Raw genomic sequence first — 47629 nt, forward strand, 5'->3', positions numbered from 1 at the left:
CCGGAACCGTGGGCGGGACGGCCTACGCCAAGTGCGGCAGCGACTGGTGGAGTTACGACACCCCGGCCACCATCGCCACCAAGATGGCGTACAAGAACCGGCAGGGCCTCGGCGGCACCTTCCTCTGGGAGCTGAGCGGCGACACCTCGAAAGGTGAGCTGATCAAGGCCGTCAAATAGCCCCTCACCGGGGGACTTGGGAGCGGAGGACCACGAGCCTCCGCTCCCTTGTGCGTCGGACGACCGCGCGTCGGGAGCCGCCGCGTCAGCCGTCGCGGCGGGCCGGCTGCGGCGCCGGGTAGGACGGGTCCAGTTCCTCGACGGCGCGCAGGACTCCACCCAGCGTCTTCACGAGCAGCAGGCGCATGGTGTCACGGGAGAGCTGGGGGCGGTCGATCCAGTCCAGGGTGGCGCCCTCGACGCTGCACACCCAGGAGAGCAGGGCCATCCGGGCGAGCGGGGCGATGTCGCTGCGGCCGTAGGCCCCGTCGGCGATGGTGGCGATGATCGCCTCGCGCACGCCGTCCCGGATGGCGTGCACCTCGGCGTCGAAGCCGACGCCGCCGCTGACGATGGTGCGGTAGGCGGCCTGATGGTGCTCGGCGTAGCGCAGATAGCCGTCGATCGTGCGGTGGACGCGGTCCACGGCGGGCGTCCCGAGCCCACCGGCGGCGGAGGTGACCAGGTCGGCGACGGAGTCCTGGATGATCGCCAGGTAGTAGCCCCGCTTGGACTGGAAGTAGTAGTAGATCAGCCCCTTGGCGACATGCGCCTGGCGGGCGATGTCGTCCATGGACAGCGCGTCGTAGGACGTGTCGGCGAACAACTTCCGCCCGATGGCGATGAGTTCGGCGCGACGCGCCACCGAGCGCTCGGTACCGCGCGTCCGGGGACGGACGGCGGCGCGCTGATGCGGCATATTCAATTTCGACCCTGTTCCAGGCGGTCGGCGGGACCCGAGCAGTATGTCAGAACATGCCGCACACGTGAGCGGGTCGCGTCAGAGCAGGCCGAGCTGGGTCACGAGCATCGCGACGACCGCCACGAGGACCCAGCCCATGACGTGCTCGAGGATCTTCGGGCCGTCTTCCTGGGGGCCGCCGGTACGGGCGCGGGTGGCGGTGGCCGGGTGTGCGGTCATGCTGTTACTCGCAAGGGTCGGACGTACGGATCGGATGCACTGAAGCGGGCCCCCCACCCATGTGTCCACCTTGCCACCCGCGGCGCCTTTCGCAGCGATGAGCTTGCTCACACGGTCAGCGCACACCCACCGCCGCGAGGGCCTTGCGCTGGCGCGGGCTGGGGTGGGCCGGGAAGTAGAGGTAGCAGACTCCCCCGGTGCCGGAGACGACCTTGCCGGAGGCGTTGTACCGCTTGGTGCGCAGCCAGATGTTCTCGAACTCCCGGCGCTGATAGACCCGGCGTACCGCGTCGTCGCTCGGTGAGGCCGGGTCGTTGGCGATCACGTCGCCCTCGGCCGTGAAGCCGATCACCGTCATCAGATGGCCGGAGGTGCCGTAGCCCGCGCCGGTCAGCTCGGTCTTCAGGAAGGACTGGGACGTTATGGCCGGGATGCCGGCCGCGATCAGTGTCTCCAGGTCGGTGAGCGAGCCGAGCCGCGTGACCACACCCTGCAGCCCCTCGAAGGTGGCCGCGTAGGCGGCGTTGAACGGCCAGTTGCCGCAGCCCTCGTACTGGTAGTCGTAGGTGAAACGGGCGGCGTGGTCCACCTGCGGATCGGCGTAGGAGGGGTCGACCCAGGACAGCTGCTCGGGAGTGAGCCGTCCGCCCCAGTACTCGATGATCATCTGCGAGGAGGTGGGGCTGCACCAGGCCTCGCCGCCGTTGTCGTACTGCGGGTACTGGCCCTTGTGGATCTCCTGCGAGTAGCGCGGGACGGCCAGCTCCTGGGCGAGGCCGGGGGTGGAGGCGGGGACCGTGAAGCGGTCGGGGATGTCCGAGCCCATGGCGCCGAGCCGCCACACGGTGGGGGTCAGGTGCGTGCCGGGCCTGCGGTAGAGGGTGAGCCGCAACCGGTACGACGCCAGACGCAGGCCGGTGCTCGCGTCGTCGATGGCGAAGGTGTCGGTCCAGATCGTGCTCATGCCGTCGCTCTGACCGTCCACCGAGGTCCGCCTGATGTCCTGGTCACCGGCGGCCCAGCGGCCCATCACGTACCACGGGGTGTCGGTGCCGTCCGAGTATGTGCCGCGCAGTTCGACCTGGATCCAGGTGCCCTCGGGAGTGTGGGCGTTCCAGGAGGAGACGACCTCGGTGGCGGGGGCGGTGAGCCTGTGGACCGGGGAGGTCCAGGTGGCGTACTCCCAGGTGGCGGTCGTGCCGGTGTGCGGGTCCGTGTAGTCGGTGCGGCCGGCGGCGGTGCCGATCACGACGCCGGGCCGGGCGCCGGAGACGGCCCGGACGCCCTGGGCGGCGCCGAGACGCCACTCGCGGAACGTGGTCCAGGCGTGGTAGTCGATCGGCCGGGCCTGCGCCCGGCCGGGGGCGTCGGTGGCGGACCGCTGCGCGGCGGCGGCAGCGGGAGCCGTTCCGCCGGCCACCGCCGCGGCGACGGCGGCGGTGAGGACGGTTCTGCGGGACGGCTGTTGGGCTCTGCTCATGGGCGCGATTCCCCCAGGTGTCCGGTTCGGGGCTGATCTGCTGCAGGTTTTGCGCCAACTATGGAGCAGGCGGCATGCCCCTGCCAGCACTTTCGACGTATGCCGCGCCATGAATATTGGTCTTGGCCAGTGGCAGGAGCCTTCGGCAGTTGAGCGGTGCTCGGCGCCCGTGGACGGCCGGGGTCGGGGCCGCTTCCGGCGCCGCCAGGGTGCCGCCGCGGTTCATAGGGGCGCGGGGCACTGCGCGACCAGCACCGAAACACCCGCGGCGCGGCGCGCAACCGCCTTGGCTGCGCGCCGCGCCGGGGCCATGTGGCGCGCGGCGTCAGACGAGATCCATGGCGGCGACCTCGTCGGGGCGTCCGTAGCTGATCGGCCCCTGGAAGCGGCGGCGGGCGGTGGCGAACCACCACACCGTCGCGACCACCAGGACGGCGGCGAGTGCGATCGGCGCGTAGTTGAAGGAGTCGGCAGTGATCGGGGACGCCTGCGGCAGCATGAACAGGACGCTGCTGAGCACGATCCAGACCACCGCCAGCCAGCCGACCGGCCGGCCCCAGCGGCCCAGGTGCCAGGGCCCGGGCTGGAACTCGTCACCGAGGCGCAGCCGAAGGAAGATCGGCACGGCGTAGGCGAGGAAGAGCCCGACCACGTTGACGCTGACGATCGCGGTGAAGGCGGTGTGGGACCACCAGCCCGGCAGTACCAGAGCCAGCGAGCAGGCCACCGCGAGCCACACCGCCTTCACGGGTGTACGGGTGCGCGGTGAGACCGAGTGCCACCAGCGCGAGCCGGGCATGGCGCCGTCGCGGGAGAAGGCGAAGATCTGCCGGGTGTTGCTGGTGAGGTTGGCCAGACCGCAGAAGAGCATCGCGCCGATGACGACGAGGAGCATGACCTTCGCGGTGCCGAGGCCGAGCCCGTCGATGAGAATCTGGACCGGCGGCGCGTCCGAACCGGCCACCTTGGCGTAGTCGCCAATGCTATAGACCAGTGCAAGCATCAGGATCAGCCCGGTGATCGCCGAATAGCCGATGGAGCGCGTGATCCCCCTGGGCGCGTTGATCGTCGCATGGACCGTTTCCTCGGACATGTGGAAGCTGCCGTCGAACCCGGTGAACGTCCAGCTGGTGACCAGCAGGCCGAGCATGCCGCCGTAAAGCCCGCTCGTGAAGCCGGTGTTGTTCTCGAAATGCGTCACGAACGACGCCGGCTGATGGTGATCGGGCATCACTATGAGTGCGCCCACGATCACGACGAGTCCGACCAGCAGCCACCACACGGAAATACGGTTCAGCACGGCGACGAGCTGGACGGTGTAGGTGTTGGCGAGCCCCTGGACCACGATGATCAGGGCCGTGATCAGCACCGTCTGGTGGGCGGTCGGCTGGTAGGAGGGCCACTGGAGGTGCACGAACGCCTGAATGAAGGTGGCGGCCGCATAGCCGGTGGCGGCGGTGCCGCCGATCTGGCCGACGAAGTTCAGCCAGCCCGTGAACCACGACCAGGCGCCCTTGTGCCGCTTTGCAAGTTTACCGGCCGAGAAATACAGGGCACCGCTCGTCGGATAGGCGGAGGCGACTTCCGCCATGGCCGCGCCGATGAGCAGCACCATGATGCAGACACCGATCCAGCCGAACACGAGAATGCGGGGGCCACCCGCGTTCATACCGAACCCGAAGGACGAGAAAATGCCCGACAGGATATTGATGATGGTGAAGGAGATAGCGAAATTGTCGAAAGCCTTGAAGCGTCGCGTGAGTTTCCGCGGATAACCCATCGCGTGCAGGGTCGCGTCGTCGTCGAGCACGACCGGGTCCTCGCCGGCGCGGGCTCTCGCCCGTGGAGTCGACATCCGTTCCGACACAGATCGGCCTTTCTCTCGAGGGGGGAGCAGGGATCTTTCGCTGGGAGCAGGGCCGGACAGGGGCTAGCGAACAGGGTCAGTCCGGCCGTGGGACGGGCAGGCCGCAGGCTCGCCGGGCGCGGGAGAGCTGCTCGGCAGGGTCGCCGAAGGCGCTCCAGGGCATGCGCGAGGCGTACGGACCCATCGCCGTGAACACCGCCCGGGCCTCGAACTCGCGCTGGGCCATGACCAGCGCGTGCGCGAGGTAGGCCAGGTCGAGCACCGGGGTGAAGCGGTACCCGGCCAGCGCGGGCAGCCAGTTGTGGTAGGCCGACAGCGCGGTGGAGCGCCACTGCGGCTGTTCCCAGATGCGGTCGGCGAGCAGCTGGGTGGGGTTGTAGCTCTCCACCAGGGCCACCAGGGGCAGCAGCCGGAGGACGGAGTCGGTGGGCGCCCGCTGGCTCAGGAAGGCGGCCACGTCCCAGGCCGCGTTGACCGAACCGCCGTAGCGCGTGAAGAAGCACGACAGGAAACGGTGGTGGCCCTCGCGGTGCCAGGGGTCCAGCGACAGGATGTGCGAGAACAGCCGCCAGGGACCGGGCGGGGCGGTGAGCAGTCCCCGCGGGGCAGGGTCCCGCAGCCGGTGCAGCCGGGCCATGGCGAGCTTGGCGACCCAGGGCGTGGGGTCGTCGGGGGCCACGGCGGCGGCGCGGTCGCAGGCGGTCAGCGCGATCCGCTCCAGCGCCTCGGCACGCTCGTCGCGCGCGTCGGCGGCCCGCAGCGCGCGCTGCACCGCGACCCGGGCCCACATCAGCGCCGCCTCGGGAGTCGGCTCCTCGGCGAGCCAGCGCTCGACCAGATCGGTGCCGGCCGCCTCGGAGGCCAGGACCAGCGAGCGATGGGCGCGCAGGCCGAAGTCGGAACGCGTCTCGGCGAGGACCTCGTAGGCGTATCGATAACGTCCGGCGCGCACATCGACGCACACGCTCGCCAGGACACGGTCGTCGGCCGCCGGATGCCACACATAGTGCCCTTCGAATAACTCCGCGGCCATGTCTCCCTGCCAGTCCCCGTACGACGCATAGCGGTTGCGCTGGTGGCACCTTACTCAGCGGCGGGCACACCCGGAACGCCGAATTCGACATATCGGTCAGGGGATTCGCGAACGTTTATCCACGCCATTGACTGGCCGCCAGCCGATGGTTCAAATGTCGACCTTTGCGTCCGGCAACCCCGGCGGCCGTCCGCCGCCATGGGCTCCTACTAGACTGTTTCCGGAAAACCGCCCACTCCGACCACCTCCAGGGATCCGTCATTCGCGACCTCGCCGCCCGGCTCCACGGGCTCCCCCCGTCCCTCGGGCCGGTCCGGCTGATCGGGGTCGACGGGCATGCGGGCTCGGGAAAGTCCACCTTCGCCGGACGCTTGGCCGCCGCGCTCGGCGGGGCCCCGGTGCTGCACCTCGACGACATCGCGAGCCACGAGCAGCTCTTCGAGTGGACCGACCGGCTCACGACCCAGGTGATCCGCCCGCTCGGCCGCGGCGAGAGCGCGCTCTACACGCCGTACGACTGGCGCGCCGGCGCCTTCGGCCCGCCACGCCCGCTGCCGGCCGCACCCGTGGTCCTGGTCGAGGGGGTCGGCGCCGGCCGCCGGGCGGTGCGGCCGCATCTGGCCCTGCTCCTGTGGATGGAGCTGCCCCGGGAGGAGTCCTGGACACGGGGCCGACTGCGGGACGGGGCGGAGCAGCGGGACTTCTGGGAGGGTTGGGTCGAGGCGGAGCACGCGCACTTCGCCCGGGACCCCTCGCGCCCCCATGCTGATCTTCTGGTGCGGCAGACACCGGAGGGCTATGAGGTGCTGCCGGGACTGGGGTCAACCTCCGGACCGGACCGATTGGTGACCCGGAGTGACGAACCGTCCGCGTTGTGGTGAAGTGGTGAAGAGCCTTGCCGGGCGAACTTCTCCGAGTGCCTCAACTCTGCTTGACCGGGGGGCCGTACAGGTCTTACGTTCTCAATGTGCGGTCATTCGGGACCGCCCGAAGACGCGAAGCCCCCGGTTGTTCCCCCGTGACCGGGGGCTTCGTTCTGCCCTGGGACGCGTTTCCGGGCGCCGCGCGCACCGATCCGCTCACCCTCGGTCACGAAGTCGTAGGGGCCCCGTCTGCTCCCACCTCGTGGAACGGCCCGTGCGGCACACTTCGGTACGCGGTCGTCGCGCGGGTACGATGCCCTCGGTGCGACCTTCGAGGCAACCTCGCGCACCTGCAACTCCGGTCCGCGGCACAGCGGTTCGACCGCGGCGGCCGTCGGGCGACTGCCCGGTGGTGATCCACGGGGGCACGGTCTGTGGGGGGACGGATGGACTTCGGCACGCAGGGCCCCGAGGCCCCGGCCGACCTGGTCTGGCTGCGGGGGGTGGACGCCTACACGATGGGCGCCTATCCGCAGGCGGAGGAGGAATTCCGCACCGCGGTGCGGATGGACCCGGGGATGGCCGACGGCTGGCTCGGGCTGCACGCACTCCGGGTCGACACGACGACCTCGCTGCTCAGAATGTTCCGGCACCGCGACCGCTTCGGCGAACAGCGCGCGCGGCACCGCCGGACGCTCAACTCCTGGTACTGGCTGGGCTGGTGGGTGCAGCCGGTGCTGGAGAGCCCGCGCGATCTGCTGCTGGCGCACGCCTCGCACTGGCTGGACGGCCGGCATGTGCCCGAGCTGGACCGGGCTCTCGCCGGGCTGCCCCCGGTCGACACCGACCCCCAGGTCCGCTTCCTGCAAGCCTGCCGCGCCTATCTGGTCAAGGACTGGGATCAGCTGGTGCGGCACACCGACCCGCTGCTGGACGATCCGATGCTCGGCATCGAGGCCGGCCTGTTCGGCGGCATGGCCAGAGTCCGGCTGGAGATGTACGGACAGGCCGAGCCGCTGCTCTCCGCGGCGCTGATGCGCTGCCGCAGTGAGCAGCCGCAGCGCAAGGAGCTGCGGTACTGGCTGGCGCGGGCCCACGAGGGCACGGGCCGCTCGGCGGCGGCACTGCCCCTGTACCGGGCCGTGCACCGCGTCGACGCGGCCTTCATGGACACCTCGGCGCGGCTCGCGGCGATCGCCGAGGGCGACGGGTACGACGACACGGCCGACCTGGCCGCGATCACCCTGACCGGCGCGGGGCAGGACAGCGTCGACGGGCCGGACGGCTTCGATCCGCTCTTCGGGACCGAGGGACGCGATCTGCGGCTGCCGGAGCCGGACCTGCCGACCGGGCCCCTGCCGTCGGTGAGCGATCCGGCGGTACGGGTGAGGGGCGGGCTCTCCTCGCCGATCCCGGCCGGGCCGACCGATCCCGCGTTACTCGAGGAGGCGCTCGCCGAACTCGAGCGCATGGTGGGTCTGGAGCCGGTCAAGCGCCAGGTGAAGGCCCTGTCCGCGCAGTTGAACATGGCCCGGCTGCGGGCCGGGCAGGGGCTGCCGGTGCAGCCGCCGAAACGGCACTTCGTCTTCTCCGGGCCGTCGGGCACCGGAAAGACCACGGTGGCCCGGATCCTCGGCCGGGTCTTCTACGCGCTGGGCCTGCTCGGCGGGGACCACCTGGTGGAGGCCCAGCGGGCGGACCTCGTCGGCGAGTACCTCGGCCAGACGGCCGTGAAGGCCAACGAGCTGATCGACTCCGCGATCGGCGGGGTGCTGTTCGTGGACGAGGCGTACTCGCTGTCCAACTCGGGGTACGGCAAGGGGGACGCGTACGGCGACGAGGCCCTGCAGGTGCTGCTGAAGCGGGCCGAGGACAACCGGGACCATCTGGTGGTGATCCTCGCCGGCTACCCCGAGGGCATGGACCGCCTCCTGGCCGCGAACCCCGGGTTGTCCTCCCGTTTCACGACCCGCGTCGACTTCCCCTCCTACCGGCCGCAGGAACTCACCGAGATCGGCAAGGTGCTGGCCGGGGAGAACGGGGACGTCTGGGACGAGGAGGCGCTGGAGGAGCTGCGCTCGATCGCCGGGCACGTGGTCGATCAGGGATGGATCGACGAGCTGGGCAACGGGCGGTTCCTGCGGACGCTGTACGAGAAGAGCTGCGCGTACCGGGATCTTCGGCTGTCGACGTACGCGGGGGCGCTGTCGCGCGAGGACCTGGCGACGCTGCGGCTGCCCGACCTGATGCAGGCGTACGGGGAGGTTCTGTCGGGACGGGGACCTCACGATCCGTCGGCCATGTAGGTGCGGTCGGCCGCGGCCGGGCGGGGGCGCTCGCCGGCGCCGGCCGGGTGCCGCTGCGCGAGCGCGCCCAGGGGCGCGGGGAACCGCGCGACCAGCCGCGACGCGCCGGCGGCCGCACAGCCCCCGCCACCGTCCGAGCTCTCAGGCGAGCGCTCCCTCCGGCTCCCCGCTCCCCCTCGGCTCCGTCAGCCGCACGTCCGGCATCTCCCGGTGCGCCGGATCCCGTACCTCGCCCACCAGCATCTCCAGGACGTCCTCCAGGGCCACCAGGCCCAGCACCTTGCCGGAGGCGTCCGCGACCTGGCCCAGATGCGTGGCCGCCCGGCGCATGACCGTCAGGGCGTCGTCGAGCGGCAGCTCGGCCCGCAGGGTCGTCATCGGGCGCCAGACGTGTTGCGGGACGGCGCGGCCGGAGTTCTCCAGGTCCAGGACGTCCTTGACGTGGACATACCCCATGAAGGGGCCCTTGTCGGACGCGGCGACCGGAAAGCGGGAGTATCCCGTGCGGGCCGTCAGCTCGACGATCTCTCCCGGGGTGACCGCCGGGGTCACCGTGACCAGGGACTCCCGGCACAGCAGGACGTCCGTGACCGGGCGGGAACCCAGTTCCAGGGCGTCCTCCAGGCGCTCCCGCTCCTCGGGGTCGAGGAGGCCCGCCTGGCCGGAGTCCTCCAGCAGGCGGTTGAGCTGCTCGCTGGTGACGACCGCCTCGACCTCGTCCTTGGGCTCGACCCGGAAGAGGCGCAGGATCGCCTGCGCACAGGCGCCGAGGGACACCGTGATCGGCTTGCACAGGCGGGCGAAGTAGACCAGGCCGGGGCTGAGCCACAGCGCCGCCTTCTCGGGGGCCGCCATCGCCAGGTTCTTCGGCACCATCTCGCCGATGACCAGGTGGAAGAAGACCACCGCGGCCAGCGCGATGACATAGCCCAGCGGGTGCACCATGCCGTCCGGGAGGTGCGCCGCCGCGAACACCGGCTCCAGCAGATGCGCCACCGTCGGTTCGGCGACCGCGCCGAGGGTCAGCGAGCACACCGTGATGCCGAACTGGGCCGCGGCCATCATCTGGGGCAGGCGTTCCAGGCCGTAGAGGACCTGGCGCGCCCGTGCCGTGCCCAGCGGTTCGATCTGGCTGCGGCGGACGGAGACGAGCGCGAACTCGGCGCCGACGAAGAAGCCGTTGGCGAGCACGAGCAGCGCGGCGAAGACCAGTTGGAGGACGCTCATCGCACGGCCTCCATGACGTTCGCCGCCGGGGCCGTCCTGACCAGGCGGACCCGTTCGGCGCGGTAGTGGCCGACCTGGCGGACGGAGACCCGCCAGCCGGGCAGTTCGGCCCGGTCGCCGGGGGCCGGGATACGGCCGAGCAGGTCGGCGACCAGTCCGGCGACCGTCTCGTACGGCCCCTCGGGCACGTCGAGGCCTATGCGCTGGAGGATGTCGACACGGCAGCTGCCGTCGACGTCCCAGGCGGGCCGGCCGTCCTCCGGCGGGGCCGGGGCCAGCTCGGGCACGTCCTTGGCGTCGTGCTCGTCGCGGACCTCGCCGACGAGTTCCTCGACGATGTCCTCGAGGGTGACGACGCCCGCCGTGCCGCCGTACTCGTCGACGACGACGGCGATGGGCTGCTCGCTGCGCAGGCGCGCGAGGAGCGGCTGGACCGGGAGGGTCTCGGGGACCAGCAGCGCCTTCCGGGCGATGCGGCCCACGGGGGTGCGCAGCCGGTCGCGCACGGGGACCGCGAGCGCGTCCTTCAGGTGTGCCATGCCGACGATCTCGTCGATCTTCTCGCGGTACACCGGGAACCGGGACAGGCCGGTGGCGCGGGTGAGGTTGACGACGTCCTCGGCGGTGGCCGAGTCCTGCAGGGCGCTGACCTTCACGCGCGGGGTCATGACGTGCTGTGCGGTCAGCTCGCCCAGGGACAGGGTGCGGACGAACAGGTCGGCCGTGTCCTGCTCCAGGGCGCCGGCCTGGGCGGAGTGCCGGGCCAGGGAGACGAGTTCGCCCGGGGTGCGGGCGGAGGCCAGCTCCTCGGCGGGCTCGACGCCGAGGGCCCGCACGAGCCGGTTGGCGACGGTGTTGAGCGCGGCGATCACCGGGCGGAACAGGCGGGCGAAGTGGTGCTGCGGGCCCGCCACGAACCGCGCGACCTGGAGCGGCTTGGACACCGCCCAGTTCTTGGGCACGAGCTCGCCGATCACCATCTGGATGGCGGAGGCCAGCAGCATGCCGACGACCACGGCGACACCGGAGACGGCGCCGTCGGGGAGGCCGAGGGCGGCGAAGGGCCCGTGCAGCAGGCGGGCCAGGGCCGGTTCGGCGAGCATGCCGACGACCAGGGAGGTGATCGTGATGCCCAGCTGGGTGCCGGAGAGCTGGAAGGACAGCTCCTTGAGCGACTCGGCGACCCTGCGGGCGCGTCGGTCACCCTCGGCCGCGGCCTGCTCGGCGTCCGTCGACTCGACGGTCACCAGGCCGAACTCGGCCGCCACGAAGAAACCGTTGGCGAGGATCAGCAGAAAAGCCGCTCCGAGGAGCAGCAGGGGGATGGTCACGCTGCCACCGCCTTCCCGGTATGTCGGGTCGGGGCGGCGCAGGTACTACAGGACGATCCGTCCATCGCTGGAGGGAGTCACTCCTCGAGTAGCAGGAACCCCCGGGCGCCGGATGGCGCGCAGGGGCGGAGGCGCAGCGAAAGGGCCTCCCCCACCAGATTAATCAAGACATGGGCCGCTCGGGCAGGGTGGGCGCCCCCGAGTCAGCCCCGACGTGTCCCCGAGTCAGCCCTGATCTTGCGCCGGATGGGCCGTCGAACGAGCTTCGGAGAGGGCTCGCAGGGCCTGCGCGTCGGCGATGGCGCGCTGCTTGGCGATGCCCGGCTGGATGCCGAGCACGGGCAGGCTGGTGCCGTCGCTGAGGTTGAGGAACACCCACGGATCGCCCGGACGGAGGTTCACCTGAAGGATCTCCGCCCAGTCCAGGCGCCGCTTGCTGGCGATGTTCACCACGGTGACGCCGGACTCGTCGGCGACGACCTTCACCCGGGCCAGCTGGGCCAGCACGCAGAAGATCAGTGCCCCGGTGACGACGAAGCTGAGCCGCTCCCCCGGGCCGAGCTGCTCCAGGAGCAGGCCGATCGCGGAGACGGTCAGGAAGATCGCGACACCGGCGGTGAGCAGGATGGCGCGGGTGTGGCCCGGCCGGAAGGTGACGGGAAGGGTGGGCAGCTCGGACATCGCTGGGCGTACCCCTTACAGGCGGCAGGCGTGGATGGCCGTGGTGAGGATGGCGCGGGCCCCGATGGCGTACAGGTCGTCCATGATCCGCTGCGCCTCCTTGGCGGGGACCATGGCCCGGACCGCGACCCAGCCCTCGTTGTGCAGCGGGGAGACGGTCGGGGACTCCAGGCCAGGGGTGAGCGCGACGGCCTTCTCCAGCTGCTCGACGCGGCAGTCGTAGTCCATCATCACGTAGGTCCGGGCGACCAGGACGCCCTGGAGGCGCCGCAGGAACTGCTGGACCTTCGGCTCCTCCCCGTCGGTGCCGGTGCGGCGGATGACGACCGCCTCGGACTTCATGATCGGCTCGCCGAAGACCTCCAGGCCCGCGTTGCGCAGGCTGGTGCCGGTCTCCACGACGTCGGCGATCACCTCGGCGACGCCCAGCTCGATCGCGGTCTCCACGGCGCCGTCGAGGTGGACGACGGAGGCGTCGACACCGCTGTCCGCGAGGTGCCCCGCGACGATGCCCTCGTAGGAGGTGGCGACGGTCTTGCCCTTGAGGTCCTCGATGCCGCTCGCGGTGCCGGGCTTGGCGGCGAAGCGGAAGGTGGAGCGCGCGAAGCCGAGCGGCAGGATCTCCTCGGCGTCGGCACCGGAGTCGATCAGCAGGTCGCGGCCGGTGATGCCCACGTCGAGGCGGCCGGAGGCGACGTAGATGGCGATGTCACGGGGGCGGAGGTAGAAGAACTCGACCTCGTTCACCGGGTCGACGATCCGCAGCTCCTTGGACTCGCGGCGCTGCTGGTAGCCGGCCTCATGCAGCATCTCCGCCGCAGGGCCGGACAGTGAACCCTTGTTGGGGACGGCGATGCGCAGCATGAGGTCGGCTTCCTTTGCGTGAAGGGGTTTCTACGGCGGTTGCGGCGGGGCGGCTTACAGGTGGGCGTAGACGTCGTCCAGGGAGATCCCGCGGGCGACCATCATCACCTGGACGTGGTACAGCAGCTGGGAGATCTCCTCGGCGGCCGCCTCCTTGCCCTCGTACTCGGCGGCCATCCAGACCTCGGCGGCCTCTTCGACGACCTTCTTGCCGATGGCATGGACACCCTTGCCGACCAGCTCTGCGGTGCGGGAGGTGGCGGGGTCGCCGTGGGCGGCCTTCTGCTGGAGCTCGGTGAAGAGCTCCTCGAACGTCTTCTTGGACATGGTGGTCCTTACCCTACGCGCTCCGGCCGGTGCCTCAGTGCCAGGGTTCGGATACTGAGCGGAGCGTGGCGGCGGTCGCGACCGCCGCCGTCACCGCCTCGTGGCCCTTGTCCTCGTTGGAGCCCTCCAGGCCGGCCCGGTCCAGGGCCTGCTCCTCGGTGTCGCAGGTGAGGACGCCGAAGCCGACGGGCACGCCGGTCTCGACGCTGACCTGGGTGAGGCCCTGGGCGACGCCCTGGCACACGTAGTCGAAGTGGGGGGTGCCGCCGCGGATGACGACACCGAGGGCGACCACGGCGTCGTAGCCGCGCCCGGCCAGCGCCTTGGCGGCGACCGGCAGTTCGAAGCTGCCGGGGACCCGGATCAGGGTCGGCTCGTCGATCCCCAGGTCGTGCAGGGCGCGCAGGGCGCCGTTCACCAGGCCGTCCATCACCTTCTCGTGCCACTGCGCCGCGATGACGGCGACCCTGAGGTCGCTCGCGTTGCGTACGGACAGTTCCGGTGCACCCTTGCCGCTCACGTGTCTCCTAAGTGCGTGTCGTGCTTACTGGTTGCCGCAGGCCGCCACGGTGGGCGTGTCCAGCCAGGGCAGGTCGTGTCCCATCCGGTCCCGCTTGGTGCGCAGGTAGTGGAGGTTGTGCTCGCCCGCCTGGACGGGCATGGGCTCGCGGCCGGTGACGTTCAGGCCGTGACGCAGCAGCGCGTCGGTCTTGTCCGGGTTGTTGGTCATCAGCCGGACGCTGCGCACGCCGAGGTCGGCGAGGATCCGGGCGCCGGCGCCGTAGTCGCGGGCGTCGGCGGGCAGCCCGAGTTCGAGGTTGGCGTCCAGCGTGTCGCGGCCACGCTCCTGCAGCTCGTACGCCCGGAGCTTGGACAGCAGGCCGATGCCCCGACCCTCGTGGCCGCGCAGGTAGACCACCACGCCGCGGCCCTCCTCCTGGATGCGCTCCAGGGCGGCGTCCAGCTGGGGGCCGCAGTCGCAGCGCAGGGAGCCGAAGACGTCACCGGTGAGGCATTCGGAGTGGACGCGGGCCAGTACGTCCTCGCCCGCGCCGATCTCCCCGTGGACGAGGGCGACGTGTTCGACGCCGTCGACGGTGGAGCGGTAGCCGTAGGCGGTGAAGATGCCGTGCTTGGTGGGCAGGCGCGTCTCGGCCTCGCGGCGGACGGTGGGCTCACTGCTGCGGCGGTAGGCGATCAGGTCCTCGATGGAGATGATCGTCAGGCCGTGCTTGCGGGCGAACGGGATCAGCTCGGGCAGACGGAGCATCCGGCCGTCCTCGCCGGCGATCTCCACGATGGCGCCGGCCGGGCGCAGGCCCGCCAGCCGGGCGAGGTCCACGGCGGCCTCGGTGTGGCCGTTGCGGACGAGGACGCCGCCGGGCTTGGCGCGCAGCGGGAAGACGTGGCCGGGGCGGACGAAGTCCGTGGGCTCCGCCGTGCCGCCGGCCAGCAGCTGGAGCGTGGTGGAGCGGTCGGCCGCGGAGATGCCGGTGCTCACGCCGTGCGCGGCGGAGGCGTCGACCGAGACCGTGAACGCGGTCTTCATCGACTCGGTGTTGTCCTCGACCATCTGCGGCAGCCGCAGCCGGTCGAGTTCCTCGCCCTCCATGGGGGCGCAGATGAGTCCCCGGCACTCGCTCATCATGAAGGCGACGATCTCGGGGGTCGCCTTCTCGGCGGCGATGACGAGGTCGCCCTCGTTCTCGCGGTCCTCGTCGTCCACGACGACGACCGGCCGGCCGGCCGCGATGTCGGCGATGGCCTGCTCGACGGGGTCGAGCCCGAAGTTCTCGATGGTGTCCGTGTCGTACAGGGGCGGTGCCGAGGTCATGCCGGGGCTCCTTCCAGGACGGGCTGCGGGCCCCGGCGGGAGCGCAGCCACCAGTCGCGCATGCCCCACAGGACGAGTGCGCCGTAGATGACGTAGACGAAACCGGAGAAGGCGTAGCCGTTGGCGAAGTTGAGGGGCACACCGACGAGGTCGACGAGCAGCCACGCGATCCAGAACTCGACCATGCCCTTGGCCTGGGCGTACATGGCGACGACGGTGCCGACGAAGATGTAGGCGTCGGGCCAGGGATCCCAGGACAGGGACGGGTAGGCCGTGAAGAGCAGGGCCACCGCGACCGTGCCGGCGGCGGCCGAGCCGAGCATCGCCGCGCGCTCGCGCCAGGTGGCGAACCGGGGGGCGATGTGGCCGTCCGCGGACCGGCCCCTGCTGCGCTGCCACTGCCACCAGCCGTACAGCGCGACGGCCATGACCACGGCCTGCTTGCCGGCGCTGCCGGTCAGATGGCCGTAGAAGGCGGCGAAGAGGACGAGGCCGGAGAGGAACTGCACGGGCCAGGTCCACAGGGAGCGGCGCCAGCCGAGGGCGAGGGTGATCAGGCCGAGGATGTTGCCGATCATGTCCGACCAGATGATGCGCTGGCCGAAGAGAGTGAAGGCCTCGGAGTTCAGCCAGCTCACTGGGTGGCTCCCTGGGCACGGTCGCCGAGGAGCCGCTCGACGTACTTGGCGACGACGTCGACCTCGAGGTTGACCGGATCGCCGGGCTGCTTGTGGCCGAGCGTGGTCAGGTCGAGGGTGGTCGGAATGAGGCTGACCGTGAAGTGGTCCGGGCCCGCTTCGACCACCGTGAGGCTGATGCCGTCGACGGTGATGGAGCCCTTCTCGACGACGTACCGGGCGAGGTCGGCCGGGAGCGAGATCTTCACGATCTCCCAGTTGTCGGAGGGCCTGCGCTCCAGCACCTCGCCGGTGCCGTCGACATGGCCCTGCACGATGTGCCCGCCGAGACGCGCGCCCACGGCCATGGGCCGCTCCAGATTGACCCGGGAGCCGACGGTGAGCGCCCCGAGGCTGGAGCGGTTCAGGGTCTCGGCCATGACGTCGGCGGTGAATTCGTCGCCCTCGTGCTCCACGACGGTGAGACAGACGCCGTTCACGGCGATGGAGTCGCCGTGCTGCGCGCCCTCGGTCACGATGGGGCCGCGGAGCCGGAAACGGGAGGCGTCGCCGAGGTTCTCGACGGCGGTGATCTCACCCAGCTCTTCGACGATTCCGGTGAACACTTCCCGGGTCCTCCTGCCTCTTCGGGCACGGACTCCGGGGCCTGTCGATGACGACAGAATGTACGGGTGAGCACGTCGGGGCGACGCCGAAAGAGGCCGGTCCGCATGCGGACAAGCCCCAGATACGGCGGCGCGCACGGAAATGTGCCCGCCCGCCGCGCACTGCCTCCCATCCGGACTTTAACCGTCGGTCCAGGAATTTCACCTGGTCAACCGGCCGCTGGAAGCGACCGGGTCGCGGACTGTAACCGCCGGTTCGGACTTTCACCGACCCCGGAGTGCGCTGCTTCTGGTACAGGGCCAGTGTGCCACGCCGGACGGCCGTCCAGACAGGCGAGGGGTGTGGGCTCCCTCACAGTCCGTGTCGCCGGCCTTGCACGGCGCAGTCACCGGGCACAACGGCCGGGCACCCAGGGTGCTTTGACCTTGGTCCGGACCCATTGACCACACTGGTCTAGTCCTTTTATCGTGCGGGCGAGCCCGGTGGCGGTGACGACGGCCCTTGCCCGCCGCCGGGCCGCCAGGACGCGGTCGGCCGGCCGTCCTGGAGGCGGTGGCCCGGGCGGCAGGGCCGCAGGGCCGGTTCGAGCCGGCGCCGGAGCGGCGCGGGGCCTGCTCCTGTCGTTCCTCACGGCGGCCCGCGAGGGTGCCCTGGCCGACGTGGAGAAGCTGCTCGCGGCGGATGTCGCGCAGGGGGACCACGGCGGCGGGATCTCCGGGGTCAGGCGGCCTGCCGAGGACGCGAGAAGGTCAGGCGCTTCCGTGTCGCGGGGGCGCCGAGCCGGTCACGGGCGTCCTGGACTTCGCGGTGGTGCAGGTCCACGGGGCCGATGCGCCGGCCGGACGGCCGGGCGACGTGCCCGCGGGGTGGCGCGCCTCGAGCTGCGGACGGTCCGAGCGCCCATGTGTCCACCCTGATGAACCCGGACGTGCCGGCCTTCCTGCGGCGGCGGCCGGTGCGGTCCTGGCGGAGCCGCGCGGGGGAGGTGTCACATTTCCCGGTGGCTGCCCGGTCTCATCGGGCGAGGGTGCTCCGACCGGGGGCACGTGCAGTCCGGAGGGACAGGTACGCATGACCACGATCCTGGTGACCGGCGGGACCGGCACGCTCGGCCGGAGCGTGACGAAGCGGCTGCGGACGGAGGGGCACGAGGCGCGGGTGCTGAGCCGGCACGCGCGGCAGTACGCCGTCGATCTCCGCGCGGGTGGCAGCGGGCTGGACGCCGCGCTCGCCGGCGTGGAGACCGTGGTGCACTGCGCGAGCAGTCCGCGCGGCGGGGACGAGGAGGCGGCCGATCACCTGATCGCGGCGGCCCGGCGGGCCGGAGTGGGCCATCTGGTCCACATCTCGATCGTGGGCGTCGACCGGGTGCCGCTCGGCTACTACCGGACCAAGCTGGCCGTGGAACGGCGGATCGAGGCGTCGGGGCTCGGCTGGACCGTCTTGCGCACGACCCGGTTCCACGACCTGGTGGCCTCGGTCCTCGGCGGACTGGCCAGGTCTCCCGTCGTGCTGGTCCCGGCCGGGGTGCCGGACCAGCCGGTCGAGGTGGGTGAAGTGGCCGACCGCCTGGCCGAGTTGGCGCTCGCCGCGCCGGCCGGGCGGGTGGCGGACATGGGCGGCCCCGAGGTGCGGTCCCTGGACTCGCTGGCCCGCGCCTACCTTCGTGCGACCGGCCGGCGCCGGGCGGTGGCCCGGGTACCGCTGTTCGGCGGGGCCTATCGCGCCGCCCGCGCGGGCGGACTGCTGGCGCCGGAACAGGCGGTGGGAAGGACGACGTTCGAGGAGTATCTGGGCCGGCGCTTCGGGGGCTGACGGGACGGAGACGGGGTGGACGGGCACACTCGCCCAGGGCATGCGGCCGCCGCCGGAGGGGATCGCCTGGTTCGAGGGCCTCGACGCCGAGGCCCAGTCCGTCGTGCCGCGGGATCTGCGCCGCTCCTGCGTCCAGGCCCGCGCCACCCGCGACGACGCCCTGGAGGCCGTGCGCCGCGCCGGGCTCCGGGCGCCCCACCCCCCGTCGGTCCTCGTCTCGCGCCGCATCCGGTGGGACATCCGGCTCGTCGCGGTAGCCCTCGTACCGTCCGCGTACGGCAGCCGGCGGGAGAAGCTCCGGTGGAGGGGCGGTGGACGGACGACCGGGTCCAGCCCACGGAACACCGGCCGGGCGAACTCCCGGGGGAGACGCCCAGCAGTCGACCGGCCACGACCCGCAGGGACCGGCCGGGCGCGCCCCGCCCCAGGCGCGGTGGGCGGTCGGCCGGGCGCGGGCCGTCGCACATCCGGCGGGCGAGGCGGAGAACTGCCCGGCGCGGGCGGTCAGTTGCGGCCCGGGGGTGCGAACAGCTCGTCCTGGGCCCGGTCGCGGGCCGTCAGCAGTGCTCCGCGCAGCACCGCCGTACCACCGAGGGCGCTCGCCCGCACCTCCGTGCGCAGGGGGGACATACGGCGGAGCCGCTCCTCCACCAACCCCGCGAGCACCGGACCTCCGGCCTGCCCGGCCTCTCCGCCGAGCACGACACAGCCCGGGTCGAGTACGGCGACGACGGACGCGGCCCCGACGGCGATCCGGTCGGCGAGGGTACGGAGAAAACGCTCGGCGGCCCGTTCACCGCGTGAACCGGTGGACGGTTCGGCACGCGCGGCGCCCGAACCGGCGGCCCGTTCACCGCCTGAACCAGCGGGCCACCCGGCATCCGGATGCGCCGCGGCAAGACCGCTCTCCTCCCCCGCCACCTCCGCGACGGCCGCCCGAATCACCACCGCCGCGCCCGGTCCGTCCGTCGTCGCCGGCGCCGGCAGGCCGCACTCCGTCGCCAGGGAGCAGATCGCCGCCGCGCCGGCCAGCGAGTGGAAGCCGCCGTCGCAGTCTCTAGCCGAGGGGAGTGAAGCGGTGCCCGGTACCGGCAGGAAGCCGATCTCGCCCGTGCCGCCCGAGGCGCCGCGGCGGAGCGTGCCGTCGAGGACGACCGCCGCGCCGACCCCGTGACCCAGCCAGAGCAGGACGAAGGTGTCCCGGTCACGGGCGGCTCCCTCGCGCTGCTCGGCCAGGGCGGCGAGGTTGGTCTCGTTCTCCACGGTGACGCGGGCCCCGGGCAGCCGCTCCTGCAGGGCGGCGGCCAGGCTGCGGTGCCAGGCGGGCAGCCCGCCGGAGTCACGGAGGTCGCCGGTGGCCGGGTCGATGAGGCCCGGCGCGCCGATCCCGACGGTGTGCAGCCTCCCCACCGCCCCGGCCTCCTGCGCGGTCCGCTCCACCGCCGCGACCGCCTGCTCCAGGGCCGGCCCGGTCCCGGTGTCGCCCCCGATCGGCACGGACGCCTCGGCGAGCACCCGCCCGACCAGGTCGGAAACCAGGACGAGGACACCGCCGGTCCGGACGTCGAGCGCGGCCAGCTGGGCCTGGTCCGCGACGATCCCGTACAGCCGGGCGTTGGGGCCGCGGCGCTGCTCGCCGGACTCGCCGACGACCGTGATCAGCCCGGCGGCGGTGAGCCGTTCCACGAGGTCGGCGACCGTCGGCCGGGACAGCCCCGTGAGCTGCTTCAACTGCCCTGCCGTGAGCGGGCCTTCCTGCTGCAACAGCCCGAGGGCCAGGCGGTCGTTGATGGCCCGGGCGGTGCTGGGTGATGCGGGCATGACGGGAATCCTCCCAGATCGGCGGCCCTCCCCGATCGACGCGTCCCAGAACGGCGGCCGTAATGGCGTCTATCTATCAGGCAGGGTCCCTGATAGTTTACGACCCGTGCCGCAGGGGCGAGGCTCGGGGAGGGACCGGAACATGAGTGACGTGGGCTCAGCACATGACGAGGTCAGGCGCGCCCGGTACGCCGTTGCGGCCGTGTTCGCCGTGCACGGCGCCGTGACCGGCTCCTTCGCCACCCGGGTGCCGTGGATCCAGGAACACGCCTCGCTCGGCGCGGGCCAGTTGGGGTTCGCGCTGGCCTTCACGGCGTTCGGCGCCTCCTGCGCGATGCCCCTGGCGGGCCGGATCAGTCACCGTTTCGGCAGCCGTACGGCGCTGCGCGGGTTGCTCGCCCTGTGGACGCTCTCCCTGGTCCTGCCGTCCCTCGCGCCGAACCTGTACACCCTGTGCCTGGCGATGTTCACGTACGGCGCCAGCGCGGGCACGGCCGATGTCGCGATGAACGCGCTCGGCGTCGAGGTCGAGCGGCTGCTCGGCAAGTCGATCATGTCGGGGCTGCACGGCATGTGGAGCGCGGGCGCCCTCGTCGGTTCGGCGGCCGGCACGCTCGCCGCGCACCTCGGCTCGGACGCCCGCCTGCACTTCGTGCTCGCCGCGGCCGTGCTCACCGTGCTCGGCCTGGTGGCCTGCACCTGGGTGCTGGATCTGCAACCCGCCGAGGACGAGGAGCCGCCGCCGCGGTTCGCGCTGCCGCCCCGCTCGGCGCTGCTGATCGGCACGGTCGGCTTCTGCGCGGTGTTCGCGGAGGGCGCGAGCCTGGACTGGTCGGCGGTGTTCCTGCGCGACCGGCTGGACACGTCGGCCGGTGTGGCGGCGGCCTGCACCACCGGGTTCATGCTGACGATGGCGGTGGCCCGGATCGCGGGGGACGCGGTGGTGAACCGGTTCGGCACGGTCCGCACCGTCCGGACCGGCGGCATCCTGGCCGTGCTGGGCGGGTTGCTGATCGTGTTCGCCGGGTATCCGGCGGTGGCGATGGGCGGGTTCGCGCTGATGGGGCTCGGCATCGCGGTGGTCGTACCGCTGTGCTTCGCGGCGGCCGGCCACGCCGGCCCCCGTCCCAGCCAGGCCATCGCCGGCGTGGCGACGATCACCTACACCTCGGGACTGATCGCGCCGAGCCTGATCGGCGGGGTGGCCCAGGCGACCAGCCTGGTGGTGTCGTTCTGCGTCGTGACGGCGCTGGCCTGCGGGCTCGCGGTGTTCGCGGGCGTGCTGCGCACCGCCGAGCGCGGCGGCCGGGCCGAGGTCAGCCGGCCGGCCGCAGCAGTTCCCGACCCACGGCCCTGAAGGCGTCGCTCCACGGCGTGGGCCGCAGGGTGGAGGCGTCCAGCCGGACCAGTACCCGGGTGCCCCGGGCATGGGTCCGGACCCCGTCGGCCGAGCAGAAACGGAATCCGTAGGTCAGGCCGGTGGTGCCGAGCCGGTCCAGCCAGAGGTGGACGGCGTAGGTGCCGGGGCGGGTCACCGGCGCCTCGTAGCTGATGCGCAGCTCGCGGACCGCGTTGCAGGCGTCGCCGGCGGCGTGCCAGTCGCCGTCGAAGCGGACGCCGTGCTCGTTCCACAGCTCCGTCCAGGCACGCTCGACCAGCAGCGGGTAGCGGGCGTTGTGCAGGAGCCCGAGCGCGTCGAGGTCGTCGAAGTGCACGGTGACAGGGATCAGCCGGCCGTGGGAGACGGCGGGCGCGATCGGGGCTTCGGCGGTCACGGGAGGGACTCCTGAGCGTCGCGCGTACGGGGCGGTGACACCCCCGGGCGCATTCCATACTAAGCGACCGCTCAGAAGCCTCGGCCGGGAAGCCCCAGGTCAGGCAGGGCTCAGCCCGCGATGGAGTCCAGTTGCTCCGCGGCGGGCCGCAGCGCCCACAGGTCTCCGCCGGGCGGCGTCTGGAGCTTCGCCACGGCCGCCCTCGCCGCGGCGTCCCCGGCGTCGGCCGCCGCGTGCACGACGTCGGTGGCGGCGTACGGGTGGAACTCCAGCTCGGGGTGCGGCCACCCGGCGGCGCCGGTCGCGGCCGGCAGCAGGTAGTCCACGGCCTTGAACAGGCTCTGCCCGTCCGGCCCCCGGTAGGACCACAGGTTCACGCCCACGTGCCGGCCGATGGCCGCCAGCCGGGTGTAGGCGACCAGGTCGAAGGTGGAGTAGTGCCAGCTGCGGGTCCGGGCGAGTTCCTGCGGCTGGCTGCCGTCGGCCGCGATCTGCGGGGCGATCCGCTTGGTGCGCGCGTCGAGCACCGTCCGCCGGGCCAGGGCGGTGTCGCCGGTGGCGTACGCCAGGGCGGCGAGCTGCATGTCGTAGAAGGTGCCGTGGTTGTTGGCGGCCGCGCCCTCCTCCTTGCCGAAGTCGCTGTTCTTCAGCCAGTCGAGGAAGTCGGCGTTCCACCTGCCCATCGCGGAGCGGTCCCTGGCGCTCCAGCCGGGGGCGCCGGTGGCGAGGATGGCCTGGGCGTCCAGGACGCTGGTGTACGACTGGGAGAAGTCGATGACGCCGATGGCCCGGCCGTCGTACTTGCACGGGATGAACTGGGCGTGGTTCAGGTCCGGGTTCATCCGGGTGGCCGGGTCCAGGAACCAGGTCCGCAGGATCTGCCCGGCCTTCTCGGCGTAGGCGCGCCTGCCCGTGTAGTACCAGGCGAGCGAGAGGTCGTACGTCGAGTCGAAGACCTTCTCGACGTCCTGCCGGTCCGTCCCGCTGTCGACCTCCGGGTTGCGCTGCCCGTCCCGCTGCACGTACGGGCAGCCCCACGGGTTGCCGGCGGTGGGGGTGGTGGTGGGCCACCAGTAGGGAGCCTGGCTCAGGTACTCGTGGACGTCACCGCCGGGTGCGGGCCTCGGCTTGTCGACGACCGTCCAGGGACCCTGGTCCAGCCAGGTGTCGGCACGGGCGGTCAGGTCGCCGAGAGCTCGCCGTGATCGGGGGTCGTGGTCCAGGCGGGCGCGGGTCTGCTGGAGCCGCGCGCCGTCGAGGACGGCGGTCCTCGGGGGCCTGGGCGCGGCCTGCGCGGACGGGACGAGCACGGCCCCGAACACCACCACCGCGGCCAGCAGCACGGCCGCACGGGATCTTCCACTCATCGAGCACTCCGATCCGGTCTGACGATCTCTGTGCGATCAGATATATGAACTCGGTTCACGAGGAGGACCGTGCGAGCGTAGAGCCGCTCGTTACCCGTGACAATGGTGCGGACCGTCTTCACGTACGTAAGAAAGCGAAACCCCACCATGGACCTCGGCGTGCGCTGGAAGCTGCACGGTGACGGGCGCACGCCCGCGCCCGGAGCGGTGGTACGCCCCGACGAACGGCTCTCCTGGCCCCGCACAGTGGGCCTGGGCGCCCAGCACGTGGTCGCGATGTTCGGCGCGTCCTTCGTCGCGCCCGTGCTGATGGGCCTCGACCCGAACCTGGCGATCATGATGTCCGGCGTGGCGACCGTGATCTTCCTGCTCGCCACCCGCGGCCGCGTACCCAGCTACCTCGGCTGCTCCCTGTCGTTCGTGGGTGTGGCCGCCGTCATCCGCGCGCAGGGCGGTACGAGCGCCACGGTGACCGGCGCGGTGTTCGTCGTCGGCATCGTGCTGTTCCTGGCGGGGCTCGCGGTGCAGCGGTTCGGCGCGCGGATCATCCATGCCGCGATGCCACCGATCGTCACCGGCGCGGTCGTCATGCTGATCGGCTTCAACCTGGCCCCGGTGACCGCCTCCACCTACTGGCCGCAGGACCAGTGGACGGCCCTGCTGGTCATGCTCTTCACCGGACTGGCCGTGGTCTGCATGCGCGGCTTCTGGTCGCGTATCGCGATCTTCCTGGGGCTGGTCTTCGGGTACGGCGTCTCCTGGGCCTTCGACCGGATCTTCGGCAAGATCCACTCCATGGGCCCGGGCGGCAAGGTCACCGACCACTGGCGTCTCGACCTCTCCGGCGTCTCCAAGGCCGACTGGATCGGCCTGCCGCACTTCCACGGCCCGTCCTTCCAGTGGTCGGCGGTGCTGGTCGCGCTGCCGGTGGTCATCGCCCTGGTCGCGGAGAACGCGGGCCACGTCAAGGCGGTCGGCGAGATGACCGGCGATCCGCTGGACGACAAGCTCGGCACGGCGATCTCGGCGGACGGCGTCGCCTCCATGCTGTCCACCGCGGTGGGCGGCCCGCCGAACACCACCTACTCCGAGAACATCGGCGTGATGGCCGCGACCCGCGTCTACTCCACCGCCGCCTACTGGGCCGCCGCCGGCTTCGCCCTGCTCTTCGGCATCTGCCCGAAGTTCGGCGCGGTGGTGGCCGCGATCCCGGGCGGTGTCCTCGGCGGCATCACCGTGATCCTCTACGGCATGATCGGCCTGCTCGGCGCGCAGATCTGGCTCAACGCCAAGGTGGACCTGCGCAACCCGCTGAACCTGGTGCCGGCCGCCGCGGGCGTCATCATCGGCGTGGGCAACGTGAGCATGAAGTTCACCAGCAACTTCTCCCTCAGCGGCATCGCCCTCGGCACCCTGGTCGTCATCACCGGCTACCACGCGCTGCGCGCCTTCGCCCCGGCCCATCTGAAGAAGCAGGAGCCGCTGCTGGACGAGGGCACGTCCTCCTACGACCCCGAGGCCGGCGGCTCAGGGGCCGGCGATTCGGAGACACCGCGCGCCAAGTCGTAGGCGTACGACGGCGTGAACGTCCCGGCCGCCCCCCGGCAGCCGTCGGACTCTCCCGGCGGCTTCACCCACAGGTAGGCGTCGATCCCGGCCTGGCCGGTGTCCAGGGTCGGGGCCCGGCCGATCCTCCGGCCGGCCGGATCGCACCACTGGCCGTCCGGCGGGGCGCCGTTGCCGTTGCGGCTGGTGTCGATCACGGCGCCGAGGCGGGCCTGGCCGCCGAGCACGTCCAGCACCCGACGGTCGTAGGCGATCTCGTCGGCCGTGGTGCGGAAGTTGGAGACATTGCTGAAGACACCGTCCGCGTCGGCCGCCCCCGCCCGTCTCAGCAGGGCCGCCTGCCTGCGCGGCGGGTTCCAGCCGGAGTGGCCCGCGTCGTAGTAGACCCGCGCCCGGGGATCGGCGGCCTTCAGCACCCGGCCCGCGCGGGCCAGCGAGGCGAACCGGGCGGCCCGGGCGGCCTCCGTCAGGCAGTCGGACTGGGCGATCGAGTCCGGCTCCAGGACGACGATCACCTCGCCCGAGCCGAGCCCCCGCGCGAAGCCGTCGATCCAGGCGTCGTAGGCCACGAGGTCGGGCGCGCCGCCGCGGGAGGCGCCACCGCAGTCCCGGTCCGGGATCGCGTACGGTACGAGCACCGGGACCCGGCCCCGCGCCGCCGCGCCCGCGGTGACCGCACGCACCCGGGCGGCGATGGTGCCCGGGTCCGGATCGGTGAACCACACGCCGACCGGCCGCCCGGCGATCCGGGCGGCGATGAGGGCGGTGCGCGGATCGTCGGGGTGGGCGCGGACCCAGTCGAGCACCTGGGACTCGGGGTGGCGGTACAGCAGCGGTGACACGGCGGCGGCCGGCTGCTTCCCCCGGTCGGGGCGGATGCCGTGGGCTCGGGGCTCGGTGTCGGCCGCCGGGGGGCCGGCGCGCTCGACGAAGGCGGGAGCGGGGGTGGGAGTGAGGCCGAAGGTGGTCCGGGCACGGGTGCCGGCGTCGGTGTCCGGGTCACCGCGGCGCGGGCCTGGTCGGAGCCGTGGCCGGAAGCGAGCGCCGCGATCGTCCCGGTGACGGAGCCGACCGCGGTCACCACCGAGGCCGCCGTGACCATCAGCGCGCGCCTGCGCGCCGCCCGCCGCTCGGCGAGACGCCGGGCACGTAAGCCTGACACGGTGTGGATCCCCCCCTCGCATCCGCACTGCGGCGTTCCGTTCCCCCGTTCCGGCGAAGCGCCGGGCCGGTCACCGCGCCGGCCGGCCCAGGGCTGGGACCCTTCCCTCATGGCGCAGCTGGAACACCTCACCACTCCCGTCGACATGGTCGTCTCCCGGATGCGCGCCCTGGCCGCGACCCTGCCCGAGCGGGACGGCGTCGCCGTGTTCAACCGCGTCTACCTCACCGTCACCGAGGAGGTCGACCGGCGCCTGGACGGCGGGGGGTTCCCGGACCCTCGGGCCGCGATCGCGCTGGATGTACGGTTCGCCGAGCGCTATCTGGCGGCGGTCGACGCGGTGGTCGCGGACCGCCGTCCGCCCGCCTGCTGGCGGCCGCTGTTCCAACTGCGCCGCCATCCCGGGGTACGACCGCTGCAGTTCGCGCTCGCGGGCATCAACGCGCACATCGGGCACGACCTGGCGCTCGCCGTGGTGGACGCCTGTCGTACGCTCGGCTGCGAACCGCCGGAGCTGGAGGACGAGTTCGACCGCGTGGGCGATCTCCTCGCTTCGCTGGAGGAGCGCATCCGCGAGGATCTGATGCCGGGTCCCGACCTGCTGCAGATCGCCGACCCGCTCACCCATCTGCTGGCCTCCTGGAGTCTGGAGCGGGCCCGCGACGCCGCCTGGGTGGCGGCACGGTCGCTGTGGGCGCTGCGCCACTGCGGGGACATGGCCGAGGAGTTCACCGAACGGCTCGACACGGCGGTGGGGTTCGCCGGGCGGATGCTGCTCACGCCACTGACGGACTGACCGGGCCGCCCCGCAACGCCCCTGAGGGCGTGGGGCGTTGAGAGACAGGTAACCGATCACAGAGGAGTGGCTATGGCGAGCAGGCTCGGTCTCGGACTTCCCCAGATGCGGCAGTACTCGATCGGCAAGGACGTCCCCGAGGTGGCGCGCGCCGCCGAGGAGATCGGTTACGACAGTCTGTGGGTCTTCGAGCGGGCCCTGTTCCCCGAGCCCGCCACCCAGGGCCTGTACGGCGTCGAGGGCGTGCCCTGGCCCGACCAGTACCGGAGCGTGGCGGACCCGCTGGTCACCCTCGCCCTGGCCGCGACGGCCACCGAGCGGGCGGAGCTGGGCTCCAGCGTCCTGGTGGCTCCGCTGCACGTGCCGTTCCAGCTCGCCAAGGCCCTGGCCTCGCTGGACGCGGCGAGCGGCGGGCGGGTGATCGCGGGCCTGGGCACCGGCTGGTCGCTCGACGAGTACGCGGCCTCCGCCGTCCGGCCCTTCGAGGAACGCGGCCAGGTGCTGGACGAGATCATCGCGGTGTGCCGGGCGGTGTGGGGTCCGGATCCGGTCGTCCACGAGGGGCGGCTGACCCGGATCGCCTCCGCCGTGGTCGGGCCCAAGCCGGCGCGGCCGGTCCCGATCCTGCTCGCCGCCAGCACCAGGCGGGCGTGGCTGCGTCTTGTGGACCACGCCGACGGATGGCTGCCGGTGGGCATGGGTGCCGACCAGGTCGCCGCCCAGTGGCGGCAGGTGCGGGAGCTGGCCGAAGAGCGAGGACGCACGGAGCCGATCCGGACGGTCCTGCGGGCGAACACCGTCCGCCTGCCCAAGGCGTACGAGGGGGCCGATCGCCGGCCCTTCCAGGGCAGCGTGGACCAGATCGTCGAGGACCTGGTCGAGCACGCGCGGATCGGCCTGGACGAGATCCTCCTCGACCTCCAGGGCACCGCGCGGGACGCGCAGGAGCTGAAGGACGTCGCCGCCGAGGTGTTTGAAAAGGCGCGGACGGCCGGAGTCTGAGGCCGGCCGCCCGCGCCTTGGTCCTTGCTCGTTCTTCCGGTCAGTCCTCGGGCAGCTCCACAGGGGCGATCTCGTCATACATGTCACCCGGGCCGGGGTTGGCCGGGTCGGTCTCGCCGCCGAAGTGGTGCATGACGCCCCAGACCGCGTTCAGCGCGGTCTGGACGGCACCCTCGGCCCAGCCGGCGGTCCAGGAGATGTCGTCGCCGGCGAGGAAGATGCCCCGCTTGTCCTCGGGCAACCGGTCCTGCATGAAGTGCGTGAACAGGCGCCGCTGGTAGCGGTAGTGGCCCGGCAGGTTGGCCTTGAACGCGCCCATGAAGTAGGGCTCGTTCTCCCAGGAGACGGTCACCGGGTTGCCGATGATGTGCTTCCTGATGTCGACCTTGGGGTAGATCTCGCCGAGCGACTTCAGCATGACCTCCATCCGCTCGTTCGCGGACAGCGGCAGCCACTTCAGGCTGTCGTCGCACCAGGTGTAGGACAGGCAGATCACGGCGGGCCTGTCCGGGCCGTCGTCGAGGAGGTAGGTGCCGCGGGTCATGCGGTCGGTGAGCGTCATCGACATGACGTCCCGGCCCGTGTCCTCGTCCTTGTCCAGCCAGAACGGCCGGTCCACCGGCACGAAGAGCTTGCTGGACTCCATGTAGTGGGTGCGCTCGATCGCCGTCCAGTGGTCGATCGGGAACAGCGAGTCGTCGCAGGCGATCTTGGACAGCAGCATCCAGGACTGGGCGGTGAAGATCGCCGCCTGGTAGGTGCGGATGTCGCCGTTCGCGTCCGTCACGGTGATCTGGTTGCCCGCGGTGCGGTGCAGCCGGGTCACGGCCGGGCGCGGCTCGCCGTCCACGTGCAGGGACTTCAGCGAGGTGCCGTACGGCCAGTGGACGATCTTCTCCGGCTCCCGCTCCCACAGGCGCAGCGGCAGCTGCTGGGAGCCGCCGACGATGCCCCGGTGGTGGTCGTCGGCCTCGGTGTAGACGACCCGCAGGATCTCCAGGATGGAGTTCGGGAAGTCGGTGTCCCAGCCGCCGGTGCCGAAGCCGACCTGGCCGAAGATCTCGCGGTGCCGGAAGGACTTGAAGGCCTCGGACTCGCAGAGGAAGCCGTAGAAGGTCTGGTTGTCCAGCTTCTCGACCAGCTGCGCCCAGATCTCGCGGATGCGCGGCACGTCCCGCTCGCGCATCGCGCGGTTCATGTCGGAGAAGTCGGCGCCCGCTTCGAGACACCTGTTCCAGGCCTCGGCGACGTCCCGGTAGACCTGGGGCAGGTCGTCGATGGTCTCGGCGTAGTGCGACTCGCCCTTGAGGTCCACGACGGTCGAGGGGGTGGCCTCGGCCAGCGGGTTCGGGAAGGGCCGCGTCTCCAGGCCCACCATGTCGATGTAGTGCTGCAGGGCGGTGGAGGACGGCGGGAAGCGCATCGCGCCCATCTCGGCGGTCAGCGACTCGTCGCAGCCCTCGAAGCCGACCGTGCGGAGCCGGCCGCCGATCTGGTCGGCCTCGTAGACGACGGGCTTGAGGCCCATCTTCATCAGCTCGTACGCGGCCACGATGCCGGACAGACCGCCGCCGATGATCGCGACCTCGGTGCCGTGCTCGGTCGCGGGTATCTGGCCGAGGCCCGCCGGGTGGGCGAGGAAGTCGTCGTAGGCGTAGGGGAAGTCCGGGCCGAACATGGTGATCGGCGGCTGCTGCTCGTCGGCGTGCTCGACGGCGTTGGGCACCGTGGACGTCATGGGGTACGGACTCCTTGCGCGGAAGAACTCGGGGGGAAGTTCAGGGGAGGCTCAGGGGGGTTTCAGACCAGAGACCCGTACAGGCCGGGGCGGCGGTCCTGCAGATACGGGTTGGCCGCACGGGAGGCGGCCAGGAAGGCGGGGTCGGCGTCGGCGAACACCAGTTGTTCGGCGCGGCCCGCCCGGGCGCGGGCGACTCCGTCGGGACCGGCGAGGACGGACAGCCCGACGAACTCGAACTCCCCTTCCTGGCCGACCCGGTTGACGTACGCGACGTACATCTGGTTCTCCCAGGCGCGCACCGGCACGAGTGCCTCGGCGACGAACTGGAAGGGGTGCATCTGCGCGGTCGGGACGACGAGGAGGTCGGTGCCGGCCAGGGCATGGGCGCGGACGTTCTCCGGGAACTCGACGTCATAGCAGATCATCAGGCCGACGGTGAGGCCGTTCAGCTCGGCCTGGACGACCGGCTGCTCGCCCGGCGTGAAGTGGTCACGCTCGAAGCAGCCGAAGAGATGGGTCTTGCGGTAGTTCGCGAGCCGGGTGCCGTCGGCGGAGATCAGCTGGGCCGAGTTGTACACGGTCTCGCCGTCGCGCTCCGGGTAGCCGTAGGCGATGGCCACACCGTGCCGGTGGGCCAGCTCGGCGATCGCGTCCGCGCTGTCGCCGTCGGCGGGCTCGGCCAGGCGCGCGATGCCGTCGCCGATCGCGTACCCGGTCAGGAACATCTCCGGCGCGGCGAGCAGCGCGGCGCCCCCGGCGGCGGCACGGCCCGCGGCCTCGTCGAGGACCTTGAGGTTCTCGGCGACGGAGCCGGGGCGGCCGGAGCTCTGGAGCAGGGCGGTGCGCATGCGGGGTCCTCACCGGAAAGAGGGGTTTTGGGGGCCATGAAGAAGGTACGGTCGGCGCGCTCGGCCGGACAAGAAGGAGCCGTTGCGCGCCTGTGCGCGGTTTGTTGCGTGGAGTGCGGGCCGGGCGGCGATTCGTTGCACGCCCTCGGTTCCGGTTCCCGTCGTCCCTGAGGCTCAGGTCACGGCGAGGGCTCCCCGCCGGACGGCGGAGAGGGGTACCGCCCGCGGGGCGATGTCTTCGCGGCCTGGTGCCGGGAGGGTGGTGAGCGTTCAGCCTCTCGCCCTTGACCTGCGAAAAGGACCGTCATGAAGCGTCGTACGAAGATCGCCGCCGTTACTCTCAGCGCCGCCCTGCTGATCACCGCCGGTACGGCCGGGGCGGCTCTCGCCTCGGGCGGCGGGGCGTACCGCCCCCGGGCGGAAGCGCATCACGTCCGGCGGGAGGCCGCCGCGCTGACCGGCGGAGCCAAGCTGCACCGGTCGGCCGGCGACGACATCACCTTCCGCTTCCACGCGCATCCGGCCGCGAAGGACACCACGGATCCCCGCAAGGCGACCGGCACCTTCGAGTTCAGCCACTACCTGTACGGTCGGGGCGCCTGGGCCAAGGCCCGGGTCGACTGCATGGTCACCGGTGGCACGGTCGCCGTCGTCTCGGGTGTGATCACGGCGTCCGACCTGCCGGGCGCGAAGGGCAAGCGGGTCGGCGTCACGGTCGACGACCTCGGCCGGCACGACCGGCTGGGCTACGGCTGGGCCGGAGTCGGTAGTCCCACGGACACCAAGGACCTGCCGCCCTGCGTGGCGTCCGCGCCCTTCGAGAAGGTGAAGAAGGGCACGGGCGGCTTCACGGTCCTCCCGTGGCGGCCGAAGTTGTGAACGGCCCGGCCCCTACTTGCCGGTGCCGACCGGGTCGACGAGTACGACGGCGCCGCTGCCGTCCGAGACGGGCACGTTGATGCTGACGGGCACCGTGTGGGAGTGGGTCTCGTTCGGCGGGGTGACGACGAGGCTGGTGAAGGTCTCGCCGCTGCCGCCGGAGGTGTTGCGCGGGTAGTGCAGGGTGAAACGGGTCTCCTCCCCCGGCTTGAGGCTGACCAGCGGCGCGGCGAGCTTGCTCCGCCCGGCGCTGACGCTGCCGTCCTTGCTCTTGAGGTCGACGCCGGGGAAGCCCTTGAGGGTGCAGGCGGCGGAGCCGGTGTTCCTCAGGTTGACGATCAGCTCTCCCTCGGCCATGGCACCGGAGGCGCTGAACGCCAGATGGGAGGTCGTGCAGGCAGCGGCGCCGCCGCTCGCGGCCGTGCCGCCGCCGGTGCCCGTGCTGGACTGGCCGGCGGCGGTGCCCTTGCCGGAGGTGCTGCCGCCGCTGCCGGAAACCTGGGAACCGGAGTTCTGGGAGGTGGAGCTCTGCGAGCTCGGAGTGGAGGAGGCGCTCGCGGCCGAGGAGTCCTTGGCGCCGCCCTGGCAGGCGGTGAGCGACAGGCCGGCGACGGCGGCGAGGGCGAGCAGCGAGAGCTTCTGGACGCGCATGGTTCCCCTTCAGGGCGGTGGCCCCTCACCTCTCGGGGCTTGTCCGGAGTGAGTGGCGCTGGTCACTTGCCGACCAGGGAGAGTGCCGGGGGCGGCTGAAGCGTTCCGTGCGGCACGGCCCTGGCACAGGCCTGTTACAAGGTTCCCCGGGCCTGCTCAGATCTCGCGCAGCCGCTCCACGATCTCCCGCAACAGCACCGGATCGGCGGCCGGTCCGCCACCCGGGTGGCGGCGGGGCTCGTCGATGCGGATCAGGCCCGCCTCGGCCAGGTCGCCGAGCAGGACCCGCAGGACGGTCAGGGGCAGGTCGGCGTCGGCGGCCAGCTCCACGACGGGGCGTGGGCCGCGCCGGACCAGGTCGAGCAGGGCGGCACGGGCGTGGTCGACGTCCGCCCCCGGCGTGTCGGTGTCCAGCGCGGTGACCCGGGACATCAGATCGATGTCGTGCGCGGCCGAGGGCCTGGTGCGGCCCCGGGTCACCGTGTAGGGACGCACCATCTGCCCGGTCTCGTCCTCGTACCAGTGCTCGTCGCTCACCGCGGGATCATCTGGGGGTGCGGGCGGCCGCGTCCAGGTGGCGGCCGAGGCGGCGGACGAGCAGGGCCATCTCGTGGGCGAGCTGGCCGACGTCGGTGCGGGCCTCGCTGAGCACGGCGAGCCGGCTGCCGTGACCGGCGGGGGTGATGAAGAGGTAGGCGTCGTCGAGCATCACCATCGTCTGCCGCACCTCGCCCGTGGCGAACCGTTCGCCCGCCGAGCGGGCCAGGCCGTGGAAGCCGGAGCAGACGGCCGCCAGATGCTCGATGTCCCGCCGGCGCATCCCGTCCGAGCTGCTGAGCGGGAGGCCGTCGGCGGTCAGCAGCACGACCTGGCGGACGTGGTCGGTACGCGCCACGAGATCGTCCAGCAGCCAGCCGAGATCCGCACCGGGCGCTCCCCCGGTCACGGCCGGCGGCTCGGGAGTCTGTTCGTCACCGTGCATCGTCGGTGTCCGTCCCTTCGTGGGCATGGGTGGTCACGGCATCGGCTTGAGGGTCGGTGATCCGGGCGGGGCCTGGCCGGGGACGGGGACCTGGGCGGAGGCGCGGTCGGGGACAGCTGTGTCCGCGTGGTCGGGGGCGGATGGATGGACAGGGGCGGGGGCCCGGCCGGGGGCGGCCACGGGGTCGGGTACGGAGGCGTGGGCAGAGGGGGTGTCTGCGTGGTCGGGTGCGGGTGCCCGGGCGGGAGCGGGGGTGAGGTCGGCGGCGGGTGCCTGGGCGGGAGCGCGGGTGAGGTCGACGGCGGGTGCCTGGGCGGGAGCGCGGGTGAGGTCGACGGCGGGTGCCTGGGCGGGAGCGCGGTTGAGGTCGACGGCGGGTGCCTGGGCGGGAGCGCGGGTGAGGTCGACGGCGGGTGCCTGGGCGGGAGCGCGGGTGAGGTCGACGGCGGGTGCCTGGGCGGGAGCGCGGTTGAGGTCGACGGCGGGTGCCTGGGCGGGAGCGCGGGTGAGGTCGACGGCGGGTGCCTGGGCGGGAGCGCGGGTGAGGTCGACGGCGGGTGCCTGGGCGGGAGCGGGGGTGGGGTCGGGTGCAGGCGTGTGGGGACCGGTCGCGCCGTTCCTCTCGCCCCCGGGCAGCTGCGGTGCCGTCGGCTGCGCAGCGCCGGTGCTGCGCGTCGCCGTCTCTGTCGGCGCTTCCGTCGGCATTGCTGTCGGCGCTTCCGTCGCCGCTTCGCCGGGCGCGGGCAGGCCCTTGCGGCCGCGGTCGAGGCCGCGCTGGAAGGCGCCGAAGATCGCGCGCATCTCGTCGGCGTCGGCCTCCGGCGCCTTTGCCGCCCTGTCCCGAGCCGGCGGCTCCTCCCGCAACTCCGGCACGAGGGAGGCCTGCCTGACCCGGGTGGGCAGGGCGGGCGGGGGCGTCGGCGAGTCGCCCGCGGTTTCCGGACCGGGGGTGGAGCAGGACGGCTGACGCCCGTCCGCCGGCGACTCGGCGGCCCGCGCCCCGGTGCCGGCCCAGGACGTCGGGCGCTCCGCCCACGGTGACGCGGTCCTGGTACCAGGGCCGGGGGCGGCCGAAGACGGCACAGGCTCCTCCGCCGGCGACTCGGACACCGCCCCCGCGCCAAGGCCGGCCGAGGGCGTCGGGTGCTGCGCCGAGGGCAACTCGGACGCAACCCCCCGACTCGCGCGAGGCGACGGCGGCTGTTCGGACCTCGGCGACGCCGGCGAGGGCGGCGGCAACGGTCGCGTGCCCGCCGGCTGGTCCGGCGCGGATCCCGGGTCGGGAGCGGGTGGGGGCGCCTGCCCCTCCCCCGCCGGCGTCTGCGAGCCCGGTGCGGGCACGGACGCGAGCCGGTTCCTCCTGGGCAGGTCCTCCACCGCCCCGCTCCCTGCCTCACGCGGCGCGGCGGAGCTCCCGCGAGGCGGCGACTGGCCGGCCACACAGGCCTGTTCACGCGACTCGGACGCCGGCGGCTCCACCTCCGCCAGCACTCCTTGCGGCAGCAGGACCACCGCGGTCGTCCCGCCGTACGGCGAGTCCCGCAGGGTGACCTCGATGCCGTGCCGGGCGGCGAGCCGGCCGACGACGTACAGGCCCAGCCGGTCATGACGGGTGGGGTCGAAGGCGTCGGGGTCGGTGAGGGTGCCGTGGGCCCGGGTACGTGCCTCGGTGTCCAGCCCGATGCCCCGGTCGTCGATCTCCAGCACGAACCCGCTGCCGACCCGCCCGGTGCGCAGGGTGACCTGGGTGTGCGGCGGCGAGAACACCGTGGCGTTCTCCAGGAGTTCGGCGATGAGGTGGACGACGTCGGCGACCGCGTCCGCGGCGACCCCGGCCTCCGGCATCTGCGGTACGACCACCCGCGCGTAGTCCTCGATCTCGCCGACCGCCGAGGCGACGACGTCGGCCACGGGCACCGGCTTGCGCCAGCGGCGGCCGGGCGCGGCGCCGGAGAGGATGATCAGGCTTTCCGCGTGCCGGCGCATGCGCGTGGTCAGGTGGTCGATGCGGAACAGCTCACGCAGCACGTCCGGGTCGTCGGTGCGCCGCTCCAGGGTGTCCACGAGCTTCAGCTGCCGGTGGACCAGCGCCTGGTTGCGGCGCGCGATGTTGAGCAGCACCGCGAACAGGCCCCGGCGCAGGGTCGCCTGCCTGACGGCGGCCTCGACGGCGGCGAGTCGCGCGGTGTTGAAGGAGCGGCCGACCTGTCCGATCTCGTCGTCGCGCACCTCGTCGGCGGCGAGTGGCGGCGCCTCGGCGAGCGCGTCCACCTCCTCACCGGCACTCAGTCGGCGCATGACGTCGGGCAGTTGGTCGGTCGCGAGGACGTCGGCCGCGTCCCGCAGGGTCTCCAGGCGCCGCGAGACGCGCCGCGCCCCGCGCACCGCGAACCACAGCGACAGCCCGGCCGCGGCGAGCCCCACCACGCCGACGACGGCCGCCTTGGTCAGCTCACGGTAGGCGAAGGCCCGGCCGCGCACGGCGGAGTTCTCGGCGGCGGTGGTGCACAGCTCCCGGTACCGGACGACGGCCCGGTCGGTGGTGGACCGCCAGGTGTCCGCCGCTACGGCCTTCCCCGCGCCGGCGGCCCCGGCCCGCAGCAGCGCGTCCTCGCCGCGCACCAGGGAGCCGTACAGGCCGCCGCGCTGGAAGTCCTCGAACAGCGCGCGCGAGTCGGCGGGCAGGTCCGGCACGTACGTGCGCTGGAACACCCGCCGGTCCTCGATGGTCGCGGTCAGCGAGTCGTACTGCCGGTCGGTCAGCGTGCCGGCCGCGCGTGCCCCCGCGACCAGCGCGTCCTCCCGCGAGACGAACTCCCGCACCCGCACCAGCTCGATGACGACCTGTGCCTCGCGGGCCATCTGCCCGGCCTGGAGGGCGGTGAGCGTGGACTGCACGTCGAATCCGGGCTCGACGAGCGTGCTGTAGGCGTCCACGGCCCGGTCCCAGGTGATGCGCCGGGAGAGCACCTGCGAGCGCAGGCCGTCCAGCCTGCCGGTGGCCGCGACCACGGCGTCCAGCGCCTGCCGCTGACGCGCCGTGAGCCTGCCTCGGTCGCCGTCCCGGACCGCCTGCCGCATGGCGTCCACCGCCCGGTCGGTGCGGCGTTGCTGTTCGAGCAGTTGGCCGGCCGTCGCCGTGTCGAGGCGGGCGCCCAGGTAGGCGGCGGACAACCGGCGTTCGATCTGGATCTGCCCGATCGCGGTGTCCACCGGGGTGCCGAAGTCCTCGTACACCCCCTGCACCCGGATCAGCGCGCGCAGTTCGCCGGTGACGGACCACATCGCGAAGCTCCACAGGCCCATCAGCGCCACGGCCGGGGCGAGCGCGAGCGCCACGATCCGGGCACGCACGGTGGTGGGACGGCCGAGGGGCCAGCGCATGGGTACCTGCCGGTGTTACCAGTCAGTAGTGGGCGTGGGCGCGGCACAACCTACGGGATGGTCACCCCGTACCGCAATGGTGACCTGCGGTAACCCGCGGTCACCTGGGAGCGGGAGTGGTCGTCTCGAGCGCGCCGCGCACGTCACCTGGGGGCCGGTCCCGTCGCCTCGGTGGCAGCCCCGCTCACCTCGGTGGCAGCGCGAAGGTGGTGACGACCGCCGCGTGGTCCGAGGGCCAGTCGTTGTCCGCGACGTCCGGCCAGGGCCGGGGACTTCCCGTGACCAGGGTCCTCGCGTCCCGGACGGTCAGGCCCCGATGCAGGACGTAGTCGATCCGGTCCTGCGGCTCGGGCCGCCCGCTGCCGTCCTCGTGCACCGGGTGGATCGGCGACCAGGTGTGGCCGGGCTCGGCGACGGGGTCCGGGTGAGCCTCGCGGTAGGAGTCGGCGAATCCCGCGTCCTCGGCGGCCACCGTCACCGGCCAGGCCACGTCGGGCCAGTCCAGGTGCGAGGGGCAGTTGAAGTCGCCGACGAGCACGACCGGCACGTCCTCGCGCGAGGACGCGGCGATGCGGGCCAGCGCCTCCCGCATCTGGGCCAGCCGCAGCTCCTCGTGGGCGATCAGCTCCGCCGCCGGCAGCCCGTCGAAGGCGGACTCGTAGGGGCCGTACGGCGTGTAGTGCAGATGGGCGGTCCACACGTCGACCTCGCGGCCGGGCGCCACGGCGATCCGGACGCCCGCGGCGCCGTAGAAGCCGACCTCCGGGTTGCCGAAGCGGGCGGTGATCGGGTGGCGGCTGATGACACCGAGGTTCTCGCCGGCCCGGTGGTGGTGCCAGCCGAGCGCCTCGGCCAGCTCCTGCGCCGCGGTTCCGCCCGTCTCCTGGAGCCCGACGACGTCGGCGCCGCTCTCCAGGACGGCCTTGAGCTGCTTGGCGCGGTGGTCGTCGACCTCACTGCCGCCGAGCCACAGGTTCCAGCTCATGACCCGGAGTTCGGGCGCGACCATGCGCCGCAGCTCGTGGACCGTGACCCCGGCGAGGCTCTCCCGGACGGCCCGGCCGGGTGCCGTGCCGATCGGCGCGAGGGACGGTACGGCGAGGACGGCGCAGCCGGCGGCCTCGGCGGAGGCGACGCCGGTCTCGGTGTCCTCGACTGCCACACAGGCGGCCGGGTCGACACCGAGGGCGCGGCAGGCCGCCCGGTAGGGGTCGGGCGCCGGCTTGGTGCGGGCGGTGTCGTCGGCGGTGACGGAGGCCGCGAACCGGTGGGCGCCGAGCGCGTCGAGGACGACGTCGGCGACCGCGCGCGGAGACGCGGTGACCAGGGCGGCCGGGACGCCGGCGGCGGCCAGCGCGTCCAGCAGGTCCAGCGCACCGGGCCGGGGCACGATCCCGGTGCGGACGCGTGCCGCGAAATCGCGGTGCAGCTCGTCCGCGAGATCGGCGGCCGGCCTGCCGATCGACGTACCGAGCCAGGCGGCGGTGTGCTCGACCGGACGGCCGAGCACGTCGGGCTGGTCGGCCTCGGTCAGCGGGCGTCCGGCGACCTGCTCGACCGCCTCCCACCACAGCCGCTCGGTGTCGACGAGCGTGCCGTCCATGTCGAACAGGACGGCCTGCAGCGGGCCTTGATGGGTGTGGGGGGTCACGTTCGGGGAATTCCTCACTTCTGGATACGTTCGGCCACGAGCACCGGGCGCTCCGGCAGCGACACGCCGACGGGGGCCCCGGCACCGAGTCCGGTGGCCTCGTGGGCGGGCAGGTCCGCCTTGACCTCGGTGCCGTCGGCGAGCCGTACGGTGACCCGGACGACCGCGCCGAGGAAGGCGGTGGCGACGATCCGGGCGGTGCCCCGCTCGTCGGCGCCCACGTGGACGGACTCCGGCCGCACCAGCACGTCCACGGGGCCGTCCGGCGCCTCGCCGTCGGCCGGCAGCCGCTGCCCGAGGACCTCGGCCGTGCCGTCCTTCAGCTCGCCCGGGATCCGGCTCATGGTGCCGACGAACTCGGCGACGAAGGCGGTGGCGGGGCGGCCGTACAACTCGGCCGGCCCGGCGCACTGTTCGAGGCGTCCGGCGCGCATGACGGCGACCCGGTCGGCGACCGAGAGGGCCTCTTCCTGATCGTGCGTCACGAACAGGGTGGTGATGCCGAGCTCCTGCTGGAGCCGGCGGATCTCCTCGCGCAGGGTGAGCCGCACCTTGGCGTCCAGCGCGGACAGCGGCTCGTCGAGCAGCAGCACGCGCGGGCGCAGGGCGAGGGCCCGGGCCAGCGCGATGCGCTGCTGCTGGCCGCCGGAGAGCTGGTGCGGATAGCGCTCGCCCTTGTCGGCGAGGCCCACCAGCTCCAGCAACTCGGCCGAGCGGGCGCGGCGTTCGCTCGTGCGGACGCCGCGCATGCGCAGTCCGAAGGCGACGTTGTCGACGGCGTTGAGGTGCGGGAAGAGGCTGTACGACTGGAAGACCATGCCGGCGTCACGGCGGTGGGCCGGGACGTGCGTGACGTCCTCGCCGTCCACCAGGACGGCGCCGGAGTCGGGTTGTTCGAACCCGGCGAGCATGCGCAGCGCGGTGGTCTTGCCGCAGCCGGACGGGCCGAGCAGGGCCAGGAACTCCCCCGGGCGGACGGTCAGGTCGAGTCCGTCGAGGGCGACGGTGGTGCCGAACTCCCGCCGCAGTGAGCGGAATTCGACGGTGGCGGCCTTCTCTGCGACGGCCTTCTCAAGCGTGGTGGCGGTCATGGCGTGTGTCATCCCCGGGAGTTGGCGGTTCGGTCGCGTCCGCCGCCGGCACCGGCGAGCGCGAGGAGGAGGGCCCAGGTGACGAGCAGGCTGAGCACGGACACGGCGACGGACATCTGGGCCTGCTCGCCGCCGACGTTGTAGATCCACACGGCGAAGGGGGTGTAGCCGAGCAGATGGGAGACCGTGAACTCGCCGAGGACCAGGGCCAGCGTGAGGAAGGAGGCGTTCAGCAGGGCCCCGCGCAGATTGGGCAGGACGGCCCGGACGAGGGCCTTGGGCCAGGATGCGCCGCAGCTGCGGGCCGCCTCGACGAGGGTCCGTACGTCCATGGCGCGCAGGCCGGCGTCCAGGGCCCGGTAGACGAACGGCAGGGCCATGACGACGTAGGCGAGGACCAGCACGACGGGGAACCGGTCGTTCTGGATCACCACGAACGTCTCGAACAGCGGGGTACGGGAGAGATGCTCCGGGCCCCACTTCAGAACGGTGGCGATCCCGGCGACGAACGCGATGGGCGGCACCACCAGCGGCAGCGAGCACACCACCTCCACCACCGGGCGCAGCCGGGGCGAGCCGAGCCGGAGGGCGACCACGGCGGGCACCATCAGCAGCAGGACGACGACGATGGTGGCCACGGCCAGCTCCAGCGAGAGCAGCAGGCTGGAGAGGAAGCCGTCGGCGGAGAGGATCTTGGTGTAGGCGTCGAAGGTGACGCCCTGTCCGGGCACGTCCACCGTGAAGACCGCGGAGGCGGCGAGCGGCACCAGGAAGTACAGGGCGGCGAGGCCGAGGACGACCCACCGCCACGGGGTCAGGCGTCGAGCCATCGGGCACTCCGTCGCTGAAGGGGCAGGTACACGGCCATCACCAGGCCCGCCACCAGCACCATGTCCAGGCTGAGGGCGAGGGCGACGTTCTCCTGGCCGACCAGCACGTTGCCGGACAGGGCGTCGGCGATCTGCAGGGTGACCAGCGGGACCGCGCTGCCCACCATGGCGGCGGCGGTCGCGTAGGCGGCGAAGGCACTGCCGAACAGCAGCACCAGGCCGCCGAGCAGCGAGGGCGCGAGCACGGGCAGGGCCACGTGCCGCCAGTACTGCACACCGGTCGCACCGTTGTTCAGCGCGGCCTCGCGCCACTGCGCGCGCAGACCGTCCAGTGCCGGGGTGATGGTGAGGACCATGAGCGGGATGAGGAAGTACAGGTAGACGAGGACCAGGCCCCAGAAGCTGTAGAGGTCCCAGCCGGTGTCCTTCAGACCCAGGTGCGCGGTGAGCACGCCCGCGTTGCCGAGGGTGGCGACGAAGGCGAAGGCCAGCGGGACGCCGCCGAAGTTGGCGAGCACGCCGGAGGCGGTCAGCACGGCCTCGCGCAGCCAGCGCGAGCGGGAGCTGACCACGGCCTGGGCGAGCGGCAGCCCGAACAGGGCGCCGAGCGCGGCGGAGATCGCGGACAGCTTGACGCTGCCGAGCAGGGCGGTGAGGTACGGGCCCTGCAGCGAGGTCGTCATGTTGGCGCCGGTGTAGGTCGTGGCGCCCGTGGTGGCGTCGTCGACCGAGAAGGCGCCGTTCACGATGGCCAGCGCGGGCAGACCGAAGGCGACGGCCGTGAACACCAGCAGCGGCACCACGGCGAGCCAGCCGGGGGCGCGGCGCCGCCGCTTCACCGAAGCGACGGGCGCCACGTCCGCGCGCGGAAGTGCGGCGGTCATCCGGAGACGGCCTTCCCCCAGCCCTGGGCGATCACCGTCTTGGCCTTGCTCTGCTGGTCCTCGGTCGGGAAGGACGGCGTACCGGTGACCTTCGGCAGCTTGGCGGCGGCCGTCTTGTCCAGGGTGCCGGCCTTGTCCATGGAGGCCATCAGGGCCGGACGGGCGTAGCCCTTGAGCCACAGGTTCTGGCCCTCGGTGCTGTACAGGTACTCCTGCCACAGGCGGGCGGCCGCCGGGTGCGGGGCGTCCTTGGTGATGGCCTGGGAGTAGTACTGGGCGTACTGGCCGTCGCTCGGGACGACGACCTTCCAGTCGAGGCCCTTGGACTTGAACTCGTCGGCGTAGCCGGCGTTCAGGTAGTCCCAGTCGATGGAGATGGGCGTCTCGCCCTTCTCGACGGTGGCCGGGGTGGACTCGACGGGGGTGTAGTTGCCGCTCTTCTTCAGCTTGGCGAAGAAGTCCAGGCCGGGCTGGATGTTGTCGAAGGAGCCGCCGTTCGCGAGGGCCGCCGCGAAGACGCCGCCGAAGGCCGAGCCGGACTTGGTGGGGTTGCCGTTGAGGGCGACCTGCCCCTTGTACTGGGGCTTGAGCAGGTCCTTGAAGGTGGTCGGGCACTGCTTGACGCGCTTGGCGTCGCAGCCGATGGAGACATAGCCGCCGTAGTCGTTGTACCAGCGGGCCTGCGGGTCCTTCTGTGCCTCGGGGATGTCGGTGTAGGAGGCCACCTTGTAGGGCGCGAGGAGGCCCTGCTGGGCGGCGCTCAGCGCGAAGGAGGAGCCGAGGTCGAGCACGTCGGGGGCGCGGTCCTGGCCCTTGCGGGTGGTGACGGCGTTGATCTCGTCCTGGCTGGAGCCGTCGGGGCTCTCGTCCTCGATCTTGATGCCGTACTTCTTCTGGAAGCCGTCGATGATCGCGCCGTAGTTGGCCCAGTCACGGGGCACCGCGATGATGTGCAGCGTGCCTTCCTTCTTGGCCGCCTTGACCAGGGCGTCCATGCCGCCGAAGTCGGCCGCGGAGGTGGCGGTGGCGGCGCTCTTGCCGTCCTTGGTGGTGGTCGACGCGTTGTCGGGGGCGGCGCCGCAGGCGCTCAGCGCGAGCGCGGCGACGACGGCGAGGGAGCCGCCGAGGACGGCGTTTCTCGGCAGGGACACGGTCACGGTCTCTCCAGGGGGACGCATGAGGAGGAGGTAAGAACTTGTCTGAACAAGTTGGCCTCAGTACGCCGGTCGCAGATGTCCTGCTCATGAACGGCGGCGAAACACCGCCCGCTGTTTCCCTGCACACTTCCGGCTGGCACAGATCATCCGGGTGCGTCGATTACGCTGGTCACGCTGTGCACAGTGACCCGAGCAGAGGGGAAGCATGACGGCGCGACACGAGGAGATCGCCGACGAGTTGCGGCGGGCGATCGACCGCGAGGAGTACACCGTCGGCAGCCGGCTGCCCTCGGAGTCGGAGCTGGCCGCGCACTACGGTGTCTCGCGCGGCACGGTCCGCCAGGCCGTCGCGGCCCTGACCTCCGAGGGCCTGATCGGATCCCGCCAGGGCGCACGGCGCGTCGTCCTCGCCAGCCGCCGCAGCCAGAGCTTCGAGGAACTGCGCAGCTTCGCCCAGTGGGCCCGGGCCATGGGCCGCGAGGCCACCGGGCGGGTGGTGTCCCAGGAGTACCGCCCGGCGACGCACGAGGATGCCGTACGCCTCCAACTCACCGTCGGGACACCGGTGTTGCACGTGCTCCGGGTGCGCGGCCTGGACGGCGAGCCGGTGCTGCTGGAGCGGACGGTGTACGCCGACTGGATTTCCCCTGCCGTCGAGGCGATCGAGCCGGACTGCCCCTCGGTCACCCAACGGCTCTACGACGACACGGGGTTGGTCTTCGCCTACGGCGAGCACATCATCGACGCGGTGGCGGCGGGCGCCCAGGACGCCGAAGTGCTGGGCGTGCGCCGTACGAGCCCGCTGCTGCGGGTGCGGCGGGTGACGACGACGCGTGAGGGGCGCCCGGTGGAGTGGTCGGACGACCGGTACCGCTCGGACGCGGTGAGTTTCAGTGTGTACAACTCGATCGGAAACAACGCGCTGGCCAGGAAGACCGCGGAATAGCACGGAGGCGCCCCCGCCGTCGCCGGCGAAAGCGCCCCGAGCCGGGATCCGCTCCTACCCCGGCGCCCCGGAGGAGAAGCGCCGCAGCAACGGCGACAGCACCAGCACCGACTTGGTCCGCTCGACGAACGGCTCGCCGGCGATCCGCTCCAGCACGCGCTCGAAGTGCCGCATGTCGGAGGCGAAGACCTGGGCGATCGCGTCCGCGTCCCCGGTGACGGTGGACGCGGCCACGACCTCCTGGTAGCGCTCCAGGCCCCGCTGGATGGTCTCGGGCGAGGTGTTGCGCCGGCAGTGGATCTCGATGAACCCCTCGGTCTCCCAGCCGAGCGCCGCGGGGTCCACCCGTACGGTGAATCCGGTGATCGCTCCGGTGGCGCGCAGCCGGTCCACGCGCCGTTTCACGGCGGGCGCGGACAGGCCGACCAGCTGCCCGATGTCCGCGTAGGAGCGGCGGGCGTCCTCGGCGAGGGCGTGCACGATGCGTTCGTCGAGATCGTTCAGCACAGGGGGTGGTTCACTTCTTCGGTTCGGTCACTTCTCTGCCGTCACCGCGAGGTCCTCACCGCTCGCGAGACGGGAACGGCGATAGCCGTATACGAAGTAGAACACGAGCCCGACGGCCATCCAGGCACCGAACACGATCCAGGTGACCGTCGACAGGCTGCCCATCATCCAGATGCAGAAGAGGAAGCCCAGCGCGGGCAGCACGGGGGACAGAGGGACGCGGAAGGTGCGGTGCATGGCCGGGCGGGTCCGGCGCAGCACCACGACGGCCACGTTGACCAGCGCGAAGGCGAAGAGGGTGCCGATGCTGGTGGCGTCCGCCAGCTGCCCCAGCGGGATGGCGGCGGCGAGGACACCGCAGAACACCGACACGATGATCGTGTTGGCGCGCGGCGCGCCGGTCTTCGGGTGGACCTTTGCGAAGATCTTGGGCACCAGGCCGTCGCGGGACATCGCGAACAGGATGCGGGTCTGGCCGTAGAGCACGGTCAGCACGACGCTGGCGATGGCGATGACCGCGCAGAACGCGAGCAGCGTGCCCCAGAAACTCTGCCCGGTGACGTCCGTCATGATCTGCGCGAGCGCGGCCTCGGAGTCCTGGAACTTCCGCCACGGCCAGGCACCCACGGCGACAGCCGCGACGAGGACGTACAGCGCGGTCACGATGACCAACGACAGCATGATCGCGCGAGGCAGGTCGCGCTGGGCGTTCTTGGCCTCCTCACCGGCGGTGGAGGCGGCGTCGAAGCCGATGTACGAGAAGAACAGCGTGGCGCCGGCCGCGCTGACGCCCGCCATGCCGAGCGGCATGAAGTGGGAGTAGTTGCCGGACTTGAAGCCCATGAAGCCGATGACGCAGAAGAGGATCAGCGCGGCGATCTTCACGGAGACCATGACGGTGTTGGCCCGCGCGGACTCCTTGGCGCCGCCGAGCAGGAACACCATGCCGAGGAGGACGACGATCAGGGCGGGCAGGTTGAAGATGCCGCCCTGGCCGGGCGGGGCCGACAGCGCGTCCGGGATGGTGACGCCGACGGTGCCGTCCAGCAGCTCGTTCAGGTACTGGCCCCAGCCCACGGCCACGGCGGCCACCGAGACGCCGTACTCCAGGAGCAGACACCAGCCGCAGACCCAGGCGATCAGTTCGCCCATGGTTGCGTATGCGTACGAGTACGAGGAGCCGGAGACCGGGATGGTGCCGGCCAGCTCGGCGTAGGACAGGGCGGAGAAGAGCGCGGTGAGACCGGCGATCACGAAGGACAGGGTGACAGCCGGACCCGCCTTGGGGACGGCCTCGCCGAGGACGACGAAGATGCCGGTGCCCAGGGTGGCACCGATGCTGATCATGGTCAGCTGCCACAGCCCCAGGGAGCGCCGAAGCGAGCCTCCCTCACCCTGGCCGCCCTCCGCGACCAGGCGTTCCACCGGCTTGCGCCGCATGAGGCGCGCGGCGAGGCCCGGGGACGCGGGGACGGTCGCTGTGCGGTCGTGCGAGGGTGCGCCTTGGTCGAGCACGCGCTGGCTCCTTCATCCTGCCGGTCATTGCGGGGCGGGGACCGGGGGCAGCCCTGCGAGGGCAGGAACCCACCGAGCGGGGTCCCCGCCACGCCACGTACAGACGAGCACCCTATGAGCCAGGCCTTCACGGGCGTAATGCAGCAACCTTGCGCATCCCCGGATGATCATTGCGTTCATCGGACCGGAATGACAAATCGTTGCGCGGCGGCCGCCGACCGTTGCACAGCGACCTCACAGGTCGACTCACTCCCGTTCCCGCCCCTCGGCGTCGACGTACACGTTGGCTGGAGGGGCGGCCCGTCGGGCCCGTGGAGCTGCGCTGGGACGGCTGTGCCGAGCAGCCAGGCCGGGTGCGGGGATGCGCTGCTCGAGCAGGGCCGCGTCGGCGGCCGTGCATACGGTGATCTCCATGCCGTCGACCGTGGGGCGGCCCGGGTATGCCGACGGCCCCCGAATCTCCCGGGCGCGGGATCAACGGGGGCCGTACGGGAGGGGGTTGGGCATCAGCTCCAGCTGGCGTGCAGCGGCTTGCCCTCGGCGTAGCCGGCCGCGCTCTGGATGCCGACGATCGCCTTCTCGGCGAACTCCTCCAGGGAGCCGGCACCGGCGTAGGTGCAGGAGGACCGCACACCCGCGATGATCGAGTCGATCAGGTCCTCGACGCCCGGGCGGGCCTGGTCCAGGAACATGCGGGAGGTGGAGATACCCTCCTCGAACAGCGCCTTGCGGGCCCGGTCGTAGGCCGACTCCTCCGACGTACGGTTGCGCACCGCGCGAGCGGAGGCCATGCCGAACGACTCCTTGTACGGACGGCCGTTCGCGTCGTGCTGGAGGTCGCCCGGCGACTCGTAGGTGCCCGCGAACCAGGAGCCGACCATCACGTTGGACGCGCCGGCCGCGAGGGCCATGGCCACGTCGCGCGGGTGGCGGACGCCGCCGTCGGCCCACACGTGCTTGCCGTACTTCTTCGCCTCGGCGGCGCACTCCAGCACCGCTGAGAACTGCGGCCGGCCCACGCCGGTCATCATGCGGGTGGTACACATGGCGCCGGGGCCGACACCGACCTTGATGATGTCCGCACCGGCGTCGATCAGGTCCTTGACGCCCTCGGCGGAGACGATGTTGCCCGCGGCGATCGGCACCTGCGGGTCGAGGGCGCGCACCAGCTTGATGGCGCTGATCATCGACTCCTGGTGACCGTGGGCGGTGTCGATGACGAGCGTGTCCACGCCCGCGTCGAGCAGCTGCTTGGCCTTGCCCGCCACGTCGCCGTTGATGCCGACGGCGGCGGCGACGCGCAGCTTGCCGTTCTTGTCGACGGCCGGGGTGTACAGCGTGGCGCGCAGGGCGCCCTTGCGGGTCAGGATGCCGGCGAGCTTGCCGTCCTTGTCGACGGCCGGGGCGTAGCGCCGGTTGTGCTGGTCGAGGGTGTTGAAGGCCTCGCGCGGGTCGATGTCCGCGTCGAGCAGCAGCAGGTCCCTGGACATGACCACTTCGAGCTGCGTGAAGCGGTCGACGCCGGTCAGGTCCTGGTCGGTGACGACACCGACGGGCCGGTCGTTCTCGTCCACGACCACGCCGGCGTTGTGGGCGCGCTTGGGCAGCAGCGCGAGCGCGTCGGCGACGGTCTGGTGCGGGGCGAGCACGATGGGCGTGTCGAGCACCAGGTGGCGGCTCTTCACCCAGGAGACGACGTCGGTGACGACATCGATCGGGATGTCCTGCGGGATGACCACCAGGCCGCCGCGGCGGGCCACCGTCTCGGCCATGCGGCGGCCGGCGATGGCGGTCATGTTGGCGACGACGAGCGGGATGGTGGTGCCCGTGCCGTCCGGCGAGGCGAGGTCCACGCCCTGACGCGAGCCGACCGCGGAGCGGCTCGGCACCATGAACACGTCGTCGTACGTCAGGTCGTACGCGGGCTGGATGTCATTGAGGAAACGCACGTGCTGCACATCCCAGTCGATCAGAGGTGACCCCCCGACAGGTGTGCCGGGGGGAAAAGAGCACGTACTTCATTGTCCCATGACAAAGCCGCTGACAGGCCCCGACAGAACATCCAGGCTCCGCGCCGATCACTTAGGAGGATGCTCCGAGGGCGAGCGTGACGGCGAGCGCGGGTGTCATGTCCATCGCATGCCGGAAGACCTCCTGGGCGGTCTCCCACTCCTGCGGCCGCGCCTCGGCATAGCCCTGCCAGTCCTGTACGACGACCAGGAGTCCCCTGTCCTTGGCCTCCTCCGGCCACACGGACAGGTCGGACAGGGAGTCGGCCAGCGCGTCCCAGTTGCGGCCGAACCAGTCGGGCAGCTCCAGGGCCCGGGCGGCGCGGTCCATCAGGCCGGCCTTGTCCGTGACCCCGTCGAGGTCGAGCGCGACCCGGAAGCGGCCGGTCTGGTCTTCGCTCATCTCAGCACCGCCCGGAACGAGTTGTAGTGATCACCGGTGTAGTAGATCTCGCCGGTCTGGCCGGTGACGATGCGCCGGGCCCCGCGGTCGCGCGAGCCGGGTGTGCTGACCGTGTACTCGTGGTAGTAGCCGCGCTGGTGCTTCGGCAGACGGCCCTCGAAGTTCCCGAAGACGACACCGTCCTTGGCGTACGGGAAAGGGCCGCCCTTGTCGATGAGGGCGAGCGTCCTGCGGGCCTCGGCCGGCAGCTGGGACTGCTCGACCGTGCGCATGCCGTGCGCCCACGCCGGGACGGACACGCTGCTGCCGGCCGGGCGCGCTCCCGTGCTCGCCCCGGCACCGGAGCCGGTGCCGGAGGAGCATCCGGCCAGCAGGACGGCGAGGACGACGGCCAGCAGCCCCACGAGCGCACGGCCCGGCGCCCACGCCCGTCCGGGCACCCCGGCCCCCGCCGCGGTCCGTGCGAGCCCGGGCACCGGGGCCGGCTTCAAGCGGTTCGTGAGCCTCGGCACCGGGGCCGGCCTCGAGGGGTACGTGAACCTCGACACCGCGGCCGGCCTCGAGGGGTACGTGAACCTCGACACCGCGGCCGGCCTCGAGGGGTACGTGAACCTCGACACCGCGGCCGGCCTCGAGGGGTACGTGAACCT

At 72.2% G+C, this 47629-nt stretch carries 44 protein-coding genes, 2 pseudogenes and 1 riboswitch (1 of these 47 running past the window's edge); of the genes and pseudogenes, 11 read left to right on the forward strand and 35 right to left on the reverse strand.

Features of this window, described 5'->3' with window-relative positions; all coding sequences use genetic code 11:
- Nucleotides 1–179, forward strand: partial view of a glycoside hydrolase family 18 protein gene (locus tag AB0L59_RS23780; protein ID WP_365586978.1) — the 3' portion only. It extends 1054 nt beyond the left edge of the window; the window shows 179 of its 1233 coding nt (coding positions 1055–1233); its start codon lies beyond the left edge, outside the window; the stop codon is at nucleotides 177–179.
- Between the two features lie 85 nt (nucleotides 180–264).
- On the opposite strand, the gene AB0L59_RS23785 is transcribed toward AB0L59_RS23780, so the two are convergent.
- From AB0L59_RS23785 to AB0L59_RS23805, 5 genes are all read right to left on the reverse strand, one after another.
- Nucleotides 265–924: a TetR/AcrR family transcriptional regulator gene (locus AB0L59_RS23785; protein ID WP_365586981.1), complete on the reverse strand. Its 660-nt coding sequence runs from the start codon at nucleotides 922–924 to the stop codon at nucleotides 265–267.
- A gap of 75 nt (nucleotides 925–999) precedes the next feature.
- The gene (locus tag AB0L59_RS23790) at nucleotides 1000–1140 is read right to left on the reverse strand and encodes an SCO1431 family membrane protein (RefSeq protein WP_365586983.1); all 141 of its coding nucleotides are present in this window, start codon (nucleotides 1138–1140) and stop codon (nucleotides 1000–1002) included.
- A 115-nt stretch (nucleotides 1141–1255) separates the two neighbouring features.
- Nucleotides 1256–2620 (reverse strand): peptidase C39 family protein, encoded by a 1365-nt coding sequence (locus AB0L59_RS23795; protein WP_365586985.1) that lies wholly within the window; start codon nucleotides 2618–2620, stop codon nucleotides 1256–1258.
- A 325-nt stretch (nucleotides 2621–2945) separates the two neighbouring features.
- Complete coding sequence (locus AB0L59_RS23800) at nucleotides 2946–4487, reverse strand: amino acid permease (protein WP_365586988.1); 1542 nt, start codon at nucleotides 4485–4487, stop codon at nucleotides 2946–2948.
- A 76-nt stretch (nucleotides 4488–4563) separates the two neighbouring features.
- Nucleotides 4564–5520, reverse strand: coding sequence for a hypothetical protein (locus tag AB0L59_RS23805; protein ID WP_365586990.1), 957 nt, complete (start codon nucleotides 5518–5520; stop codon nucleotides 4564–4566).
- Nucleotides 5521–5891: 371 nt separating this feature from the next.
- Here AB0L59_RS23805 and AB0L59_RS23810 point away from each other — a divergent pair, with 371 nt between their 5' ends.
- Nucleotides 5892–6401: a hypothetical protein gene (locus AB0L59_RS23810; RefSeq protein ID WP_365586993.1), complete on the forward strand. Its 510-nt coding sequence runs from the start codon at nucleotides 5892–5894 to the stop codon at nucleotides 6399–6401.
- Between the two features lie 428 nt (nucleotides 6402–6829).
- Nucleotides 6830–8689: an AAA family ATPase gene (locus AB0L59_RS23815; RefSeq protein WP_365586995.1), complete on the forward strand. Its 1860-nt coding sequence runs from the start codon at nucleotides 6830–6832 to the stop codon at nucleotides 8687–8689.
- Nucleotides 8690–8830: 141 nt separating this feature from the next.
- Here AB0L59_RS23815 and AB0L59_RS23820 read toward each other — a convergent pair whose 3' ends face one another.
- From AB0L59_RS23820 to AB0L59_RS23860, 9 genes are all read right to left on the reverse strand, one after another.
- Entirely contained in the window at nucleotides 8831–9916 is a 1086-nt protein-coding gene (locus tag AB0L59_RS23820; protein WP_365586998.1) for a hemolysin family protein, read from the reverse strand.
- Nucleotides 9913–11247, reverse strand: coding sequence for a hemolysin family protein (locus AB0L59_RS23825; RefSeq protein WP_365587000.1), 1335 nt, complete (start codon nucleotides 11245–11247; stop codon nucleotides 9913–9915). The genes AB0L59_RS23820 and AB0L59_RS23825 overlap by 4 nt, the downstream gene beginning before the upstream one ends.
- Before the next feature lie 225 nt (nucleotides 11248–11472).
- Nucleotides 11473–11928 carry a PH domain-containing protein gene (locus AB0L59_RS23830; RefSeq protein ID WP_365587001.1) on the reverse strand — a complete coding sequence of 152 codons (456 nt, stop codon included), beginning with the start codon at nucleotides 11926–11928 and terminating at the stop codon, nucleotides 11473–11475.
- Between the two features lie 15 nt (nucleotides 11929–11943).
- Entirely contained in the window at nucleotides 11944–12792 is an 849-nt protein-coding gene (gene hisG, locus AB0L59_RS23835) for an ATP phosphoribosyltransferase (protein WP_365587004.1), read from the reverse strand.
- Between the two features lie 54 nt (nucleotides 12793–12846).
- On the reverse strand, nucleotides 12847–13119 hold the full coding sequence (locus AB0L59_RS23840; RefSeq protein WP_023552153.1) for a phosphoribosyl-ATP diphosphatase: 273 nt from the start codon (nucleotides 13117–13119) through the stop codon (nucleotides 12847–12849).
- Between the two features lie 34 nt (nucleotides 13120–13153).
- Nucleotides 13154–13639, reverse strand: coding sequence for a 6,7-dimethyl-8-ribityllumazine synthase (gene ribH / locus AB0L59_RS23845; protein WP_365587006.1), 486 nt, complete (start codon nucleotides 13637–13639; stop codon nucleotides 13154–13156).
- 24 nt (nucleotides 13640–13663) lie between these two features.
- A complete protein-coding gene (locus AB0L59_RS23850) occupies nucleotides 13664–14953 on the reverse strand; it encodes a bifunctional 3,4-dihydroxy-2-butanone-4-phosphate synthase/GTP cyclohydrolase II (RefSeq protein ID WP_365587009.1) in 1290 nt (429 codons plus the stop codon).
- Nucleotides 14950–15591: a nicotinamide mononucleotide transporter family protein gene (locus AB0L59_RS23855; RefSeq protein ID WP_365587012.1), complete on the reverse strand. Its 642-nt coding sequence runs from the start codon at nucleotides 15589–15591 to the stop codon at nucleotides 14950–14952. The genes AB0L59_RS23850 and AB0L59_RS23855 overlap by 4 nt, the downstream gene beginning before the upstream one ends.
- Nucleotides 15588–16196, reverse strand: a complete 609-nt coding sequence (locus AB0L59_RS23860; protein WP_365587014.1) for a riboflavin synthase — start codon at nucleotides 16194–16196, stop codon at nucleotides 15588–15590. Before AB0L59_RS23860 ends, AB0L59_RS23855 begins: the two co-directional genes overlap by 4 nt.
- 155 nt (nucleotides 16197–16351) lie before the next feature.
- Nucleotides 16352–16482: riboswitch (FMN riboswitch) on the reverse strand.
- 786 nt (nucleotides 16483–17268) lie between these two features.
- Between AB0L59_RS23860 and AB0L59_RS23865 the strand changes: the two genes are divergently transcribed.
- Complete coding sequence (locus AB0L59_RS23865) at nucleotides 17269–18012, forward strand: NAD(P)H-binding protein (RefSeq protein ID WP_365587017.1); 744 nt, start codon at nucleotides 17269–17271, stop codon at nucleotides 18010–18012.
- A 40-nt stretch (nucleotides 18013–18052) separates the two neighbouring features.
- Nucleotides 18053–18223 (forward strand): annotated as a pseudogene (locus AB0L59_RS23870) (DUF5958 family protein); the annotation flags it as partial.
- Nucleotides 18224–18516: 293 nt separating this feature from the next.
- Here AB0L59_RS23870 and AB0L59_RS23875 read toward each other — a convergent pair.
- A complete protein-coding gene (locus AB0L59_RS23875) occupies nucleotides 18517–19833 on the reverse strand; it encodes an ROK family transcriptional regulator (RefSeq protein WP_365587019.1) in 1317 nt (438 codons plus the stop codon).
- A 142-nt stretch (nucleotides 19834–19975) separates the two neighbouring features.
- On the opposite strand from AB0L59_RS23875, the gene AB0L59_RS23880 reads away from it, so the two are divergent.
- Nucleotides 19976–21190 (forward strand): MFS transporter, encoded by a 1215-nt coding sequence (locus AB0L59_RS23880; protein WP_365587022.1) that lies wholly within the window; start codon nucleotides 19976–19978, stop codon nucleotides 21188–21190.
- Here the strand turns inward: AB0L59_RS23880 and AB0L59_RS23885 are convergent.
- Both AB0L59_RS23885 and AB0L59_RS23890 read right to left on the reverse strand, forming a co-directional pair.
- Nucleotides 21150–21608, reverse strand: coding sequence for an acyl-CoA thioesterase (locus AB0L59_RS23885; protein WP_365587025.1), 459 nt, complete (start codon nucleotides 21606–21608; stop codon nucleotides 21150–21152). The genes AB0L59_RS23880 and AB0L59_RS23885 overlap by 41 nt on opposite strands.
- A gap of 110 nt (nucleotides 21609–21718) precedes the next feature.
- Nucleotides 21719–22975 carry an alginate lyase family protein gene (locus AB0L59_RS23890; RefSeq protein WP_365587028.1) on the reverse strand — a complete coding sequence of 419 codons (1257 nt, stop codon included), beginning with the start codon at nucleotides 22973–22975 and terminating at the stop codon, nucleotides 21719–21721.
- Between the two features lie 147 nt (nucleotides 22976–23122).
- On the opposite strand from AB0L59_RS23890, the gene AB0L59_RS23895 reads away from it, so the two are divergent.
- Nucleotides 23123–24544 (forward strand): solute carrier family 23 protein, encoded by a 1422-nt coding sequence (locus AB0L59_RS23895; RefSeq protein ID WP_365587031.1) that lies wholly within the window; start codon nucleotides 23123–23125, stop codon nucleotides 24542–24544.
- Here AB0L59_RS23895 and AB0L59_RS23900 read toward each other — a convergent pair.
- A pseudogene (locus tag AB0L59_RS23900) lies at nucleotides 24481–25643 on the reverse strand (glycoside hydrolase family 6 protein). The gene AB0L59_RS23895 and the pseudogene AB0L59_RS23900 overlap by 64 nt on opposite strands.
- A 169-nt stretch (nucleotides 25644–25812) precedes the next feature.
- On the opposite strand from AB0L59_RS23900, the gene AB0L59_RS23905 reads away from it, so the two are divergent.
- Both AB0L59_RS23905 and AB0L59_RS23910 read left to right on the forward strand, forming a co-directional pair.
- Nucleotides 25813–26499, forward strand: a complete 687-nt coding sequence (locus AB0L59_RS23905; RefSeq protein ID WP_365587032.1) for a DUF5995 family protein — start codon at nucleotides 25813–25815, stop codon at nucleotides 26497–26499.
- 72 nt (nucleotides 26500–26571) lie between these two features.
- On the forward strand, nucleotides 26572–27501 hold the full coding sequence (locus AB0L59_RS23910) for an LLM class F420-dependent oxidoreductase (RefSeq protein WP_365587035.1): 930 nt from the start codon (nucleotides 26572–26574) through the stop codon (nucleotides 27499–27501).
- A gap of 40 nt (nucleotides 27502–27541) precedes the next feature.
- Here AB0L59_RS23910 and AB0L59_RS23915 read toward each other — a convergent pair whose 3' ends face one another.
- Complete coding sequence (locus tag AB0L59_RS23915; RefSeq protein WP_365587036.1) at nucleotides 27542–29239, reverse strand: NAD(P)/FAD-dependent oxidoreductase; 1698 nt, start codon at nucleotides 29237–29239, stop codon at nucleotides 27542–27544.
- A 62-nt stretch (nucleotides 29240–29301) separates the two neighbouring features.
- Entirely contained in the window at nucleotides 29302–30090 is a 789-nt protein-coding gene (locus AB0L59_RS23920) for a carbon-nitrogen hydrolase family protein (protein WP_365587039.1), read from the reverse strand.
- 306 nt (nucleotides 30091–30396) lie between these two features.
- Between AB0L59_RS23920 and AB0L59_RS23925 the strand changes: the two genes are divergently transcribed.
- Nucleotides 30397–30969, forward strand: a complete 573-nt coding sequence (locus AB0L59_RS23925) for a Repetin (protein ID WP_365587041.1) — start codon at nucleotides 30397–30399, stop codon at nucleotides 30967–30969.
- 12 nt (nucleotides 30970–30981) lie between these two features.
- Here the strand turns inward: AB0L59_RS23925 and AB0L59_RS23930 are convergent, their stop codons facing one another.
- The 9 genes from AB0L59_RS23930 to AB0L59_RS23970 all read right to left on the reverse strand — a co-directional run bounded on the left by AB0L59_RS23930 (nucleotide 30982) and on the right by AB0L59_RS23970 (nucleotide 41599).
- The gene (locus tag AB0L59_RS23930; RefSeq protein WP_365587043.1) at nucleotides 30982–31620 is read right to left on the reverse strand and encodes a DUF4232 domain-containing protein; all 639 of its coding nucleotides are present in this window, start codon (nucleotides 31618–31620) and stop codon (nucleotides 30982–30984) included.
- A gap of 156 nt (nucleotides 31621–31776) precedes the next feature.
- Complete coding sequence (locus AB0L59_RS23935) at nucleotides 31777–32157, reverse strand: DUF742 domain-containing protein (protein ID WP_365587046.1); 381 nt, start codon at nucleotides 32155–32157, stop codon at nucleotides 31777–31779.
- A 7-nt stretch (nucleotides 32158–32164) separates the two neighbouring features.
- Entirely contained in the window at nucleotides 32165–32602 is a 438-nt protein-coding gene (locus AB0L59_RS23940) for a roadblock/LC7 domain-containing protein (RefSeq protein ID WP_365587414.1), read from the reverse strand.
- Nucleotides 32603–32635: 33 nt separating this feature from the next.
- Nucleotides 32636–35986, reverse strand: coding sequence for a nitrate- and nitrite sensing domain-containing protein (locus AB0L59_RS23945; protein ID WP_365587048.1), 3351 nt, complete (start codon nucleotides 35984–35986; stop codon nucleotides 32636–32638).
- Between the two features lie 184 nt (nucleotides 35987–36170).
- On the reverse strand, nucleotides 36171–37637 hold the full coding sequence (locus AB0L59_RS23950; RefSeq protein ID WP_365587051.1) for an HAD-IA family hydrolase: 1467 nt from the start codon (nucleotides 37635–37637) through the stop codon (nucleotides 36171–36173).
- 14 nt (nucleotides 37638–37651) lie between these two features.
- Entirely contained in the window at nucleotides 37652–38728 is a 1077-nt protein-coding gene (locus AB0L59_RS23955) for an ABC transporter ATP-binding protein (protein WP_365587055.1), read from the reverse strand.
- A gap of 8 nt (nucleotides 38729–38736) precedes the next feature.
- On the reverse strand, nucleotides 38737–39558 hold the full coding sequence (locus AB0L59_RS23960) for an ABC transporter permease subunit (protein ID WP_365587058.1): 822 nt from the start codon (nucleotides 39556–39558) through the stop codon (nucleotides 38737–38739).
- On the reverse strand, nucleotides 39543–40442 hold the full coding sequence (locus AB0L59_RS23965; RefSeq protein ID WP_365587061.1) for an ABC transporter permease subunit: 900 nt from the start codon (nucleotides 40440–40442) through the stop codon (nucleotides 39543–39545). The genes AB0L59_RS23960 and AB0L59_RS23965 overlap by 16 nt, the downstream gene beginning before the upstream one ends.
- On the reverse strand, nucleotides 40439–41599 hold the full coding sequence (locus AB0L59_RS23970; RefSeq protein WP_365587064.1) for an extracellular solute-binding protein: 1161 nt from the start codon (nucleotides 41597–41599) through the stop codon (nucleotides 40439–40441). The genes AB0L59_RS23965 and AB0L59_RS23970 overlap by 4 nt, the downstream gene beginning before the upstream one ends.
- A 205-nt stretch (nucleotides 41600–41804) precedes the next feature.
- Here AB0L59_RS23970 and AB0L59_RS23975 point away from each other — a divergent pair, with 205 nt between their 5' ends.
- The gene (locus AB0L59_RS23975; RefSeq protein WP_365587066.1) at nucleotides 41805–42545 is read left to right on the forward strand and encodes a GntR family transcriptional regulator; all 741 of its coding nucleotides are present in this window, start codon (nucleotides 41805–41807) and stop codon (nucleotides 42543–42545) included.
- 54 nt (nucleotides 42546–42599) lie between these two features.
- On the opposite strand, the gene AB0L59_RS23980 is transcribed toward AB0L59_RS23975, so the two are convergent.
- From AB0L59_RS23980 to AB0L59_RS24005, 6 genes are all read right to left on the reverse strand, one after another.
- The gene (locus tag AB0L59_RS23980) at nucleotides 42600–43052 is read right to left on the reverse strand and encodes an Lrp/AsnC family transcriptional regulator (RefSeq protein ID WP_067046378.1); all 453 of its coding nucleotides are present in this window, start codon (nucleotides 43050–43052) and stop codon (nucleotides 42600–42602) included.
- A 27-nt stretch (nucleotides 43053–43079) separates the two neighbouring features.
- The gene (locus AB0L59_RS23985) at nucleotides 43080–44567 is read right to left on the reverse strand and encodes an amino acid permease (RefSeq protein ID WP_365587069.1); all 1488 of its coding nucleotides are present in this window, start codon (nucleotides 44565–44567) and stop codon (nucleotides 43080–43082) included.
- Nucleotides 44568–44813: 246 nt separating this feature from the next.
- On the reverse strand, nucleotides 44814–44981 hold the full coding sequence (locus tag AB0L59_RS23990) for a hypothetical protein (RefSeq protein WP_365587072.1): 168 nt from the start codon (nucleotides 44979–44981) through the stop codon (nucleotides 44814–44816).
- Between the two features lie 92 nt (nucleotides 44982–45073).
- Nucleotides 45074–46516 (reverse strand): GuaB1 family IMP dehydrogenase-related protein, encoded by a 1443-nt coding sequence (locus tag AB0L59_RS23995; RefSeq protein ID WP_365587074.1) that lies wholly within the window; start codon nucleotides 46514–46516, stop codon nucleotides 45074–45076.
- A 133-nt stretch (nucleotides 46517–46649) separates the two neighbouring features.
- Nucleotides 46650–46979: a barstar family protein gene (locus tag AB0L59_RS24000; protein ID WP_365587077.1), complete on the reverse strand. Its 330-nt coding sequence runs from the start codon at nucleotides 46977–46979 to the stop codon at nucleotides 46650–46652.
- Nucleotides 46976–47419: a ribonuclease domain-containing protein gene (locus tag AB0L59_RS24005; protein WP_365587417.1), complete on the reverse strand. Its 444-nt coding sequence runs from the start codon at nucleotides 47417–47419 to the stop codon at nucleotides 46976–46978. Before AB0L59_RS24005 ends, AB0L59_RS24000 begins: the two co-directional genes overlap by 4 nt.
- Between the last annotated feature and the right edge of the window lie 210 nt (nucleotides 47420–47629).

The sequence above is a fragment of the Streptomyces sp. NPDC052109 genome (genome assembly GCF_040680195.1).
Taxonomy (GTDB): Bacteria; Actinomycetota; Actinomycetes; order Streptomycetales; family Streptomycetaceae; genus Streptomyces.

Coding starts and splice junctions, on each gene's coding strand:
- AB0L59_RS23915 (WP_365587036.1), bottom strand. CDS start 29,239: ATGACGTCCACGGTGCCCAACGCCGTCGAGCACGCCGACGAGCAGCAG.
- AB0L59_RS23895 (WP_365587031.1), top strand. CDS start 23,123: ATGGACCTCGGCGTGCGCTGGAAGCTGCACGGTGACGGGCGCACGCCC.
- AB0L59_RS23930 (WP_365587043.1), bottom strand. CDS start 31,620: ATGCGCGTCCAGAAGCTCTCGCTGCTCGCCCTCGCCGCCGTCGCCGGC.
- AB0L59_RS23875 (WP_365587019.1), bottom strand. CDS start 19,833: ATGCCCGCATCACCCAGCACCGCCCGGGCCATCAACGACCGCCTGGCC.
- AB0L59_RS23940 (WP_365587414.1), bottom strand. CDS start 32,602: ATGCACGGTGACGAACAGACTCCCGAGCCGCCGGCCGTGACCGGGGGA.
- AB0L59_RS23820 (WP_365586998.1), bottom strand. CDS start 9,916: ATGAGCGTCCTCCAACTGGTCTTCGCCGCGCTGCTCGTGCTCGCCAAC.
- AB0L59_RS23925 (WP_365587041.1), top strand. CDS start 30,397: ATGAAGCGTCGTACGAAGATCGCCGCCGTTACTCTCAGCGCCGCCCTG.
- AB0L59_RS23990 (WP_365587072.1), bottom strand. CDS start 44,981: ATGGAGATCACCGTATGCACGGCCGCCGACGCGGCCCTGCTCGAGCAG.
- AB0L59_RS23865 (WP_365587017.1), top strand. CDS start 17,269: ATGACCACGATCCTGGTGACCGGCGGGACCGGCACGCTCGGCCGGAGC.
- AB0L59_RS23945 (WP_365587048.1), bottom strand. CDS start 35,986: ATGCGCTGGCCCCTCGGCCGTCCCACCACCGTGCGTGCCCGGATCGTG.
- hisG (WP_365587004.1), bottom strand. CDS start 12,792: ATGCTGCGCATCGCCGTCCCCAACAAGGGTTCACTGTCCGGCCCTGCG.
- AB0L59_RS23955 (WP_365587055.1), bottom strand. CDS start 38,728: ATGACCGCCACCACGCTTGAGAAGGCCGTCGCAGAGAAGGCCGCCACC.
- AB0L59_RS23850 (WP_365587009.1), bottom strand. CDS start 14,953: ATGACCTCGGCACCGCCCCTGTACGACACGGACACCATCGAGAACTTC.
- AB0L59_RS23790 (WP_365586983.1), bottom strand. CDS start 1,140: ATGACCGCACACCCGGCCACCGCCACCCGCGCCCGTACCGGCGGCCCC.
- AB0L59_RS24000 (WP_365587077.1), bottom strand. CDS start 46,979: ATGAGCGAAGACCAGACCGGCCGCTTCCGGGTCGCGCTCGACCTCGAC.
- AB0L59_RS23815 (WP_365586995.1), top strand. CDS start 6,830: ATGGACTTCGGCACGCAGGGCCCCGAGGCCCCGGCCGACCTGGTCTGG.
- AB0L59_RS23920 (WP_365587039.1), bottom strand. CDS start 30,090: ATGCGCACCGCCCTGCTCCAGAGCTCCGGCCGCCCCGGCTCCGTCGCC.
- AB0L59_RS23910 (WP_365587035.1), top strand. CDS start 26,572: ATGGCGAGCAGGCTCGGTCTCGGACTTCCCCAGATGCGGCAGTACTCG.
- AB0L59_RS23905 (WP_365587032.1), top strand. CDS start 25,813: ATGGCGCAGCTGGAACACCTCACCACTCCCGTCGACATGGTCGTCTCC.
- AB0L59_RS23795 (WP_365586985.1), bottom strand. CDS start 2,620: ATGAGCAGAGCCCAACAGCCGTCCCGCAGAACCGTCCTCACCGCCGCC.
- AB0L59_RS23830 (WP_365587001.1), bottom strand. CDS start 11,928: ATGTCCGAGCTGCCCACCCTTCCCGTCACCTTCCGGCCGGGCCACACC.
- AB0L59_RS23890 (WP_365587028.1), bottom strand. CDS start 22,975: ATGAGTGGAAGATCCCGTGCGGCCGTGCTGCTGGCCGCGGTGGTGGTG.
- AB0L59_RS23880 (WP_365587022.1), top strand. CDS start 19,976: ATGAGTGACGTGGGCTCAGCACATGACGAGGTCAGGCGCGCCCGGTAC.
- AB0L59_RS23840 (WP_023552153.1), bottom strand. CDS start 13,119: ATGTCCAAGAAGACGTTCGAGGAGCTCTTCACCGAGCTCCAGCAGAAG.
- AB0L59_RS23805 (WP_365586990.1), bottom strand. CDS start 5,520: ATGGCCGCGGAGTTATTCGAAGGGCACTATGTGTGGCATCCGGCGGCC.
- AB0L59_RS23960 (WP_365587058.1), bottom strand. CDS start 39,558: ATGGCTCGACGCCTGACCCCGTGGCGGTGGGTCGTCCTCGGCCTCGCC.
- AB0L59_RS23965 (WP_365587061.1), bottom strand. CDS start 40,442: ATGACCGCCGCACTTCCGCGCGCGGACGTGGCGCCCGTCGCTTCGGTG.
- AB0L59_RS23975 (WP_365587066.1), top strand. CDS start 41,805: ATGACGGCGCGACACGAGGAGATCGCCGACGAGTTGCGGCGGGCGATC.